A 57,671-nucleotide genomic window follows, 5' to 3' on the forward strand; every position below is an offset into this window, starting at 1 on the left:
TTTAACATTTTTCAATATTAAATTATTCTGTGATAATGTTGATAATGTCCCGTAAAATTGCAATATAGCTTTATCTAAACTATAATCATTTATTAATTTATTTCTTAAATTAAGCATTCCTGCCGGTGATAATAAATCAGTAGTGAGATTACCGTCCTTAATTTCTATGGTCAAAGACGGTAACACACTTGAAGCATCTAAGTTCCAGCTAGTTGATAAATAGCCGCCCGCGGTTTTAAAATCTAAATTACTAATTTTTATATTAGCCGGTATGATTTTAGCAAGCAAATTCATTTTGTCAAATACATGATCGTTATACTTAACGCTATCTATCAAAATATCTAAATTAGCTAAATATCCTATTGTTCTAATAGGAATAAATTTACTTGGATAATCTAAAGTTTTCATATCTTTAGTTAAATTTTTTGTAAATTCGATAAGAGGCGAAATTATCGGATACGTCCTACCGCTTAAGTCAAGTGAAGATATATTAAGCGTAGCATCTAAACGAGGTGTTTGAGCAATAAATTTACTAGAAAAATTTCCCGATAAATTTAAATTGTCTGCTTTAAGTAATAAATTTTTAAAAAATAAATCTATTAAAGTGAGTTTTAAATCCGACGACAAGCTAAAAGGAATAGCTTCTTTAATAGTAACATCGTTAAATCCTAAAATATTCAGTAACGAATTTATATCATTATGCTTTAAATATAGCTGTCCATCGAACATACTTCTAACAGCATTCTGTGTTACGTTACCTGTAAGCTTAAATGCTCCACCTGACTTAATATTACCTGAAAGTTCATTTATCTTTAAAGTACCCTTTGATAAGTTAGAAGAAAAGATTATTTTTTCTAGTGCTTCATTACTACTTAATATTATTTCGTTGATTGCTATGTTTGCTTTAAGCAATTTGTCAGCAAAAATAAATCTAATATTTGAAGAAGAAGTATTAAATGTTACCTCTGCATTTGGAGAAATTAACGAACTTAGATCTATTTTAGGAAAATCTAATTTCACATTAGTAGTAATATTATCATTTTTAGCAATGTTAACAAATCCATTACCTGTAATAAAAGAGGATGCTATTACTATGTCTTTTAGCTCTATTTCATCTTCATTATTTGAAATATTAAATTTAACGTTTACTGCCTCATTTTGATTAAATTTATTAAAAAGATGGTTTAAATCCGGTAATATATTGTACATTACCGATGCTAAATTTTTAATCTGATATTCACCGCTACCGCTAGTAAGTTTAAAATCTTTGTAAATTTGCGATAGCTTAAAACCATAATCATTATTATCAATATCAAGACTAAAATCTACTATATCGTCACGTTTATTCATTGAACCTGAAATTTTACCTATATAGTTACTTGTAGTTTTAAATATGTAATTAGATGATAAAGCATTTTCTTTTTTTAATATACAATTATTAAAATTTAAAATAGAATAGTCTTGTTTATTAATAATACTTAGATTAGTAACATTTAGATTTATATTTTGTAATTTATATTTAAAGAAACTCTTTATTAACTCTTCATGATTATAAATACTTAATACATTAGAATTAGAATAAAATTTAGCATCTAATATGTCTATTTTATTAATTTTAGGATTAAATTTTATAAGCGACCACAACGAAAAATGAATTTTAATCTGCTCTAAATCTAACTCTCCTCCTTCCTTTATCGTCTCAATAATTAAATAAGGCAAAGGAAATTTATTCATCTTTATTTTGCCAATATTTTCTTTTGCAATTCCTAAATGTCTGGTAAGATTATTGGTAACTGAATTGTAGTTAACAAAAGATAATGCACCAAAGATTATAAATAACAATAATGAGAAACAAATTATAGTGCCGGAAGCTATTTTTTTTATCATGTCTGTAAAAAAGTTTTTAAATATATTATTATATATAACTATCAAAATTTAAAGGTAAATTAATGAATTCTTTAGAAAATTTAATTTTAGTCGGTGTAATAAAATCATGTCATGGAATTAAAGGTGATGTAATTTTAAAATCTTTTACCGAACCTGCTACAAAAATACTTGAAAGAAATTTAGTAAGTGAGTCAGGAGAAGATATACATATTAAGCTAATTAGCCAAAATGCCAAAGGAGAATTAATTTGTAGATTTAATGATATAACTACTAGAAATGAAGCAGAAAACTTAAAAGGCTATAAAATATTTTGCTTGAGAGCAAGTTTACCGAAACTAGAAGAAGATGAATTTTATATAGCGGATTTAAATCATTTACCTGTATTAAACCAAGATCATAAAGAAATAGGCAAAATTAAAAATATTCTTGATTTTGGTGCCGGTGACATAATTGAAATAGAATTTTTAGATCAAACAACCGAATTATTACCTTTCAATAAAGGGTTTTTCCCTCTTATAACTAAAGATTATGTCGTTTTAAATTATCAAAGAGAAATTTGAACAGGATACCCAGGTCGTCATTGCGAGCGAACGAAGAGAGCGTGGCAATTTCATAAAGTAATACTAACTCCTGAGATTGCCCCGTCAATTACTTCGTAATTTTCCGCGCAATGACGAAAAAACCGATCCACACAAGAATGACCTAGAAAATATTTATTTCAATCTTTAATTGAGTAAATTATATGAATTTGACAATTAAGTCTTAGAGGCTATCAGTAAATTAATTTTAATTAATAATTAAAAGGCTTTTTTAGCGAAAATTAATAAGATTTTTGCAGGAATATTGTTCATATTTCAAAAAAATCTTATAATTTGCAGCAAAAAAGAACTAAGTTATTGGTGAAAATTTGTTTACGGATAGTCTCTTAAATACTATAATCAATATATGTATATAAATAGAAGGTTAAACTCTATGCCTAAAACTTTAAAATACTCACTTATTATATTTATAAGTATAATATTATTATTAATTATTATTCCTTTCTTTATTCCTTTAAATAATTATAAAGGAGTAATAATAGATAAAGTTAAAGAGGCTACAAATAGAGATTTAACTATTAACGGCGATATAAAATTATCTTTATTACCAAATCCAGAAGTATCACTATCAGAAATTAAATTATCATCAATAGACGGCACGAAAGAACCTCATCTAGTTTTCGTTGAAAATGCTAAAGCGTCATTACGGCTTTTTCCTCTTTTTAGAGGAGCAATTGAAGTAGCTTCTATAGAGTTGCAAAAACCGATTATCAATCTAGAAGTTTTGAATAACGGACAAAAAAATTGGCAGTTCGCTACATCTAATAATAAGCCTAAAGAAAATAAAGTTAGTTCTGCAGAATCTACTAATACTAAAACTGAATTAGAACTTCCCATTTTGATTAGTCATGTTAAAATTATAGATGGTAAAGTAATATATATAGAAAAAAATAGTGAGAAAATATTTAACGATATTAACTTAGATACTAAAATTAAAAGCCTTAAAGGTCCAATAGACTTTACTTTAGCTTTAAAGGCTTTGGAGCAACAGATTAATATAGAGGGAAATATTGAAGAAATAGGAAAAATAATTCCGTTAAGTGCTAATATTAATCTTGCCAGTGACAAAATTAAAAGTGAAAAAATTAAAATCGAAGGAAGGCTCGATAGCGAAAATAATTCTTTCATAGGTAACGCAAATATTAAAGGCAATACTAAAACTTTAGGTATGCCTGCTGATTTACAAAATGACTACGAGTTAACTACGGCAATTACTGCCGATAGTAAAAATATAGCTATTAAAGATGCAAGGCTTAATTATCCAAATATAGAATTATTAGCAAATGCAAATTATGATATAGAGCGTAATAACCTAAAATCAAATATTATTATCAATCCTAGTAATATTATAACCGATATTAGCTCTAATTTAGATAAGACAAATATTATGCTACAAGCGGATAGTTTAAAACCTGTACTTGATGCTCTAAAGCTAAAGACCGATAAATTACCTCCTATTATTAACCAAAAACTTACACTTAATTCTAATATAATCTATAACCCTCAAGCAATAAAATTACAAAATATTAATTTATCGGCGGCCAATAGTAATCTAACCGGAGATATTGAGCTTAAAAACTTAGCACAGGATATCGCTATTTCTCATAATCTAAAAATTAATAATTTTGAGTCGTTTATGTCTCTTATGGGAGTAAGTAATTTAAGTAAGATTGGGGTATTACAGTTAAATGGGGAAGTACAAAAAATTAAAGATACTTACCATATTAATAATAAAATATCTGCTTTTAATACTAACATATCTATTAAAGGCGATATTAATTTAGCAGCTCAGAAACCAAATTTTAAACTTAACGTATACAGTCCTTTAGTTAATTTGGATAAAATTCTTGTAAGTAATACCCCTACTACTGTTCCAAGTAAAACTAGTAGTCCTGCTACTCAAAACATCTCTACAGCTAAAAATAATTCTCCTTGGTCAAACAATCCTATTAACTTAGGGATTTTAAATGAAATTGAAGGACAATTATCCACAAATATTGATAAACTAACTAACGACTCATTAATCATAAATAATTTAAAAGTAAAATTAAATATCACCGGTGGCACACTGAATATTACTTCAGTTAATGCGAGTATTTACGGTGGCGAACTAAGTAGCACCGGTTATGTGAGTTCAGGAAAAGATCAAAATGCTGCAATTAAAATTGATTTAAAAAATGCCTACTTAAAAAGTTTAACTCCGCAATCGGGTAAAATAAAAATAACCGATGGACGACTAAGTTTTAAAGCCGCTCTTACTTCTCGCGGTAATAGCGTTTATACATATGTTAATAATCTAAATGGGCAATTAAACGTAAATAGCGATAACGGAAAAATAAGCGGGTTTGACTTAAACCGAATTGCAGATGCAGTACATAATGCTAAAAATACCGAAGGAGTATTACGGCTTATTAACAGCTCTTTTAGCGGCGGATCAACATCTTTCAAAAATTTAATTGCAAGCGGGAATATAGCTAGTGGCAAGCTTGATTTAAGCGAATGTAGTTTAGATGCTACGCCAGCCAAGGCAAATGCAAGCGGTCGAATTAACTTACCACAATATATGATGGATATTAGTGCAAGCGTTACTATTGAGGAGTTACCGCCTATAGCCGTTAAATTATACGGATTCATAAATAACCCGCAGCATAAATTAGATATTCAAGCTTTTCAGACATATTTAGTTAAAAACGTATTTAATAGTATTATTAAAGACCTAAAAAGCGGAGAAAAGAAACCTGAAAATATTATTAAAGATGCTTTAGGTCTTAGAAAGAAACAAGATACAAATACAGAGGAACAAAGCAGCCCTCCACCGGAAAACCAACAAGCGGATCCTGTGAATAAACTGCTACAAAAAGGATTAAAGAAACTGTTTTGATGTGACCGTCACGGTCGTTGTATGACTTATTATTTCTCTCTGTGTCATCCCGTGATTTATTCGGCTTTGTTGCGTGGCTCAATGTCATGCCCACTTAGGAAGGAATCCAGTAATCCTTAATGTCACCCCGTGGCTTGACCACGGGGTCCAGGTTTTTAAATAAATCATGGGATGACAGAAAACTGGATTTCTGCCGTTACTAAAAATGACATTGTACGCTTTTTCTGTGTCATACAACAACGCCTTCTTACAATAACGACATATATATTTAATTAGGAATACCAACTATTCGCATTTAAGTGCATCCCCCAATTGATAAACTTCTATTATTTCCTCAGTATCTAATACCAAATTAGGTATGTTTTTAGGGAAATGTTGAATTGCTTCAGTAATTTTTGCTGCTTCTTCATCATAATTTGCCTTTTTCAACAAAATAATAAAATCTTCATATAATGATTTTTTATTTGGATTTAACCCTATAGCTCTTTTGATAGAAGCGAGTGCTTCCTCCGGATTTATTTTATGTAACTTATTAAAAAACTCTTCGTGATAGTATGCTTTACTTGGATCTAATTCAATAGCTTTCTTTAATGATTTAATTGCATTATCTTGTTGTTTTTCCATTAAAATAGAACTTAAACTATGAAAAACTTCAGCTTCCCTATTGTTATATTTTTCAGTTTTATTATAAGTTTCAATAAAATTTGAAAGTTCTTCAGGATCAGTTTCAACGAATTTTCGTAGATTGGCTTTTTCTTCTTGATATTGATATCTGTTATGAAGAGCGAGACATTTTTTAAACAGCTCTGCAATTTCATCTTTAGTCATAATCTATACTCCATTAATCTACTATAATATAAAAAACTAAACCGGTAAAGCTAATATTTACCCATATTGTTTTTTCGGTCGTGCCTCCGTATTGCAGTTTAGAGTAAATAGTCTATAATCCTCAAACAGTAATAAGAGAGAATTATAGTTAAGGAGTTATGGCAAAAATAGATGTTAAGTGTAGATATTGTAACAACACAGAAGAAGTAATAAAGTCAGGATATTCAATTTCAAAACAACAGAGATATCAATGCAAGCGGTGTAATCGATATTTTTAATTGGAGTATATTAATAATGCATCTAAGCCTGGAGTTAAGGAGCAAATAGTAGAAATGTCAATCAACGGCTCTGGAGTTAGAGATACAGTAAGAGTATTAAAAGTGGGTATCAATACAGTTATCCGTGTTTTAAAAAAATCTAGTATTAAAAAACAATAAATCATTCTATCAGTACAACAGAAGTAATTATTGCTCCTGAGATAGATGAACAATGGTCTTATGTACAGAATAAATCCAGACAACGATGGCTTTGGTATGCCTTGGATAAGATTTCGTTAAAAGTAGTTGCTTATGTAGAAGTCAAGATTTAATCTTACAGACATTATAAAAATTATATCTGAATGTCTGATAAGTTATGACTGTCAGATGAGTATTCAAGATATAAGATTTCGTTATTCTTTTCAACAGCTAACTTTTTACTATCCATAAAAGTCTGCATAGGTGTTTTTCCATAGCAATATTTACCGGAATGCGGTCTTTCATTATTATAATATTCTAGCCAAATATCAAGATCTAGTTGTAGATCATCAAGATCAGTATAGATCTTTTTACGCATAGCAGTATCAAAGAATTCTTGTTTCATAGTTTTATTAAAACGTTCACACATACCATTTGTTTGAGGAGAATATGCTTTAGTAGTAGTATGCTCAATACCCTCAATGCTTAAGAACAATTCAAAAGCATGATGTTCTATATTACCTTTATACTCACCACCTCTATCAGTTAAAATACGAAGTACTGGTATTTGCTGACTCTCATACCATGGTAACACTCTATCATTAAGCATGTCAGCAGCGGTAAGTGCTGTTTTATCAGTATATAGTTTAGCCTCTGCAACCCGAGTGTAACTATCAATAAACACTTGAGAATATACCTTGCCTATGCCTTTAAAATTACCTACATAATATGTGTCTTGGCATCCTAGATAACCTGGATGCTGTGTATCAATCTCACCATGAGCTTCTTTCTCGCTACGCCGTTTCTCTAATACTTGTAACTGAGCTTCGGTAAGAACAATACCATCCTGAGCCATTTTGGCTTCTAATGCTTTAAGTCTTTTATTGATATTATTTAAATCATTACGTAGCCAAATAGATCTAACTCCTCCAGGTGATACAAGAATACCAGTCTTTTTAAGCTCATTTGATACTCGCAGCTGACCATAAGCGGGGTATTCTACTGCCATATCTAATACTGCTCTCTCTACGGCAGGATCAACTCTATTCGCTATAATTAGCTTCTTCCGACTAATCTCATATAATGCTTCTTCTCCTCCTGTTTCATATAACTCTTTAAACCTATAATAACTGTCTCTACTGTAACCCATAGCTTTATATGCTGACGATATACTACCAAGACTCCTAGCTAATTCTAGTAATCCTATTTTTGGCTTTATTATTTTTTGATTTAGATTCATCTCTAATCCTCCATTTAATATTATCTTAATTTTACTAAATGTAAGATTAAATCTCAACTATTACAATATAGAACATCATGCTTTTGAATTGTTCTTAAGCATTGAGGGTATTGAGCATACTACTACTAAAGCATATTCTCCTCAAACAAATGGTATGTGTGAACGTTTTAATAAAACTATGAAACAAGAATTCTTTGATACTGCTATGCGTAAAAAGATCTATACTGATCTTGATGATCTACAACTAGATCTTGATATTTGGCTAGAATATTATAATAATGAAAGACCGCATTCCGGTAAATATTGCTATGGAAAAACACCTATGCAGACTTTTATGGATAGTAAAAAGTTAGCTGTTGAAAAGAATAACGAAATCTTATATCTTGAATACTCATCTGACAGTCATAACTTATCAGACATTCAGATATAATTTTTATAATGTCTGTAAGATTAAATCTTGACTTCTACAAATAAGCGACTACAAGCTTATAAAGCAAGCGAGCAAATGCAGCTATTTACTAAGCAGGAAATCATTGAGGAGATAAAAGAGCTTTATACCGTAAGGTATAACAGGATTAAAATGTCCTATTTTTCCTTAAATATTCAATATTGGATAGTTGTATGTATAATGACCGCTATTAATTTAATTTTTGTCTGTATGCTTGGAACCAAGCTTTATTTACATAAGATTTCGGTTGGTTTAGTTTGTATCACCTCATCATCAATACTTTTTTATTATTTATCCTTGATAAACCTTTCCGTGGTCCTTTTGCCGTTAATCAATATGACCTTATTAAGGCTGTACATTATATTGAGAGATTAAATTAAGACTTCCTGCATAAATCACTTCTAAAGGTAATTTGTACGTCGATCCGGTACTCGAATCATCACGTATGTCTATATACGCTGCGGTTCGAGTTGAAGTGTCTCCTTCAAATTCCTCTTTATAAGATGACTTATGCAGGAAGTCTAATGATATCAGTAACAACATAACGCCATAATTTATCCGTGCCTTTGGTAATGCCGATGCGGGTAGTAGTAGAGTAGGGAAGCTTTAAGCCGATATCGCCGACAAAAAATTCGTTATTATTGATAAGATCGCATTTATTATGAGAGATATTAATTCCTAAATATTTACATAATTTACCCGGACCATTTAAATATAGATTTTCAGGTGAAATAACATGTACGCCTCTTATTAAAGTAGCAGCAGGAAATCCTTCAGTCTCGGTTACGAAGTTTAAACAATAATACATTCCGTAAATTAAATAGACATAGCTAAATCCGGCAGGACCAAACATTATAGCTGCTCTTTTGGTACGCCCTCTTGCTGCATGGCAAGCAGGATCATCCATCCCTATATAGCTTTCAGTTTCAGTAATGATAGCTGTTTTACCTTGGAAATATAAGACTTTACCGATTAACTCAGTGCTTACTAAGTTAGTATCTCTTGCAAAAAATTCACGAGGTAAAGGGATTAATTTATTCATATTTTTTTAAAAAGATATTTAAATTTTTGTGCCATTTTGTAGGAGTGAATTCAGTAATTTCATATTCCGCTATATCATTAATGTAAAAGGCGTCTTCTTTAATATATCTTTAAGTTGACTTAGTTTTTCTATATTAGCTAAAATAATACCACCAATTCTCGGATGTATAGGACCTGATAAAATAAAATATCCCTTATCATAATATTTATCTAAAAATTTTCTATGTTCTGTAATAAATTTTTCAATGGAAGAAAGGTCTAAGCCTAAGGTATATTTAAGATTTACAATAAATATAATTTATATTTTCTTATTAAATGATTTGGAATTTTTTATAGAGAGTGGAACAGCATCATAACCACCATTACAAAACGGTTGGCATTTGATGATTCTTTTAAAGGTAAGCCATAAGCCTTTAAGTGTGCCATGTATTGTTATAGCTTCTTTGGCGTATTCAGAACAAGGGGGATGAAAGCGGCAATTATTGCCAAGTAGCGGAGAAATGAAATATTGATAAAATCTAAGTAATAATAATAAGATTCTAGTCATTTTGAAGCTTGTCTATTAGTTTTTCCATTTTTTCTTCAGTTAGATCTTCATAATAATCATCATTGATTTGTACGACCGGAGCGTTAACGCATGCTCCTAAACATTCTATCTCACTTAAAGTAAATTTTTGATCTTCAGTGGTTTCTTTGAGTTTTATACCTAATTTCTTTTCACAAATTTTCATGATATCATCACTACCACGCAGCCAGCAAGGGGTAGTAGTACATACTTGAATATGATATTTACCAACTCGCTTTAAGTTAAACATGGTATAAAATGTTGCCACCTCATAAGCTCGCATATAAGGCATTTCTAACATATTTGCTACATATTCGATAGCAGGCACGGGTAGCCAACCGCCATTTTGACGTTGTGCTAAATCAAGCAGAGGTAATATAGCACTTCTTTTACCCTCCAGTGGATATTTTTTTATAATATCTTCTGCTAGATTTAAATTTTTCTTATCAAATGTAAAATTTGTACCCATATATTTTTTGTGTTGTTTCTGTGTGGATCGTCCTTGGTGTCATCCCGTGGCTTGACCACGGGATCCAGTTAAAAATACAAATATAAAAGCTCGATTTCTCTTGCTTTATGCTGGATTCCGCGGTCAAGCCACAGAATGACAAGGTGGATTCCTGCTTTTAGCTAAGAATGACATAACAAGCCCGCAGCATGATAAATATATCACCTATCAATCTCACCGAATACTATATCAAGCGTGGCTATAATAGTAATAACATCTGCCATTAAATGACCTTTAGACATAAAATCTAGTCCTTGTAAATGAGCAAAGCCTGGTGCTTTAATACGGCATCTGTAAGGTCTATTACCTCCTTGCGAGTATAAATATACACCAAACTCGCCTTTAGGAGCTTCTACTGCTTTGTAGGTCTCGCCGGCTGGTACATCATATCCTTCTGTATAGAGCTTAAAATGATGAATCATTGCTTCCATAGATTCTTTCATTTTAGCTCTTGTCGGCGGCGTAAGTTTAGGATCGTCGGTTTTAACCGCACCTTTCGGCATTTTCTCTATACATTGCTTGATTATCTTAACAGATTCATACATTTCAAGCATACGAACAAAATATCTGTCGTAACAATCACCGTTTTTGCCGATTGGTACTTTAAAGTCCATTTCATCGTAAACGTCATAAGGGCTTGACTTGCGTAAATCCCAAGCTATGCCTGAACCTCTAAGCATCGGTCCTGAAAACCCCCAATCCATTGCCTCTTTTTGAGACACAACGCCGATATCTACTAGCCGCTGTTTCCATAATCTATTTTCATTTAATAGACTTTCAATATCATGAAGTTTAGGAGGAAACTGCTCTATAAACTTATCTATATCTTCAAGTAAACCGTCAGGTAAATCTTCCGCAACGCCCCCAGATCTGAAGTAGTTTGAATGCATACGAGAGCCGGAAACACGCTCGTAAAATTCCATGATTTTTTCTCGTTCTTCAAAAAGCCATAATAAAGGAGTAGTAGCACCGATATCTAAAGCTTGGCTGCCAATATTCAAAGTATGGTTCAAAATTCTTGTTAGTTCTGAGAATAATACTCTGATAAACTGAGCTCTTCGTGGGACTTCGCATTCTAATAACGACTCGACTGCCAAAGCAAACGCATGTTCTTGGCACATTGGCGAAACATAATCAAGGCGATCAAAATATGGTATAGCCTGCAAATATGTTTTATGCTCAATAAGCTTTTCCGTACCACGATGCAGTAGCCCAATATGAGGATCGGCGTTATTTACTACTTCTCCGTCCATTTCAAGAATTAACCTTAAAACTCCGTGAGTTGCCGGATGTTGCGGACCAAGATTCAGAGTTATAGTTTTGGTGTTGTTAGTCATGGTTAGTAATTATATATTGATCAAACGTCATTGCGAGAAGAATTACGTAGTAATTCGACGCAGCAATCTCAGGAGTATTATTTCATGAGATTGCCACGCAGCCTAAGGATGCTCGCAATGACGGTTTTGATGTAATTCTATTTCTGGATACCCGCTTTCACGGGAATGACATCAGTTGCCTTTTCATCCCCAGGTAATACATAACTCGGGCTATGCCAGTGAGAGCTAAAATCAAACTCACGATATTCTATATCTAAATCGACCTGCTCATAAGCTACTTTCTTTAGTTTCTCATCATATTTAACCTGCGTATAACCAGTTAACGGGAAATCTTTACGCAAGGGATGCCCCTCAAATTCATAATCGGTAAGTATCCGTCTTTTATCGTCATTGCCGTCAAAATTTACACCGTACATATCGTAAACTTCACGCTCATACCAACAAGCTGCACTAAATATATTCATTGCCGAAGGTATAGTTTCTTTTTCTGATGTTTGTACTTTTATTATAAGACGCTTATTTAATTTTAGGCTTAGTAAGTTGTAAATTACTTCAAATCTTTTATCTCTTTCAGGAAAATCAGTTCCAAATAAATCAGTAAGTACAGTAAAGCGTAATTCCCCCGATTCTTTTAAAGCTTTTAAAAACGGTAATAAAAAATTCGGCTCGATTTTATAAGCTAAGTAATCCTTAACTATAATAGGTGTTATTAAAATACTAGATTTAGCTGCAAGTTTTTCAATGAGTTTGTCTAGCGTCATACTTAAAACCTGTAGTGCGTTTAATTTTTTTCTGTAACTGCATAAGCCCGTAAATTAATGCTTCGGCGGTAGGAGGGCAACCAGGGACATATACGTCAACCGGTATGATTCTATCACAGCCGCGCACTACCGAATAAGAGAAATGGTAATAGCCGCCGCCATTAGCACAGCTACCCATTGAAAGCACCCATTTAGGCTCAGCCATCTGATCATATACTTTACGTAGAGCCGGTGCCATTTTGTTAGTAAGCGTTCCTGCAACTATCATAAGGTCGGACTGTCTTGGACTTGGTCTAAATAACATACCGAAGCGATCCATATCATATCTACTTGCTGCTGCCTGCATCATCTCAACAGCACAACAAGCAAGCCCAAAAGTCATAGGCCATAAGGAATTAGCTCTCGCCCAGCCTATAACGTCGTCAACTTTAGTGAGTAAGAATCCTCTATTAGAAAGCTCATTATTTAATAATTCGTCTTCTTGATAAAAACTGTGTTTCATATAATTACCAGTCTAAAGCTCCTTTCTTCCATTCATATATGAACCCGATAGTAAGTACGAATAAGAAAAATATCATTGAGAAAAAGCCTATTTTACCTATCATATTAAGGCTAATAGCCCAAGGCGCTAAAAATGCGATTTCAAGGTCAAAGATAATAAATAAAATAGCAACTAAGTAAAAACGTATGTCAAATTTTGACCTTGCATCGCCAAAAGGCTCAAAACCACACTCATAAGGCTCTAGCTTATCTTTATTATATTTCTTTGTCGATAATAGGTTAGGTAGAATCATTATTAAGCCGGAAACCAATACCGCAATACCGAAAAATATAGCAATCGGTAGATATTTTTGTAAAAGCTCTGAGTTTTGTAGCATATGTTTTTATTGTTTTTCGTCATTGCGAGGAGAATTACACAGTAATTCGACGAAGCAATCTCAGGATATTTGACGAGATTGCCACGCAGCTTACGGCTGCTCGCAATGACGTATGTTTAATGACAATATTCTATATCTATACCAAATAGCATCAATTATCAACGACAATATCAGGTTTAACTAGCAACTTCATTAAAACTAGTACCCAAATACCGCTTGATATCCACCATATTTGCCAAATATTATATGAAATCATGCTGATAATATAGTAATTTATGAAGCATGAATAAGAAGCTGCTCTAAAATTAGAACTCTTTATATTATCGATTTGTTTTAAATATTTATAGATTAAACTTAAAAATAATATTAACCCTATTATACCAAGTTCAAGAGTAATTTGTAATATATTATTATGAGGGTGTAATGGAAGCGGATGCCATTTTTTACCTTTATAATCAATCATTTCATCATTACTAACCTCGATATGTTTAGAAGCAGCAAAGCCATAGCCTAAAATCGGCTTTAAGGTGATTTTGTTTGCAACGAAATGCCAAATAAATAAACGATGAGTAGCTGATGGTTGTGTAGATAAATATTTTTCAGATAAATCAAGTGGTTCTATTTGTTTAGCTATAAAGGGGAATAATAATGATCCGGTAATTAAACTTATTGCAATTAATTTGAAAAATATCGACTTTATAAGCCTTGCTAAAATAAATATTACTCCTCCTATACCAAACCCTAAATAACTTGCTAAACTATCGGAAATAGTTAGTAAATAAAGCGCTAATATATATAGCATTAAGGCGTGTCTTCTTCTACCGCTAGAAAGTAGAATTATAATTGCTACCCAGGCGGTAATTGAAAGTAGAGCACAACCCCGATCTAGCATATATAAGCCAAAATTGGTTTTGAATATTCTTGTTAAAAATCCATGAGAAGAATATTCAATGAAGAATAATAATATTGCCGTGAGGATTCCTAGTATTAAGGCTTTTTTGAGCTGTAAGCGATTCCCGAAGGGGGCAGAATTACTAACTATGAATCCAAGAAGTAAGAGTATGAAAACTTGAATAAAAGTAGCTAAACTATTAATAGGACGAATTGCGAATAAACAAGATATAAAGCACCAAGCGGTGAATAATAGTTCGGTTTTTATCGTCATTGCGAGAAAAAACTGTAAGTTTTGACGAAGCAATCTCAGGAGACCTACTTTATGAGATTGCCACGCTCCTTTTGGTCGCTCGCAATGACGATTAATACCTCGCAGAAATAACATTAGCAAAAAAATTGTAACAGTAGCTGCAACCGATAAGCCCGCTACCATCCCAAGGCTTGGAATTAAAAATATTAAACTTGAAATTAAATATTGCATCTAAAAACAATCTTTAGCAAAAATTTCGTAGATTGGGTGTTCAAACGTTGAAAGTGAAATGCTTGAAGAAATCATCCATCCTTGAAGGAGTAAATTAGGATCTTCGTCTATTTTATATTCCGTTATGGTCATCAACAAATAATTATCTTCATTATACGGATCAAGGTTTTTTATACATTTATGTAATTTGATTTTTATATTACCGAAATATTTTTCCCCTCCAACTTTCAAATTAATTTCTTCAGAAGTGGCAGTAATTTTATTTAGAACAATAATTTTACCGTTTGTATAGCTCTTAAACTCGGAACTATCATTAATATTATCGTTTGAGTTTAAAACAGGATTATTTTCATCAAGAGGGATAAATACATCGTTTTCAATATCTTCGGTTGTAGTAACCGACTCTAAATTTTCTGCAAATATAGAAGAGTAAGCGCATATGATCGTGATAAAAACAATTCGTAGTAACTTCATAAATAAACATATTATTTTTCAAAATTATATACTATAGGGGATTAATGGCAATGATAATTTGTGATAAGGTTTTAACATCATTGCGAGAAGAATTACAGAGTAATTCGACGAAGCAATCTTAGGATATTTGACGAGATTGCCACGCTCCTTTCAGTCGCTCGCAATGACGGGGCGAGGCAATGCCCGCTCGCAATGACGATGTAGGTACAATACTCCATTCTAAAGAACTCTTAAATTCTATTTTACGGCAGGATTTCCATAGCTTTATAATTAAGGTCTTTAATACTATTAATCCGGGAGTAGAGTATTACCCAAGTAAACATATAAGAATAATTACCGATTATTTAAATGCGGTACAAAGCGGTGATATTAAACGTTTAATAATCAATATACCGCCAAGGAGTTTAAAATCTATTTGTGTTAGTGTTGCTTGGCCTGCTTATTTACTTGGGACAAGTCCCGCCAAAAGAATTATGGCTGCCAGCTATTCTCAAATACTTAGCATTAAACACTCACTAGATTGTCGGTTTATTTTAAATTCCGATTGGTATAAGGAACTTTTTCCGAGTACTATCCTTAGTAAAACTCATAATCAAAAAAGTAAGTTTTAACGACTGCTAACAGCTTTAGATTTGCAACATCGGCTGGAGGAACGGCAACATGTGAGGGTGGTGATATCTTAATTATCGATGATCCTCATAATCCTACGCAAATCCATTCTTATAAAATACGTAAGAAAGTTATAGATTGGTTTGAGCAAACTTTTGTGAGCAGACTGAATAATCGTAATAAGGGAGCGATAGTTCTAGTTATGCAGCGTCTTCATAGTGATGATTTATCCGGTTATCTACTTAGTAATAGCAGTTCATGGCATCATTTGAAAATTCCGGCGATTAGCATTCAAGATTACTCTTTTAAATTAATGAATAAAGAATATCAATATTTTAGCGGTGAAGTATTAGACAACTATAAAGAGTCTCCTGATTGCTTAGCAAAGCTAGAGCAGGAAATAGGTAGCTATAATTATAATGCTCAATATTTGCAAGAACCGATATCTACAGGGTCATCGCTACTTAATATGGAGGATATGAGCTTTTATGAAAATCTGTCTGAGAAGTTTGATTATTTTATTCACAGCTGGGATACGGCAATTAAGATTTCCGAAGATTCCGATTATAGTGTTTGTACTATATGGGGAATTTTAGATCAGAGATATTATCTAGTATCATTAGGACGGAAAAAGATTAATTATCCCGAGCTTAAAAATATAACGGAAAAATTAGCTAGAGAATATCAGCCGAGGTTTATATTAATTGAAGATAAAGCAAGCGGTCAACAATTGATTCAAGATATAGGGTTTTTAGGCGATAATATTAGAGTGATCGAGATTAAGCCGAGGTTCGATAAAATTACAAGATTCGCCTCGGTAGTTCCTTTATTTCAATCAGCAAGTGTTTTAATACCCAAACAACCAAGCATAATTTTAAAGGAATTACTGAATTTTCCTCATATTAAAAATGACGATATAGTGAATTCCGTTAGCCAGTTTTTGAATTTTATGAAAGATAAATCGTTTAAATATCCTGCAAGGATTAGGAGTTTAATATAAAAATAGTTGCTTTTTTGGATGGATGTTGGTAGTATTACAGCGGTTTAGTAGTGGCTTTAAAAACGTCATTGCGAGGAAAGGCGAGGCCTTGACGCGGCAATCTCAGGAATTTTGTGCTGCTTCATGGGATTGCCACGCTCCTTTTAGTCGCTCGCAATGACGATAGACATAATAAAAACAACCAAGGCTGGGTAGCAAAGTGGTAATGCCGTGGACTGCAAATCCTCTATTCGTCGGTTCGATTCCGACCCTGGCCTCCATATAAAAATTAACACATCTTATGGAATTTATTTCGCAATTCCTAGAAATGCTCTTAGCGGAGCGAGCATTATCAAAAAACTCCATACTTAGCTATAAGCGTGACCTATTCGATTTTCAAAATTATCTTGCTAAACAAAGATTATCCGAATTAAATATTACCACAGAGAATGTTAGAGATTGGATTGAATATCTAGCAAGTAATGATTTACAAGCACGTTCAATTAACCGAAAAATATCAACTATAAAAAGCTATTATGAATTTTTAATTAGCGAAAATCATACTGCCTTTAATCCAGTTCTTAACGTAGATTTACCGAAATATCAAAATAAACTTCCCGAAATATTGTCTATAGATCAAATTAAATCGTTACTTAAATATTGCTCGCAAGATAATTCTCCTGAAGGTATACGGCTTAATGCTATGATTCATTTGCTTTATGCTAGCGGCCTTAGAGTCTCGGAGCTTGTGAGTCTTAAACTTACTGATATTCTAACTAATAAAACATCTAAAGGAGAAGTAAGAAAAATATTTTCGGTGCTTGGTAAAGGTAGTAAGGAAAGAGTCATAGTAATAAATGAGCAGGCAGTTATCTCTATTGCTAAATATCTTGCAATTAGAGATGTTTTTGTGAATAAAGCTAAACCAAAAAATCACATTTATTTATTTCCCTCATCAGCTTTAGCAGGTTATATGACTAGGCAAAATTTTGCAATTCTGTTAAAATCTGCCGCTCTTTATGCCAATCTTAACTCTGAACATATTTCTCCTCATATATTACGCCACAGCTTTGCAAGTCATTTACTTGAGGGCGGAGCAGACTTAAGAGTAATTCAAGAGTTACTCGGTCATGCTGATATATCAACTACCCAAATATATACTCATCTTCAAACTAATCACCTCAAAAAAGTATTATTGCATCACCCCCTTAACAAAGATTAATTTATCTTAATCTTTTATAAAGTGCTTGTTAATATTTTTTAACTAAATATAATACTCCTTTTTAATTTAAGGAATAAATTATATGAAGCTAAAAGAAATTATGCTCTCTTGTATTAGTAAACCTAGAGCAATTGAAAAAGAATATCCTCGATTAGCTCAAAAGAAAGAATCAGGATTCAATGTTTATTCCGGGTTAGGTCAAAGAAACTTAGAAAGAGAAGATTATTTAAAGTTAGTTCAAAAGGTCAATGATAAAGATAAAATCTTTATAAATGAAATAATTAACAATATTTTGCGAAAGAAAATTACATTAGATGATTTAAACAATTTAAAAGAATTAAAAAAAAAAGAAAATAAAGAACTTTTTCTTGAAGATTTAAAATTGCTAGCATGTGATGAGGCATTACATGAACTTAATCAAGAAATAATGAAACATGCTTTAGATTTAGCTGAGTCCAATGATCCGGCTTTTTTGCTTCGTGGTTCAAATAATGGAATATTTCGTGACTTATTCTATCTAGAAGCAAAAAATAACAAGTGGGATATAACTATAGATGATAATCAAGTATTAACATTTAGTTTGCCTCAGTGGTTGCTTGAACTTTATCAATCTTTAACTATCAATTTTTATGAAAAAAAATTTGAAGAAAAGGAATTGCAGAAAAAATTATATCAAAAATTGTTACCTGCTTGTCAAATTCCTTTTGAAAAACTAATTGAAGAAAAGGAATTGCAGAAAAAATTATATCAAAAATTGTTACCTGCTTGTCAAATTCCTTTTGAAAAACTAATTGAAGAAAAGGAATTGCAGAAAAAATTATATCAAAAATTGTTACCTGCTTGTCAAATTCCTTTTGAAAAACTAATTGAAGAAGTAAGTTTTTTTGAAAATTTTATTGAATGCTTAAAAGAATTTTATATTAAAAATAGTTTAGCACAAAGTATAATGTTTTTATTTATCAGTAATTTTTTTAAACAAGATATAGTAAATAATGCAGATGCAAGTATGTTGTATTCGTTACAAACCTTAGAAAAAGAATTCAATAACCCAGAAAGTGTTTATATTAAAGGTCTAAGGGATTTAGATATTTTAAGTAACCTTGGTTATCCCACGTATAATGAAATAATACCATTAGAATCAATAGAAATTCTAGGAAATAGCGAAAGTCCAGTATGACTTTCTAGATACTGTCTTAAAGTTTTGATTATAAATATAGTAAAAACCCCTAGAAATTAATTTAATCTATCATTTATATTTAAATAACTACAAGTTAGATTAATATATGGCTACAAAAAATAAAAAAGAAACAGTGAATACTGAAACAAAAAATTTAGCAAATTTAGTTATCAAAGAAATAGGTAACGAAAATTTTGATTTTGATGTTTTGCAAAAGATGCAGCAGGCTTTTAGTAATGCAAGTAAGCAAAAACAAAGGGAAGCTTTTATAAGTTTTTTAGATAAAAAGCTTAATAAGGAGCAGTTACATAAGCTCAATCAAGCAATAATGGAAAATGCAAATGAATTAATGCCAGATAATGATCCTAATTTTGTTTGTCGCACTCCTAATAATAAAATTTTTCAAGGAATATTATTGTTGGAAGCAAAACGCTCAGGTATGAAAGCAAAATTTAATGATAAAGGAGAATTACAATCTCTTGATGTAAAAGATATAACCCAGGAAATATTAGAACACTATCGTATTTTACAAGAAAAATTTTATCCTAAAAGAAATTCTAAAGATTTAGTAGATAGTAGAATAGCTCAAAGTATTAATTTTTTATTATATGCTCCGCTTTTTCGAGAATCAGAAATATATGAGAAAATATATAAAAAATCACCGGAAGAAGCATTGAAAATAGAAGGAGGAATAGCTGCTCCTAACGGTAAGTATGTTAAACAATTAGTAGATGCTAAAATAGGAACCAATATACATTTTAATACCAAAGCAAATTTAGAAAATAAAGCAAGTGAAGAAAAAGAGACTAAGATATCTTCAATAATTGAAAAAGCAATAACAACACTCGAGAAAGGCAAAAAGGTAAGTATTGAAGATAAGAGACGAGAAGAAATAAAAAGGCATTTATCTAAATCCTTAGAAGGAGCTTCTGATTATATATTAACATTCAAAAAAAATGATTTAGTAGATATAATACATCAAGAATTAGATAAAAGACAAACTTGGTGGTCAAAGATTGTTAATTATATAAGTATAAAATCATATTCTATTTCTAAAGAAAATCTTGAGAAAATAGGAAAAATAGTAAATAGTGAAATTAAAAATTCTCATACTCCTTTAAAGGTAGAAGTACAAGAACAGTTAAAACAAATCTCAAAAGAGTTAAATAGATTAAATAATCCGGCATTGCCGTCAGAAGCTAAAAAGGTTCAGGCAAAATCCAAAAAACCGCCTGTTCCTCCAAAACCTGAACACCTCAAAAAAAGAAATCATAGTAAGGGGTAATTTTGTTGTATTTGATTTTTCGTCATTGCGAGGAAAAATTGTAAATTTCGACGAAGCAATCTCGTGCCAAAGTCCTGAGATTGCCGCACTCCTTTCCAGTCGCTCGCAATGACGATTCGGTGTCCACACAAACAAACCTTTCGCAAGAATGATATCAACTCCTACAATAATTTATTACTTCCCATAATATTGTAGCCGCAATCTACATAATGAATTTCACCGGTAACACCTTTAGATAAATTACTAAATAAATATACTGCTGCTCCTCCTACATCTTCTTGGGTAGTATTACGTTTTAGCGGTGCGGTTGCAGCGTGAGATTTAAGCATAGTACTGAAATCACCTATTACACTAGATGCTAGAGTTTTGATAGGTCCCGCCGAAATAGCATTTACTCTAATATTATTTTCTCCCAAATCGTTTGCTAGATATTTTACACTAACCTCAAGCGCAGCTTTAGAAATCCCCATTACATTATAATTAGGTACAACTTTTTCAGCACCGTAGTAAGTTAACGTCACAATGCTTCCGCCGTCATGCATTAAGGCTTCTGCGGACCTTGAGAGTTCTAAAAGAGAATAACATGATATATGTAAAGAATTATGAAAATTTTCTAAGCTAGTATCAACATAACGTCCTTTTAATTCATTTTTATCAGCAAAAGCCATACCGTGAAGTAAGAAATCGAAGCTACACCATTTCTCTTTTATATCATCAAATAAATTACTAATTGATTTTGGATTCGTAACATCAAGTTCGCTAACAAAATTACAACCTATTTCCTCAGCGAGTGGTTTAACTCGTTTTGCTAGTACTTCCGATTGATAAGTAAACCATAGCTCTGCTCCGTGTTTTTTAGCAAGCTGTGCAATCGCCCATGATATTGACATATTATTTGCAATACCTGTAATTAAGCCTTTTTTTCCTTGTAGTAATCCCGTAGTCATTTATTTACTCATTATATTAAAACTTGCTGAAATGATAGCATGATGTATTATTTTGTAAACAAATAATCGATAAAAATGTATAAACCTAAAATCATATGTTTACTGCTAGGGATGTTAAGCGGTTTAGTTTTTGCTCCGACTTTCTTTATACCGGCATTATTAACGTTATCTTACTTATGTTATATAGTTCAAAAATCCGAAAATTGGCACGAAGCCGCAAAATTTGGTTATTTATTCGGTTTTGGGCATTTTTTAAGTGGAATATATTGGATAAGTATCGGTGTTAGCGTTTATATTGCGGATTTTTGGTGGGCAATTCCTTTTGCGTTATTTGGGCTACCTATAGTTTTAGCCTTCTTTATATCGGCAAGCTGTATGCTTAGCTTTTTTGCTAAGAATAATAAATATTATCAATTTATATTTTGCATATATTGGGTATTATTCGAGTGGGTACGTTCGTGGATTTTTACCGGTCTTCCTTGGAATTTGATCGGCTATGCTTTCTCGTTTTCAGATATTTTAATACAGCCTTTAAGTATATTAGGGATATATGGACTTAGTTTTATAGTTATATATATTTCTACATCAGCTTATCCTTTATTTAGCAAGCAATTTACTCAGTTAAAAATATTACTAGCTAGTTCAGTCTTAATATTAACCGCAATTGTTATTTATGGCAGCATAAGGCTAAGTAATAACCCTACAAATTTCACTGATATAAAAGTACGATTAGCGCAGCCTTCAATTCCTCAAACCGAAAAATGGAATGAAGAAGAATTTTGGCATAATTTAATGCTACATATTAATTTATCGGAAAATTCCGAACCCACCGATTTAATTATTTGGTCTGAAGCAGCATTAGTAGTACCTGATGATATACCGCAAGTTAAATCAGAATTATTACAAATGCTAAATTCTACAAATGCTATTTTGATAACAGGAGGGATCTCGGATAATAAAAAACAAGGTGATGAATTTGAACTTTACTCAGCTATGTATGCTCTTGATAAAAATGATCATAAATTATTTGAATATCATAAATCACATTTAGTACCTTTCGGTGAGTATATGCCTCTTAAAAAGATACTACCGTTTAAAAAATTAACTCACGGTTTAATTGATTATAAAGAAGGAGACGGAGGGCATGTTTATCTTGAAAAATATAATCTTAAAATTAAACCTTTAATTTGTTATGAATCTATTTTTCCTGATTTTGTACGGACGAATAATGAAATAGCCGATGTAATAATTAATATTACAAATGATTCATGGTATGGTAAATCAAGCGGTCCATATCAGCATTTTCATATTAGTAGAAGTAGAGCTGTAGAGAACGGTTTACCTATGATTAGAGTGGCAAATAACGGTATTTCAGCTATAGTAGATCCTTTTGGTAGAACAATAAAAAAACTAAATCTAAATGAAATAAATTATACTCAAGGTTTAATTCCTAAAAAACTAACCCATCCTACTATATTCTCGCAATTTGGTAATTTTACTATTCTATTACTCATCGTTTTTATACTATTAATTAATTATTTATTAGCCTTAATTCTTGATAACTAAAGGGTTTTAGCATTATTATATTAAATTTTTAATAAAGTTGCTTGATTAAATATAAAGTAATATATACTACATTTAAAGTTGAATAGACTTTATTAATAATTAATTTTTAATAATTAAAGCTTATTGTTAAAATGAATGATTCAATAAAACATCCGGACAAACTCGCAAGTGAACGTTTAAAAGAACGACGTCTTGCTGTAGGTATTAGTCAAAAAGAATTAGGGCAAGCTTTAGATATTAGCGCTCTCCAAGTTAAAAAATATGAAAAAGGTTTATGTGATATACCTATAAGTAGGTTATATGTTTTGCAAAAGTTTTAAATACGCCTTTAAAGTATTTCTTTAATAATTCTGAAGAAGAAAAGTTAAAAACTGACGATGAAAATACTTCTAATAATAAAATTGAATATCTATTCAAAGCAATAGAAAGTGATTTCTTAAATAATATTGCTGAAGAAGAAGGGCAATATGAAAATGACATCTCTTTTGATTATAAAGAATTATCAAGGACTATGGAAAGAGAACTTTTATCTTTAACTAGAGCATTTACTAGAGTACAAAATCCAAATATGGTCATGCCTCCATATTGCAGTTACGCCTATTAAAAAGCTATACGTTCAATAAGAGTACCAATAACCTTATCATGAATATCCAATGACTTGGAAAAGCAGATTGTCTTACGTGCAAGCCTCTTGCATCTCGTTCTAAGGTTCAAGTTACTTCGTTCTATCCGTTGAGTGATTTTTTACTGATAATATGCTTTTTAGGGTCTAATAACCTAGCATAACTCCCCCATCCATCTGTATAGTAAAAAGTCACCTTGAAATTCTCTAGTTTTTTCAGTAATGATTCTAATGTGCTATCACATCTTGTACCAAACGTATAAGCAACTACTTTTAACGAAATCTTATCCAAGGCATACCAAAGCCATCGTTGTCTGGATTTATTCTGTACATAAGACCATTGTTCATCTATCTCAGGAGCAATAATTACTTCTGTTGTACTGATAGAATGATTTATTGTTTTTTAATACTAGATTTTTTTAAAACACGGATAACTGTATTGATACCCACTTTTAATACTCTTACTGTATCTCTAACTCCAGAGCCGTTGATTGACATTTCTACTATTTGCTCCTTAACTCCAGGCTTAGATGCATTATTAATATACTCCAATTAAAAATATCGATTACACCGCTTGCATTGATATCTCTGTTGTTTTGAAATTGAATATCCTGACTTTATTACTTCTTCTGTGTTGTTACAATATCTACACTTAACATCTATTTTTGCCATAACTCCTTAACTATAATTCTCTCTTATTACTGTTTGAGGATTATAGACTATTTACTCTAAACTGCAATACGGAGGCACGACCCACGGCTCGTTTATGTCATTCCCGCGTAGGCGGGAATTCAGTAAAAAAACATAAATACGGCAAGTTTTAAAATTAAAAGCTCGAGTTATCTTGCTTTATGCTGGATTCCCGCTACGCGGGAAGGTGTTGTTGTGTGGACCAAAAAATCCGTTCGGTGTCATACCGTGGCTTGACCACGATATCCAGAAAAATACTAAAATATTAGTATTTGTTTATTATTTTTATGGCCTCCGTGGTCAAGCGAACTAGGTGACACAGTGGGTTTTACCGGTCCACGCAACAATGCCGCGCGGGAATGACATAGAACAAAAACGTCTCGGTACTATAAGGTCAAGCCACGGGATGACAGAGGTACAATCGATCCACGTAGCAACTTTATGCAATAATAACTTTTCACAAAATCGGGAATGACATTGAAGTATGGTTATCTCAGGTAATACTATTTATTGGTTATTGACATAATCTTAAAATAGTGCTAAATATTAAAAATTAAGAGACTATCTATAAATAAGTTTAATTAGTAGTTAAAAGAGCTTTTCTAGCAAAAATTGATAAGATTTTTGGAAGAATATTATTCGTATTTCAAAAAAAATCTTACTATTTGCAGCAAAAAATAATTTAATTAGCCTTAAAATTTATTTACAGATAGCCTCTAAGGTAGAGCTTTCTTGGCTATTTAGCTTCTAGTCAAAGAAAGATAAGTTTTTTATCTTTACTTTATATTTCTACAGTTAAAAATATTTATGATATCTTTAAAGGTGAATAGTTTAATACAAAATTGGTGTTGGCGTAGATAATTTTTTGCGTTTATATGTTTGCTATATGCAAATTGAGATTTTGATTATTAAATTATAACTTATGACAGGATATTAAAATGTTTATCTCTAATATTTTTCAAAAATTTTTTTCTTTTCTTTTTGTTTTATTTATCACAACCGAAGTTTATGCGGATCAAAAAAAGTAGCAATCATTGTTCCACTTGAACATGCCGCAATGACTGAGATTATATCAGGAATTAAAGAGTCGCTAAAAGATATAGATGCAGAAATTATAGTTAAAAATGCTCATGCTGATTCTAATATTTTGCTTGCCATTGTAAAGCAAATAAAAGATCAGGATATTGATGTAATAATTCCCATAGGCACGACAACCAGCCAAACTGTTATTTCTCATATAACAAATAAACCGATTGTTTGTGCTGCTGCTATGATTAACAGTAAAAACCTACCTTTAGTTACCGGTGTTAACGATGAGATAAAAATCACCGACACCATTAGTAAATTACCTTTTTTTACAGAATATTACTTTAATTTATAGCAGTAGCGAGAAAGTTATACCTGAAGTAGAAATGTTAAAATTATATACTGGAAAAAACAATATTTCTCTGCACACGGTAATGAGACAAAATTTAAATGATATGCCGACCGCTGTAAAAAATGCTCCTGAAAATACGCAGAGTTTTGTAATTCTGAAAGATCATTTGGTAGTTAGCGGAATTAATATTTTAAAGCAAGAAGCATTTAAACGCCGTATTCCGATAATTGCTTCCTATGAAGGTTCGGTAATTAGCGGAGCAACTATTGCCGTAGGAGTGCAAGAAAAGCAAATAGGCGTGGAAGCGGGGTTAATGGCAAAAAAACTTACAAGGAACAGAGCCGAAAGATATTCCGTTTGGGGATATGCAAGACTTAACTTTATTTATTAACCTTAAATCATTTGTTAAACAAGATATTCTTACTAAGGAAAATTTATCCGTACTTCCTTTTATTAAAAAAACTTACAGAGTAGTAACATGAACATTTTAGTTACTGCTCTTGAGCAATCCTTAATAATGCTGCCGCTTATTTTAGGGATGTATATAAGTTATTGAATCTTGAAAATTACCGATCTTACCGTAGACGGTACTTATGTACTTGGTGCGGCGGTATTTGCCCGCACTATTTCATTGAGGTTATTGCCTGCATTAATATTTGCCGTAATATCAGGCGGAATTATCGGCAGCATGGTTAGTTTTATGCAGAAAAATAACCGCATTAACGGGCTGATAGCCGGAATACTTGCAAGTTTTATGCTTTATTCCGTTAACTTGCAAATTATGCAGCGTCCTAATATATCGGTTCTTGGTATGCCGACTTTGCTATCTATATTAGATCTCGAAAATTAGTTAGTGCCTTTAATAATCATTAATTGTCTTATTATATTTGCTGTTATAATTTTATTGAAAGGTAAGCTCGGTTTGTTCCTTCGAGCTTTTGGTTTTAATAAAGATTTATTGATTAATTTAGGAAAACCTGCTGAGCTTTATCGTACGCTTAGGCTTAGCATAAGCAACTACCTAGCTGCCTTAACTGGCACTTTATCGGCACAAATAAACGGTTTTGCCGATATTAATATGGGTTTTGGAGTGGCATTAGTCGGTATCGGTGCGATTGTCATAGGGCGACATATTTTAGTTCATGCTAATAATTTTAATGCGTTTAAAGAGATATTTTCTTGTTTTATAGACATATTATTTTACTTTATTGCTCTGAGCGTTTTACTCCGAATCGGCATCGATCCCATAAACCTTAAGCTTATACTCGGGATAGTATTGTTTATTTCACTCAGTACGGTGGGTAAGAAGTAATATGGCTCGAAAATCGTCATTGCGAGGAGATGCCATAGGCACCGACGAAGCAATCTCATGAAATAATATAAACTCCTGGGATTGCTTCGTCAAAATTTTCAATTTTTCCTCGCAATGACGGAAAAAATGAGTACATTGTCGATTAAAAAGACAAAATTATGAAACCTTATTTATATGCAGAAAAAATACAGTTCAAAGTTAAGGAAAGAAGTGAGTCTATAATTGCTGAAACTACTTTAAATATTGTTAAAGAAGAGTTTGTTGTGATACTGGGACACAACGGTAGCGGGAAATCTACTTTAGCAAAAATACTTGCCGGTTATTTGAAGTCTACTAGTGGGAAAGTATTTTTAGATCAAATCAGAATCGAAAAAATACCTAAAGCTCAGAAAGCCCGTACGCTGGTTACACTAACACAAAAAGCTGAAGGGAGGCTATTTACCGAGCTAACCCTTGAAGAAAATATTACTTTATGGGAAAGTAGATTCCCTAATAATGAACGGTTAACTTCTAGCGGTGCGCTAGAGCTTACAGGCTCGCCTAAGCGTTTCTTATCGCTGCTTTCACAGCCTCTAGGTAAATTTTCCGGCGGTGAAAAGCAAATTATACTGCTGGCACTTAGCAAAGCTCATCCACCTAAAATATTATTTCTGGTCGTGCCTCCGTATTGCAGTTTAGAGTAAATAGTCTATAATCCTCAAACAGTAATAAGAGAGAATTATAGTTAAGGAGTTATGGCAAAAATAGATGTTAAGTGTAGATATTGTAACAACACAGAAGAAGTAATAAAGTCAGGATATTCAATTTCAAAACAACAGAGATATCAATGCAAGCGGTGTAATCGATATTTTTAATTGGAGTATATTAATAATGCATCTAAGCCTGGAGTTAAGGAGCAAATAGTAGAAATGTCAATCAACGGCTCTGGAGTTAGAGATACAGTAAGAGTATTAAAAGTGGGTATCAATACAGTTATCCGTGTTTTAAAAAAATCTAGTATTAAAAAACAATAAATCATTCTATCAGTACAACAGAAGTAATTATTGCTCCTGAGATAGATGAACAATGGTCTTATGTACAGAATAAATCCAGACAACGATGGCTTTGGTATGCCTTGGATAAGATTTCGTTAAAAGTAGTTGCTTATACGTTTGGTACAAGATGTGATAGCACATTAGAATCATTACTGAAAAAACTAGAGAATTTCAAGGTGACTTTTTACTATACAGATGGATGGGGGAGTTATGCTAGGTTATTAGACCCTAAAAAGCATATTATCAGTAAAAAATACACTCAACGGATAGAACGAAGTAACTTGAACCTTAGAACGAGATGCAAGAGGCTTGCACGTAAGACAATCTGCTTTTCCAAGTCATTGGATATTCATGATAAGGTTATTGGTACTCTTATTGAACGTATAGCTTTTTAATAGGCGTAACTGCAATATGGAGGCATGACCCTCTCTACGAAAGTGAGAATGAAATTGATTGCTGTTGCTTTAAAACTAAGATTTTTTTGGATAAAACCAAACGAGGAATAAACAGATTAGAAGCGTGATATTTAAGAGCAGATTATACTCCGTCATAGAAATACCGAAGATTTTAATAGCGGGTTTAGTGCAGGAAGTGATTGGCTGAGAGTAGAACATTTGCTTGATATGTTGTATAGACAAGTCTTTCGGGATACGGATCATCGATGAGCAAAGGGCACTTGGTTGTACAATGCCTCTTTCTACGAAGCTATGATAGGTTGATAATATGCAAGAGCTAAGGATAGTTAGGAGAATGAATATTAAAGTATATTTGCTTAATTGTCTGATGATTAAAGCAGTTAAGCAAATTTTGATTAGCGTTAAATAGGGAAACCTTTCGTAAACGCATAAAGGGCAGGGTGTATAATGGAATATATATTCAGCAATATAAGCGGTAGCAAGTGCTATTATAGAAATTGCAATTAGTCCTAAATGTAGAACTTTATAGCTATCTTTTCTGATGTAATTTATAATAGTAGTAAATGGCATGGGTTTTATTTTTTTAAGGAACGTCATTGCGAGCGACCAAAGGGAGCGTGGCAATCTCAGGATGTTTTACAAGATTACCACGCCGCTTCGCTTCTCGCAATGACGTTAGTTTATTCTTTAAAATCGTAAAAAATTCAAGTGATATTTTACAAATAAATAAATTTAGTATATTGTCACTGATTATTAATTAAAGTGCAAGAAAAATAAATGTCAGAAATTTGGGAAGATGCTATTAAGTCAAACGCTTGGCCTTTTGTTGAGGCTAAGAAAATATTAGACAGCTTAAACGGTAAAGCTCCTGAAAAAAATTATGTATTATTTGAAACGGGTTATGGTCCTTCAGGTTTACCTCATATCGGTACTTTTGGTGAGAATGCTCGTATGGTGATGGTGCAGAAAGCGTTTGAGCAATTATCCGATATTCCGACTAAGCTAATTTGCTTTTCCGATGATATGGACGGGCTTCGTAAAGTACCAAGTAACATCCCGAATTCTGAAATGGTAGCTGGGTATATGGATATGCCGCTTGCCTCTATCCCTGATCCGTTTGGTGAATGTGAAAGTTACGGGGCTTATATGAATGCAAAGCTTCGTTCATTCCTTGATAAATTCGGCTTTGAGTATGAATTTTATAGCAGTACTAACTGTTATAAAGTCGGTATGTTTGATAAAATGCTGATAAGAGTGCTTGAGAAATATGATGAGATAATGGAGTTGATGCTACCGACTTTTAGAGAAGAGCGCAAGGCTACCTATTCACCTTTCATGCCAATATGTCCGAAAACAGGTAAGGTACTGCAAGTGCCTATAGAGAAATGGGATGCTAAAGCAGGCACTGTTACATATAAAGATGAGGACAGTAATTATATAGAAGTGCCGGTAACGGGAGGGCATTGCAAATTACAGTGGAAACCGGATTTTGGTATGCGTTGGGCAGCGTTAGAAGTCGATTATGAAATGTACGGCAAAGACCATCTAGCAAATGCTCGGCTTTATTCGGAAATTTGCCGAATCCTAGGAGGTAAGCCGCCGGTGCAGCTATGTTATGAGCTATTTTTAGATGAAAACGGTGAGAAAATATCAAAATCAAAAGGTAATAGTATTAGTGTTGATGATTGGCTTAAATATGCTCCCGTTGAAAGTATGGCATTATTTATGTACCAAAATCCGACTAGAGCTAAGCGTTTGTTTTTTGATGTAATTCCTAAAAATGTTGATGAATATATTACTTTTAATCAGAAATACCATTTAGAAGAAGATAGGGCAAAGCGTTTTGCGAATCCAGTTTATCACATACATCACGGGAATGTACCGAAAATTGAGACTTTTGGTATTACCTATGGGTTGCTTTTAAATCTTACTTCTGCGTGTAATCCTTCCGATAAATCGGTACTTTGGGGATTTATTAGCAAATATGAGCCAAAAGCAACTTCAAAGACTAGTCCTTATCTTGACCACTTAGCAGAATTTGCTATAAGATATTATAATGACTTTATTAAAGCACATAAATCATATTTAGTCGTTTCCGAAAAGCATAAGGTCATTTTACAAGATATATTAGATATGTTATCTAGCATATCTGATCAAACCGAAGCTGAAGCGATTCAGAAAGCAATATATGATATAGGAATGAAAGCAGGATATGAAAATCTGCGTGATTATTTCAAGGATCTATATCAGATATTGCTAGGACAAAGCGAAGGTCCAAGACTTGGGACTTTCATAAAGCTTTACGGTATAAAAGAAACTATGAAGCTGGTTGAAGGAAAGTTGTATACGTAGATAGAACTTCAAAAATTGGCTACGTCGTCCTACAAGTACTGCAGTGCTCACGTATTAAGTAACTGCTGCCGCTCCTCGTCTTGTGGACTTCTTGCTCTTTTTGAAGTTGATCTTCGTATACTTTCACGTTGTATTAATGTTATTCCTGCGTGGGCATCTAAGCGTCATTGCGAACGAACGAAGCGAGTGCAGCAATCTCAAGAATTTTGTATTGTTTCATGAGATTGCCACGTCAAGGCTTCACCTTTCCTCGCAATGACGTTAAAATAAAAACTATTAACAAATGAATGAAATTTTTTGTAGTACGTTACCTATTTTTTTAATTACGCTTCTTGGTAGTATTATCAAAAATAAATGGTTAACTTCAGAAGAATTTTGGCGTGGTATTGAGAAATTATCGTATTTTGTACTATTTCCTGCCATGCTGTTTAATTACGTATCTACTGCCGACTTAAGCGTTGCATCGATAATTAAGTTAGTAGTGGCTCTTATTATTTCTACTATCCTTGTATCAATTGGTCTTATAATTTACCAAAAAAAATATAATATAGATAAAATCCAATTTACTTCCATTTTTCAAGGATCAATTCGTTATAATAGCTACATTTTTTTTGGAGTAAGTAGCCCGCTGCTTGGTCCTAGTGGGCTTTCTATTGTTGCTGTTATTTCTTCTTATATGATTATTTTTACCAATATTTTATCGGTAATGATTTTCGCTTATTATATCCCTAATAAATCCGTTACTAATACTATTAGAACTAGTTTTGTTTTAATGATGAAATTAATTGTGCGTAACCCTTTAATTATCGCAAGTTTAGTAGGGTTCGTTTTTAATTACTCAAATCTTGAATTACATTTAGGGCTTAAGAAAACACTAGATAGTCTTTCTAATGCTGCTTTAGCTATTGGTATGTTAAATGTTGGAGCAGGGCTTAATTTTACTATTAGGAGAGAGCTTTTACACAATGTAATGTTTACAAGCTTTATTAAATTAGTTGCATTTCCTCTAGTTAGCGTAATAGTATTATGGTTAATGTCAATTGAGGGGATAGATAGATCGGTAGGAATATTATATAGCTGTCTTCCATGTGCAAGTACGGCTTATGTTCTATCTCGTCAGCTTGACGGTGATCCTGATTCTATGGCGTCGATTATAACATTTACTACTTTTTTCTCAGTGGTTACTATATCCATTACTATGTATGTGATGGGGTGAATTTACCACGTCATTGCGAGGAAAAATTGAAAATTTTGACGAAGCAATCTCAGGAGTTTGTTATTATCTCATGAGATTGCCACGTCGCTTCGCTCCTCGCAATGACGATTTGGCGTCCACGCGAGGAGACCTTGTTGCGTAGATATAAAAAAAGTAGCTGCGAACTAAGAAAAGTAGTAAATCGACAAAAAACTTAACCACAAGTGTGTATGTCAAAGCTACAAAAAGTTTGCAACTGGAAAGAATATAACAGAAGTTTAAAGAAAAGAGGAACAATAATTTTCACATTTTGTGAAGAATATTTAAAAGAGTTATATTATGGAGGGGAACAGAGGCAAGGAGGAGCGAGAAGATATAATAGCAAGATGTATGAATATTTGCTAACAATTAAGCTGTTATTAAGATTGCCATGGCGAGCAACAAGCGGATTTGCAGAAGGAATGTTTAGCAAAATATTTGCGGGTAAGGATTTAAGAATACCGGATTATGCCCATGCATCAAGAATCGCTAGTAAGCTAAAGTTACGAGTAAAAAATATTGGAGTACAAGAGAAAGGTTCAGGGAAAGAGATAGTATTTGATAGTACCGGAGTAAATGTATATAGCACCAGTGGGTGGCATCAAAGGAAATACGGTAAGGATGGATTATAACGGTAAGGATGGATTATATCGTAAGAGAGAACAGTGGAAGAAGATACATGTAGCAGTCGATTTAGATAGTATGGAAGTACTATCTGTAGCCTATACGGATAGTAACACAAACGACTGTGAAGTTGTTGGTGATATGAGCAAAGAGATAACAGGCAAAGCTAAAACCGTTATAGCAGATGGAGCTTATGATACGCAGGAGTTTAGAAAGATAATATATGATTGGGGAGTACAAGATTTAATGCCCCCAGCACGAACATCTAAGTCACAAGATGAATTAAAGAATAAAAGCAAGGTAGAGAAAGAACATTTAGCTTACAGAGATAAAGTAATAAAAGGAATTAGAGAATATAAAAATTTTGATGAAGGTTTAAAAGCATGGAAAATTAATAGCGGCTATCATCAAAGGTCAAGGGTTGAATCGTTTATGTTTAGGTTGAAGCGAACGTTTGGCTTTAACTTACAACAAAAAACAGAGAAAGGAAGAAAAAACGAAGTAATTACTAAGATAAATATATTAAATGAAATGATTGCCCTTGGGAAAGCTCAATATAGCTTTTAGAATTATATAAAATTTAATTATTTTTATACTCTAAGCGCTATATTGACTTTTTTTAATCTCCACGCAACAACGCCTTGCGAGGAAATGACGATTCGGGGGTATCCACGCAACAACAACTGTTCGCAATGACGGAAAATCAAAACAATAAAACAGGAATTTCTAAAATGGATGAAATGAATAAAATAAATTATGCTGAAGCCCTTGAATATCATGAAAAAGATAAACCGGGTAAAATCGCTATTTCTGCAACAAAGTCTTTAGTTACTCAGCAAGATTTATCGCTTGCATATTCACCGGGTGTAGCTGCTCCTTGCCTTGAAATTGCTAAAAATTTAGAGGATGTATATAAATATACCGCTCGCGGTAATTTAGTTGCCGTAATCTCTAACGGTACTGCCGTACTTGGGCTTGGTAATTTAGGAGCGGCTGCTTCAAAACCGGTAATGGAAGGAAAAGCCGCACTATTCAAAAAATTTGCCGATATTGATGCAATTGACTTGGAAGTGAATACGGAAGACCCTGAAGAATTTATTAATGCCGTGAAATATCTCAGTTATAGTTTTGGGGGCATTAATCTTGAAGATATTAAAGCTCCTGAATGTTTTATTATAGAAGAAAAATTAAAATCTTTAATGGATATACCGGTCTTTCATGACGATCAGCATGGAACGGCGATTATTACCGCCGCAGGGCTAATAAATGCAGCATATCTTACTAATCGCAAGCTTGAAGATTTAAAAATCGTGGTTAATGGAGCAGGGGCTGCCGCTATTGCTTGCATTGATTTATTAATTGCTCTTGGAGTCGATAAATCAAAGATTATTTTATGTGATACACAAGGTGTGGTGTACAAAGGACGCCTAGAAGGTATGAATAAATGGAAAGAGCTATATGCAAGCGATACTAAGGTTAGAACCTTAGTGGAAAGCTTAAATAATGCAGATGTATTTATAGGGTTATCAGTAAAAGGGGCGGTAACTAAAGAGATGGTGAAAGGGATGGCAAATAATCCGATTATTTTTGCTATGGCTAACCCTGATCCGGAAATTACTCCTGAAGATATAAAGCTTGTGCGGGATGATGCAATTATAGCAACAGGGCGTTCTGATTATAATAATCAGATTAATAATGTTATGGGATTTCCTTATATTTTTAGAGGAGCATTAGATGTAAGAGCGAGAACCATTAATACAGAAATGAAAATAGCAGCAGCAAAAGCTATTGCAGATTTAGCCCGTAGACCTGTACCGGAAGAGGTTTATAAAGCTTACTCAGGGCGTAAGATGGTTTTCGGTAAGGAATACATCATTCCCGTACCGTTTGATCCTCGTTTAATTACCGTAGTAGCAGCAGCGGTTGCCGTTGCCGCAATAGAAAGCGGCGTTGCTAGAGTTAAAGATTTTAGTATAGGTAAATATAGGAAAGAATTGGGTAGTAGATTAAACCCTACTGCTAACTATATGAATTTCTTAGCTGAAAAAATTCATAATGCACCGCTTAAGCGGATTGTTTTTGCTGAAGGTGAGGAAGAAGAAGTAATTTCTGCCGCCCTTATGATGCGAGACGAGAAATACGGTCATCCGATTATAATTGGTCGTGTTGAGCGAATTGAGGCTACATTAAAAAAGATAGGTCAAGATATTAGTTTAGACGGAATTCAAATAATGAATGCAGCTTTAACTGATAGTTTAGAGAAATATATTGATTATTTATATAAAAGACTTCAGAGAAAAGGCTATTTATATCGTGATTGTGCTAAACTTGTTAAAACAGATAAGAATATTTTTGCCGCTTGTATGGTAGCTTGCGGTGACGGTGATGCTCTTTTAACCGGTGTTACTAAAAGCTATATCGATAGTTTAGAAGATATCATGAAAGTAATTTCACCAAAACCTAATCGTAGAATCCTTGGCTATTCAATTATGATTGCTAAAGACAATAATATTATTATTTCTGATAATTGTATTACTGAATATCCAAACAGCTTAGAGCTTGCTCAAATAGCAACACAAACGGCAGAAATTGCTAAAAATATGGGGATTACCCCAAGAGTTGCTCTTCTTTCTTTTTCCAGCTTCGGTAATGCTTCTAAGGAAAAAACAGCTCGTATTCGTGAAGCAGTAAATATACTAGAGAATTTTAGTAAAGACAAAGAAGAGCTGAGCGGCATGAAAGTAGATTTTGAATATGATGGAGAGATGTCGGTTAAGGTAGCTTTAGACGGTGATTTACGTAAATTATATAAATTTTGTAGATTATCAGGATCTGCAAATGTATTAATTATGCCTGGTTTAAATTCAGCGGCTATTTCTACTGAATTATTACAAGAATTTTCATCCAATAGCTTCATAGGTCCTATAACAAACGGTTTTGAAAAACCCATTCAAATACTTCAAGCTACAGCAACAGCTAATGAAATACTAAAAATAGCAACTTTTGCTTGCGTTGAGGCTATAAAAGAAGTTTAAGAGGCTATCTATAAATAAATTTTAACCGATAATTTATTTTTTTTGCTGCGAATTATAAGATTTTTTTGAAATATGAATAACTATTCTTGCAAGAATCTTATCAATATTTCTGAATAAAATCTTACAAGCCACAGTAACATAGTAAAATATTAAAAATTGCGGCTTTTACTTGTGTTGAATCTATAAAAGGTCTTTAATTACTAGATATTTAATTAACTTGCGAGAGATAAAATGGACTCATTAGTAAAAAACGAAGTAATTAAACTTTTTAATGATAAACCAAAAAGCGGAATTGTAAGAATTAAAAAATGGTGTGCTGATAATAATAAAGATTTTGCAGAAGAAACTGCTAAATTTTTTTATGAGGAAAAAACTAATCTAAATTTAGAGTTTGTAGGAGATTATCTTGGAACAGATGGAGGCGATAATAAAAAAGTATTAGAGAGTTTTACTAAGCAATTTGATTTTAAAGAAAAAGATTATTTAGAAAGTTTACGTGGGTTTTTACAATCATTTAAATTACCGGGCGAAGCTCAAAAAATAGATAGGTTAGTCGAAAGTTTTGGGACAAACTATTATGAACAAAATTTAAACGGTGAAATAAAAAGTAAAGATGCCGCATACATACTAGCTTACCAAACAATTATGCTTAATACCGACTTGCATAATCCTAGTATTGCCGAACCGAAAAAAATGACTTTTGACCAGTTAAAGAATAATTTAAAAGGTACTAATGAAAGTCAAAATTTTAATGATAATTTTTTGAAAAAGATATATGACGGAATAAAAGCCAAGCCTTTCGTACTAAATTTTGTAGATAGTAGTCCTGGTTATGAGATAGATAATATAAGTTCACAAAATGATCAAACTTTTAAAAAATTAAGTAAATTCTTAGAAGAAAAAAGAAATATTAGGGACATCTTTCCTAAATTACAAAATAATAATTTAACGGCAGAATTTAAAAATCCTAAAACATTGCTTAATAAGTTTACCGGTTATGAAGGGAGTGTAATAGTTAAAGATGAGAAAGGCGGTAAAGCAGAAATTCAAGTCTATAAACCAAGTGTATTTTCAAGATGGTTTTCAAGAGAAAAGTCTAAAATCATAATTCAGTCTTTAAGTGAAGAAGGAAAGCAGCCTTCAGAACAATCCTTAAAGTTAGCAGCACAAATTACCGCAAGCTTTGAAACTAAAGTAACATCTATTAAAGCAACTTATGATTATTTAAAAGAAGATTTAAAGAGTTGGTATGAGAATATTAGAAATCCTAAAAAAGAATTAGAAAGAGCTAGTTCTATTGCAGAACTACATAAAAATATTAAAGAAATTACAGAAATTGTACAGCAAACAAATCAACAAATACTTGAAAAACCTTTGGCTTCTAAAGAGAGTTTTGAAGATCTCACACAAGCAGAGATAGGAATAAAGCCAGTAGAAATACTAATAAAGAGTTCATCTCAACCAGTAGAAAAGCCAAAATTCAATTCTTTTATAGAAGAGTTAGCATGGAAGAATGCGCAAAGAAAGCAAAGTGTTGATACTCCCATAAGTCAAAATAAAGCACCTAAAATCCAAACAGATAATCATGCAAAAATTTTAGAAGAATTAAAGCAAAAACAGAAAGAATTAGAAGATAAGAAAAAAAGGACTTGAAGAAAAAAGCTAATTCTAATATTACTAGAGAAGAAAGATGGAAAATTGTTGCAGAATTGGAATCTATTAATAATCAATTCAAAGTTATAGAAAAAGAACGTAGTAATATTAATAGTGCTTCAGATAGAGAAAAAAAGTTTGATAATAAAAATAACCCCTCATCGCCTACGAAAGGAGAACCGACAGCTGCAGATTTACAGCAACAAGGAGCATTAGCAGCTATAAAACGTATGAAAGAAGAGAAGATAAAGCAGCAGCAAGCAGAAGCTACTAATCAACCTTCAAAAAATACTTCAACTATGCCTAGCGGTACTATACCGGTGCCACCTCCAATGCCTGGGAGTGGTCACCCTGTCCCACCTCCGCCACCACCCCCACCACCCCCTCCGTCAATTCCAAATATTGTAAAAGAAGAGGCGAAAGATATTGGTAAACAAATACCTCAGGAAGGAGATAAGAATAAAGAAGGACTGGCAAAAGCTATGGAGGCACAAAGAAAAAAAATAGATACAGGTAGAGGAATATAGCTTGTTGTATGGCTTGTTTTATGTCGTTCCCGCGAAGACGGGAAGCCAGAAAAAGTATAAATATAACAAATTGTTGAAATTAAAAGCTCGATCTATCTCGCTTTACGCTGGATTCCTGCTTTCGCAGGAATGACATTGGATACTTTTCTTGAACCATGCAATGCTTGTAATGACGAGCTGGTATCCAAAAGAAGTCTATTGAAACTAAATAGTTTGTATCATATGATGTTGTCACCAAAAGAAAATATTATATGTCTAATTCAGCTTTTCTAGTTGCATTTTTTACAGCAATTATCCGTTATTATGATTATGCTTTATTCGGTTTATCGGCTAGTATTCTTGCACAAAATTTCTTACCTGATATAGAGCAGGATAAACAACTACTCGGTTTTTTTGCCATTCTTAGTGCGGCCGTTATAGTACGACCTTTAGGGTCTTTAATTTTTGGATTTATCGGAGATAAATACGGGCGTACTAAATCCATTAAGATATCAATGTTCATGAGTAGTATTTCTACCGGATTAATTGCTATTACTCCTTCCTTTGAAATGATAGGTATTTTTGCTACGGTAATACTAACATTATGTCGAATGTTTTTTTTAGCAAGCCTTGCCGGAGAAGTTGACGGAATAAAGGTTTATGTGGCTGAAAAAACAGGAGATAATAGGAAAAATTTAAATATAGGAATAATTTCGTGTTGTAGCCAAATAGGTGCATTACTTGCGGCTATAGCTTATTATTATGCTAGCAATTCTGATATCCAGTATTTATGGCGTTTTAATTTCTTTATCGGTGCAATATTTGGTTTATTTGCTATTTTGATGAGAAATTTTTTTAAAGAAAGTAGCGAGTTTTTAAGAAAATCATCGAAAAGTACGATAAAACAGATAATAAAGGATAATAAAACATCTTTTATAATAGCGTTACTAATAAACGGTGCTATTGGAGGAGTGTATCACTTTTTGGTAATTTTCTTAGGAGTTTTTTTAACAAAAATAGCTTTTGTAAATCATCCTGAAATAAGATTTATGAATATAGCTCTTACTACTACCTATGGAATATCAGCCGTTTTTGCAGGGCTGCTTGCCGATAAAATAAACCCTTTAAGACAGATTACATGGACTGTATTTGCTAGCATTATTGTTGCTTTAGGAATGCAAATAATGTTATACAAACAAACATTTAATATTCTCTGTCCCATTATATTAATAGGACTTGCAGCATTTTATGCAGTACCGCTACAAATTATTGTTCAATCTTTGTTTAAGACTAATGTTAAAATGAGGCTTTATAGTCTATCTCATTCTTGTGGAGGTATTATTCTATCCTCAACTACTCCTTTCTTTAGTATGTCGTTGTGGCAAAATTTTAAGTCACTATCTCTAACTTTAAGCTTTTTTATATTTTTGCTTATAATATTAATGTGTACAGTGTTAGTTTTACGCAAGATGTTATCCTTACATGGATACGGCAACCCCCCCAAAAACAATCGACAAAAGGAGTAGAATTTTCTAGAAACAAAGGAGGAGATTCTATAAATGACAATATCAAAGCACAGTGATAGCCAAATCATGTCTATCTTAAAGCAAGCGAGCGGTGGGATGCCTGTAGCGTCTATACTGAGAGAGCACAAAATACCATCAGCGACATTTTATAAATGGAGATCAAAGTATGGTGGTATGGCTTTACCGATGATTACTAAATTAAAGGAGTTAGAATCGGAAAATGCACGGCTTAAAAAGATGTATGCTGAGGAAAGGCTAAGAGCTGATATATTAAAGGAAGTACTTGAAAAAAAGTTAGGAAGCCATCTCAAAGGCGGGAGATGGCTAAAATAATATCTGGAGAAAAAGATATTTCTATAAGGAGTGCATGCAAGATCTTTGGTGTCAGCGAAACATGCTATAGATATAAAAGGAAGCTATCATCTGAGGATGATATTATAGCAGGCCAGCTAATGCGTTTAGGGTCGTGCCTCCGTATTGCAGTTTAGAGTAAATAGTCTATAATCCTCAAACAGTAATAAGAGAGAATTATAGTTAAGGAGTTATGGCAAAAATAGATGTTAAGTGTAGATATTGTAACAACACAGAAGAAGTAATAAAGTCAGGATATTCAATTTCAAAACAACAGAGATATCAATGCAAGCGGTGTAATCGATATTTTTAATTGGAGTATATTAATAATGCATCTAAGCCTGGAGTTAAGGAGCAAATAGTAGAAATGTCAATCAACGGCTCTGGAGTTAGAGATACAGTAAGAGTATTAAAAGTGGGTATCAATACAGTTATCCGTGTTTTAAAAAAATCTAGTATTAAAAAACAATAAATCATTCTATCAGTACAACAGAAGTAATTATTGCTCCTGAGATAGATGAACAATGGTCTTATGTACAGAATAAATCCAGACAACGATGGCTTTGGTATGCTTTGGATAAGATTTCGTTAAAAGTAGTTGCTTATACGTTTGGTACAAGATGTGATAGCACATTAGAATCATTACTGAAAAAACTAGAGAATTTCAAGGTGACTTTTTACTATACAGATGGATGGGGGAGTTATGCTAGGTTATTAGACCCTAAAAAGTATATTATCAGTAAAAAATACACTCAACGGATAGAACGAAGTAACTTGAACCTTAGAACGAGATGCAAGAGGCTTGCACGTAAGACAATCTGCTTTTCCAAGTCATTGGATATTCATGATAAGGTTATTGGTACTCTTATTGAACGTATAGCTTTTTAATAGGCATAACTGCAATATGGAGGCATGACCGAATTATTTATCGTGCTCATATGAGCAAAAGCTTTAAAGACCGCGATTATATAGTTTCTGCTGAAGAAAAAGGTAGAGAAGAAGGTGTGGCAAAGAGTATAGAAGAAGGGGAAGTTACAAAAAGTATAAAAATAGCAAAAAAGATGTTAATGAAAAAAACTCGATAGAAGAAATATATGAGATTATTGAATTATCTATAGAAAAAATAAGGCAATTGAAAGCAGAAATTGAGAACCTTAAAAAATAATTAGCTTCAATGACAAAAATTTACTTTATAGCCGGTGAGATGTCAGGAGACTTTATCGGTGGACGCATAATTCAGCATTTAAAAGATAATATAGAAATAAAATGTATGGGGGTTGGCGGTAGATATATGGAAGAAGCCGGTAGCTTTAAAAGCTTATTTTCTATTACTACCATAAATTTGATGGGCTTTGTAGAAATTTTACCTCATATTTTTAAGCTTAAAAAATTAATTGATAAAACTGTGAAGGATATAACAAATAGTAAAGCCGATTTATTAATCACCATAGATTCACCGGGGTTTACTTATCGTGTGGCAAAGCGAGTAAGAAAACTTTTACCAAAGCTGAAAATGATTCATATCGTTGCACCGTCAGTTTGGGCATATAAAGAGGATAGGGCAGTAAAATACGCTCAAATTTATGATTGTTTATTTGCTTTATTACCTTTTGAACCGCCATATTTTACTAGGCTCGGACTTGATTGTAGATATATAGGTCACCCGATCATGGAGCAAGAGTTTTATAGCGATAAAGTAGCTTTACGTAAAGAGTTTAAAATAGACGAGAATGAGAGAGTTTTATGTGTTACTCTTGGAAGCAGAAAAGGAGAGATTCTAAGGCATTTACCGGTTTTTGTTTCTTCTATTGAAGAAATATTTAAGAGTTGTAATAATCTTAAAGTTATATTTACTCTTGCAAATCCTGCTCATGAGGCAATAATAAAGCCATTTTTAGAAGATGTTAAGTTTAATTATTTATTTTCAAGTGAGAGACTTAAAACTTATGCCGTTGCTGATTTAGCTTTAGCAAAATCCGGTACTAATACTTTAGAGATAGCAGCTTCCGGTACTCCTATGATTGTGGCTTATAAAGTTAATCTTGTAAGCTTTTTTATTATCAGGCTATTGATAAAAATAAAATATGTTACACTGATAAATATTATAGCAGGTAGCGAAATAATTCCGGAATTTATCCAATTTAATTGCCGAGCTAGTCTTATTAGTAATAAGCTTCAAGAGTTATTATTTAATTCTAAAAAAGCGTATGAGCAGGTAATAGAAAGCCAAAAAATTTTGCAGAAATTAGGGTTTGAATCAAATCGATCACCTTCTTATATAACTGCAGAAATTATTAAACAGGAGTTCTTAGAACCTAAAATAAAGTTGTTAAAAGAGAAAGATTAGTACTTGAACCGGTGGTCCACAACATTTTCTGAATTATAATAAACATTAATATTAATATAATAACAAAATATATTTCCATATTTTTTCTTATAGTATTAATTTGTTTCATTAAAATTTCTAAATCATTGGAAATTTTTTTGTATTCCTCATTGTGATCAGAACGCATTGTTGTCAAGAAACCGGATAAGTTTCCTAACTTATTTTGTAAAGCTTTTAACCTTTCCGTATGTTCTTCGTGTTTTAGATCGGTATTGTGATCTTGTATCATAATATATAATGCCCATTATAAGATCAGTATTAACGCCGGTATAGTAATATGAACTATGAATAAAGATTTATATTTTTCGTTTGTAATAAAAATTCTAACTTTTCATTTTACAGGAGTATACTATTGTTATAGTAAATTGGTTTACGTTATTAATTTGTTGCTTGTTAGTCATCTAATTTTAATATTTTAATTACCAAATATTAAAACTATTGATTTATTTAGCAAAAGCTATATAATTTAAATTCAACAAATATTTAACTTCAACCAAACTTTAAGTTAGTTTTACTATATGTTATTTCAAATGTCAAGAAAAAACCATATTTCGTGGTAATTTTTTTAACAATATTTCTAAGTCTTATAAAAATAATAGTTATTATGTTAAAAAACCTATTAAAAACTAAACTTTTTTTAGTTATAGTATCTCTAACTATATTCATTACTTTGCTAAATTCTAGTATATTTTATATTTTTGTGCCGGGCAATCTTACTCAAAATAAAACGATAATTATTGAACCTAAATTATCCGTAAATCAAATAGTCACAAAACTTTATTCTAATGAAGTAATCAAATATCCGAGAATTTTTAAGGTAATTGCTAAAATTTATTCTATAAAAAGACCTCTTAAAAGCGGTGAATATGTGTTTACTCGTAATATATCGCCCCTGCAAACTTTAAGAGTATTAGCAAGTGGTAAATCTATAATACATAAGATAATTGTCCCAGAAGGTACGGTGGTTGGTGAGGTTATAAAGAAAATTAATGAAGAAAGTCGATTACTTGGAGAAATAAAAGGGATAATACCGGAAGGTTTTTTAATGCCATCAACGTATTTTTTCTCTTATGGAGATCAAAAAGAGCAGATAATCGATCAAATGAGAAATTTAATGTCTGCTAATTTAGATAAGGTGATGCAAAATCTTGCGCCGGATTCTCCGTTAAAAACTAGACTCGAAGTATTAACGCTAGCTTCTATAATTGAAAAAGAAGCCGGTTCAAATGCAGAAAAACCTATTATAGCCGCAGTATTCATTAATCGTTTAAAGAAAAATATGAAGTTACAATCCGATCCGACTACTATCTACGCTTTGACTGAGGGTAAATTTAAATTAGCAAGAGCTTTAACAAGAAAAGATCTATTGCAAGAACTACCATATAATACTTATTACATAAAAGGTTTACCGCCAGGTCCGATTTCCTGTCCATCGCTAAAATCTTTAGAAGCAGTGGTAAAACCTGCTAAAACGGATGCCTTATTTTTTGTGGTTGACGGTAAAGGCGGACATAATTTTTCTAACAATCTTAATGATCATAATAGATTTGTTGAAACTTATAGAAAAAGTCTGATTAGAGTACCTGAGTCGGAAATTGATCCTGACAAGCCATCTACTTGATCAACTTCAAAAAGAGCACAAAGTCTTATAAGATCTGCGGTACTCACGTATTAAGTATACGCTGCGTTCCTCGCCTTATAGACTCCGTGCTCTTTTTGAAGTTGATCTTCGTATATTTTTATCCATTTAACAGATGTTATCGTGAATAATACAGAATTTAGTAAAATAGCCGAAACAACAATTGCATATATAGCCGACAAGATAGAAGAGCAAGATAAAGAAGCAAGTATAGATGTAGATTTACAAGGTGATATATTAAACCTTGATACTGATAAAGGTATATATGTAATAAACAAACAAAGTGCAGCTAAAGAAATTTGGTTGTCATCGCCGGTTAGCGGTCCTTATCATTTTTTTTATGAACAAGGAAAATGGAAAAATAAAATAGAACTTGAGCTGATGGCTATTTTGACGGAAGAACTTAATATTAAATTTGATAATATATGAAAGATTTTAAAACTGCCGATAGTGCTGAAAAAGTTTATAATTTAATAATAGAAAATGCACCTACTGATACATCTATATTCTTCGATGTTGATGATACGTTTTTAACTCCTAAATCAAAAACTTTTAGAAAAGCTCCTTATAATAAAATGATTGATAGAATTAAGGAAAATAAAAGTAATTATGATAATTATGAAGAAATTATCAATAATTGGCGGCTTCAGCGAAAAGTAATATTAATTGATGAAGAGTGGGCAGAAGTTATAAACAAGCTCAAGGCAAAGTGGTCGTGCCTCCGTATTGCAGTTTAGAGTAAATAGTCTATAATCCTCAAACAGTAATAAGAGAGAATTATAGTTAAGGAGTTATGGCAAAAATAGATGTTAAGTGTAGATATTGTAACAACACAGAAGAAGTAATAAAGTCAGGATATTCAATTTCAAAACAACAGAGATATCAATGCAAGCGGTGTAATCGATATTTTCAATTGGAGTATATTAATAATGCATCTAAGCCTGGAGTTAAGGAGCAAATAGTAGAAATGTCAATCAACGGCTCTGGAGTTAGAGATACAGTAAGAGTATTAAAAGTGGGTATCAATACAGTTATCCGTGTTTTAAAAAAATCTAGTATTAAAAAACAATAAATCATTCTATCAGTACAACAGAAGTAATTATTGCTCCTGAGATAGATGAACAATGGTCTTATGTACAGAATAAATCCAGACAACGATGGCTTTGGTATGCTTTGGATAAGATTTCGTTAAAAGTAGTTGCTTATACGTTTGGTACAAGATGTGATAGCACATTAGAATCATTACTGAAAAAACTAGAGAATTTCAAGGTGACTTTTTACTATACAGATGGATGGGGGAGTTATGCTAGGTTATTAGACCCTAAAAAGTATATTATCAGTAAAAAATACACTCAACGGATAGAACGAAGTAACTTGAACCTTAGAACGAGATGCAAGAGGCTTGCACGTAAGACAATCTGCTTTTCCAAGTCATTGGATATTCATGATAAGGTTATTGGTACTCTTATTGAACGTATAGCTTTTTAATAGGCATAACTGCAATATGGAGGCATGACCTGAATATAGTTAGAGATACTATAACTAAAAAAAGTTTAGTTTTTAATAGGTTTTTTAACATAATAACTATTATTTTTATAAGACTTAGAAATATTGTTAAAAAAATTACCACGAAATATGGTTTTTTCTTGACATTTGAAATAACATATAGTAAAACTAACTTAAAGTTTGGTTGAAGTTAAATATTTGTTGAATTTAAATTATATAGCTTTTGCTAAATAAATCAATAGTTTTAATATTTGGTAATTAAAATATTAAAATTAGATGACTAACAAGCAACAAATTAATAACGTAAACCAATTTACTATAACAATAGTATACTCCTGTAAAATGAAAAGTTAGAATTTTTATTACAAACGAAAAATATAAATCTTTATTCATAGTTCATATTACTATACCGGCGTTAATACTGATCTTATAATGGGCATTATATATTATGATACAAGATCACAATACCGATCTAAAACACGAAGAACATACGGAAAGGTTAAAAGCTTTACAAAATAAGTTAGGAAACTTATCCGGTTTCTTGACAACAATGCGTTCTGATCACAATGAGGAATACAAAAAAATTTCCAATGATTTAGAAATTTTAATGAAACAAATTAATACTATAAGAAAAAATATGGAAATATATTTTGTTATTATATTAATATTAATGTTTATTATAATTCAGAAAATGTTGTGGACCACCGGTTCAAGTACTAATCTTTCTCTTTTAACAACTTTATTTTAGGTTCTAAGAACTCCTGTTTAATAATTTCTGCAGTTATATAAGAAGGTGATCGATTTGATTCAAACCCTAATTTCTGCAAAATTTTTTGGCTTTCTATTACCTGCTCATACGCTTTTTTAGAATTAAATAATAACTCTTGAAGCTTATTACTAATAAGACTAGCTCGGCAATTAAATTGGATAAATTCCGGAATTATTTCGCTACCTGCTATAATATTTATCAGTGTAACATATTTTATTTTTATCAATAGCCTGATAATAAAAAAGCTTACAAGATTAACTTTATAAGCCACAATCATAGGAGTACCGGAAGCTGCTATCTCTAAAGTATTAGTACCGGATTTTGCTAAAGCTAAATCAGCAACGGCATAAGTTTTAAGTCTCTCACTTGAAAATAAATAATTAAACTTAACATCTTCTAAAAATGGCTTTATTATTGCCTCATGAGCAGGATTTGCAAGAGTAAATATAACTTTAAGATTATTACAACTCTTAAATATTTCTTCAATAGAAGAAACAAAAACCGGTAAATGCCTTAGAATCTCTCCTTTTCTGCTTCCAAGAGTAACACATAAAACTCTCTCATTCTCGTCTATTTTAAACTCTTTACGTAAAGCTACTTTATCGCTATAAAACTCTTGCTCCATGATCGGGTGACCTATATATCTACAATCAAGTCCGAGCCTAGTAAAATATGGCGGTTCAAAAGGTAATAAAGCAAATAAACAATCATAAATTTGAGCGTATTTTACTGCCCTATCCTCTTTATATGCCCAAACTGACGGTGCAACGATATGAATCATTTTCAGCTTTGGTAAAAGTTTTCTTACTCGCTTTGCCACACGATAAGTAAACCCCGGTGAATCTATGGTGATTAATAAATCGGCTTTACTATTTGTTATATCCTTCACAGTTTTATCAATTAATTTTTTAAGCTTAAAAATATGAGGTAAAATTTCTACAAAGCCCATCAAATTTATGGTAGTAATAGAAAATAAGCTTTTAAAGCTACCGGCTTCTTCCATATATCTACCGCCAACCCCCATACATTTTATTTCTATATTATCTTTTAAATGCTGAATTATGCGTCCACCGATAAAGTCTCCTGACATCTCACCGGCTATAAAGTAAATTTTTGTCATTGAAGCTAATTATTTTTTAAGGTTCTCAATTTCTGCTTTCAATTGCCTTATTTTTTCTATAGATAATTCAATAATCTCATATATTTCTTCTATCGAGTTTTTTTCATTAACATCTTTTTTGCTATTTTTATACTTTTTGTAACTTCCCCTTCTTCTATACTCTTTGCCACACCTTCTTCTCTACCTTTTTCTTCAGCAGAAACTATATAATCGCGGTCTTTAAAGCTTTTGCTCATATGAGCACGATAAATAATTCGGTCATGCCTCCATATTGCAGTTATGCCTATTAAAAAGCTATACGTTCAATAAGAGTACCAATAACCTTATCATGAATATCCAATGACTTGGAAAAGCAGATTGTCTTACGTGCAAGCCTCTTGCATCTCGTTCTAAGGTTCAAGTTACTTCGTTCTATCCGTTGAGTGTATTTTTTACTGATAATATACTTTTTAGGGTCTAATAACCTAGCATAACTCCCCCATCCATCTGTATAGTAAAAAGTCACCTTGAAATTCTCTAGTTTTTTCAGTAATGATTCTAATGTGCTATCACATCTTGTACCAAACGTATAAGCAACTACTTTTAACGAAATCTTATCCAAAGCATACCAAAGCCATCGTTGTCTGGATTTATTCTGTACATAAGACCATTGTTCATCTATCTCAGGAGCAATAATTACTTCTGTTGTACTGATAGAATGATTTATTGTTTTTTAATACTAGATTTTTTTAAAACACGGATAACTGTATTGATACCCACTTTTAATACTCTTACTGTATCTCTAACTCCAGAGCCGTTGATTGACATTTCTACTATTTGCTCCTTAACTCCAGGCTTAGATGCATTATTAATATACTCCAATTAAAAATATCGATTACACCGCTTGCATTGATATCTCTGTTGTTTTGAAATTGAATATCCTGACTTTATTACTTCTTCTGTGTTGTTACAATATCTACACTTAACATCTATTTTTGCCATAACTCCTTAACTATAATTCTCTCTTATTACTGTTTGAGGATTATAGACTATTTACTCTAAACTGCAATACGGAGGCACGACCAAAGCATATTATCAGTAAAAAATACACTCAACGGATAGAACGAAGTAACTTGAACCTTAGAACGAGATGCAAGAGGCTTGCACGTAAGACAATCTGCTTTTCCAAGTCATTGGATATTCATGATAAGGTTATTGGTACTCTTATTGAACGTATAGCTTTTTAATAGGCGTAACTGCAATATGGAGGCATGACCCTTCTTCTGTGTTGTTACAATATCTACACTTAACATCTATTTTTGCCATAACTCCTTAACTATAATTCTCTCTTATTACTGTTTGAGGATTATAGACTATTTACTCTAAACTGCAATACGGAGGCACGACCAAATTTTGTCTTATCTTCCATTGACATAAATCCCCTATATTTAATAGTTGTTATTTTATTAAACCATTATTCATCAAGTCAGACAAGTTAATTAAAATTAAATTAAGTTAAAATATTAGTTAGAAATATTAAACTGTTACTTTAGAGATACTCTATATTGTTAATAATTTATGTACCATATAAGAAACTACTTTTATTCATTTTAAACTTATTTCAAAAAGAGGATGTAATACCGCTTTTAAAAGAAAAGAAATATATATGATATTTTTTTAGAGATAGAAGTTTTCTATATTACCCAATCGTAAGCCTTAAGCAATTGTAGAAGTCAAGATTTAATCTTACAGACATTATAAAAATTATATCTGAATGTCTGATAAGTTATGACTGTCAGATGAGTATTCAAGATATAAGATTTCGTTATTCTTTTCAACAGCTAACTTTTTACTATCCATAAAAGTCTGCATAGGTGTTTTTCCATAGCAATATTTACCGGAATGCGGTCTTTCATTATTATAATATTCTAGCCAAATATCAAGATCTAGTTGTAGATCATCAAGATCAGTATAGATCTTTTTACGCATAGCAGTATCAAAGAATTCTTGTTTCATAGTTTTATTAAAACGTTCACACATACCATTTGTTTGAGGAGAATATGCTTTAGTAGTAGTATGCTCAATACCCTCAATGCTTAAGAACAATTCAAAAGCATGATGTTCTATATTACCTTTATACTCACCACCTCTATCAGTTAAAATACGAAGTACTGGTATTTGCTGACTCTCATACCATGGTAACACTCTATCATTAAGCATGTCAGCAGCGGTAAGTGCTGTTTTATCAGTATATAGTTTAGCCTCTGCAACCCGAGTGTAACTATCAATAAACACTTGAGAATATACCTTGCCTATGCCTTTAAAATTACCTACATAATATGTGTCTTGGCATCCTAGATAACCTGGATGCTGTGTATCAATCTCACCATGAGCTTCTTTCTCGCTACGCCGTTTCTCTAATACTTGTAACTGAGCTTCGGTAAGAACAATACCATCCTGAGCCATTTTGGCTTCTAATGCTTTAAGTCTTTTATTGATATTATTTAAATCATTACGTAGCCAAATAGATCTAACTCCTCCAGGTGATACAAGAATACCAGTCTTTTTAAGCTCATTTGATACTCGCAGCTGACCATAAGCGGGGTATTCTATTGCCATATCTAATACTGCTCTCTCTACGGCAGGATCAACTCTATTCGCTATAATTGGCTTCTTCCGACTAATCTCATATAATGCTTCTTCTCCTCCTGTTTCATATAACTCTTTAAACCTATAATAACTGTCTCTACTGTAACCCATAGCTTTATATGCTGACGATATACTACCAAGACTCCTAGCTAATTCTAGTAATCCTATTTTTGGCTTTATTATTTTTTGATTTAGATTCATCTCTAATCCTCCATTTAATATTATCTTAATTTTACTAAATGTAAGATTAAATCTCAACTATTACACGTTATTTACACTAGAGCCTGAATGGATATTGAATTTTAGAAGTGAAATATTAACTACTTGGTTTAAAATATTTCCTTTTTTTGCTAGTGATTATTTTTACCTTACAATTATTGCGATTGTTTACTGGTTAAATCCAAGAAATAGATTATTTTTGGATTTAGGCTGGCTTGTATCATTTGCAACATTATTGAATGTTATTATTAAAAAAGCTTTTTCTATTCCTCGTCCCCCTAGTACATTACATATGTTATCTATTAATGACGGATCATTTGGCTTCCCTAGTGGAGATGTACAGGTGGCTACTGTTTTCTTTATGATAATATTTTTATCATTTAATCCAAAAACGTTAAAAATAATATCTATCGCAATGATTATTAATATTATGCTTTCACGCCTATATCTTGGAGTACATAGTATATATGATGTTATAGGTGGTATGATTTTTGAAGTGTTAATTGTTTTATTTTATAGAAGTAATTTTATGCAGACACAAATAAGTAGATGGGAAAATAGTGCTAAATCTTATTATTGTATATTGGTTTTTGTGATAGGTATATGTTTCTTTTTATAGAAAGACAATCCTTTTCCCTTACTGCTTTTATTATCAATAGGAACTTTATTGGGTTATGGTATCGTATATATTTGCTTTAAGTATAATTCTGATTGGATCTTAAATAATGTTCAAAAAACTATAGGTATAATTATTAGTTTTGCTCTGTTATTCTTTTTTATAAAACTTTTCCTATAATAAAAAATTCAACAATATTATTTAATTTTACACTTTTGCTTAAATTTGCCTTATTGCCTGTTTTGATTTATATTTTACTTCCTATAATACAAAGAAAACTAAAAAATAGATCAAATTAAATTTCTTTCACAAAATCCGATATACAGATTTAAAAATATTCGCATGATAATCTAATATATCAAGTATTGACAAAGTACTTACATTATTTAAAATAAATTAAACATTAAAAATGGTTGTGTTATGGGTATCAAACTAGATCCTTACGAACAAGATATTGAAGATAATTTTGAAAAGCAGCAAAAAATTGATGATAAAGTGAAATAGCTTTGCTTCAAAAATTTGCAAAAGCACATCTTAATAAAAAGAGATCCGTTACTATCAGGATTGCAGAACATGACATAGAAGCAATAAAAATTAAAGCTTCTAAGCATGGTTTGCCTGATCAAACCTATCTTAATATGCTAATCCATTCAGATGCTACTAAACTCTAAATAATATGACCAAGTATAGATATAATCATGAAAAAAACGCTAAGTTATTGCATGAGCGTAATATAGGGTTTGAAGAGATAGTTCGGTCAATTGAAGACGGTAATTTATTAGATATTAAATTACATCATAATCAAGAGAAATATAAAGGTCAAAAAATTTTATATGTTAGAATGATTGAGTAAGTATATGCAGTACCTTATATAAAAGGTGATAAAGATGCTATTTTCCTTAACATTTTATTTCCTAGCAGAAAAGCAAAAAAGGAATTTTTAAAAAATAAGAAATAATATATGAGTTTTATAGAAGAATTTATAAATAAAGGATATCTCCATCAATGTACCGATTTGGATCGGTTAACTGCTATAACGAAAGAAACAAAAATAGCGGCTTATATAGGCTTTGACTGTACTGCTACCTCGCTACATATTGGTAGTTTAATGCAGATAATGATACTACGGTTACTTCAGCAACACGGGCATAAGCCTATTGTAATTATCGGCAGCGGTACGAGTAAAATCGGTGATCCTACTTGGAAAGACGAAGCTCGCAAAATCCTAAGTAAAGAAGATATAGCTAAAAATGCTGAAGGGATTAAAAAATCTTTATCGAAATTTATCAAATTCGGCGAAGGTGAAAGTGATGCTATAATGCTGGATAACGCAGAGTGGTTAGATTCGCTCAATTATCTAGAGTTCTTAAGAGATTTTGGGATTCATTTTTCAATCAACCGTATGCTTACTATGGATTCGGTAAAGCTAAGGCTTGAGCGTGAGCAGCATTTAAGCTTTTTAGAGTTTAACTATATGTTGTTGCAAGCATATGATTTTTACTATTTAAGCAAGCATTATAATTGCAGCCTGCAGCTTGGCGGTAGCGATCAGTGGGGCAATATCGTCATGGGAGCGGATTTAATCCGTAAAATAAGCGGCAAAGATGTGTTCGGTATGACGACGCCGCTACTTACGACTAGCTCGGGTGCTAAGATGGGCAAGACTGCTGCGGGAGCAGTATGGCTTAATGAAGATTTGTTAAGCCCGTATGATTATTACCAATATTGGCGTAACTGTGAAGATGCCGACATAGTTAGATTTGCCAAATTATATAGCGAGTTAACGGAGGAAGAGCTTAATAAGTTTGAAAGTTTAGCGGCTGAAGATATTAACTCTGCTAAAAAACAGCTTGCTTATGAGCTAACTAAGCTTTGTCATTCGGAGCAGACAGCAAAATCAGCTTTAGAAACTGCGGTAAAGATATTTGAAGAAGGGCAAATCGATGAGAATTCACCTACCGTTGTTTTAGGGCAGGAGGTATTACAAGCGGGTATTAGTGCGTATGAGTTATTTCATGAAGCAGGTCTTGCTAGCTCTAAGTCAGAAGCACGCAAACTTATAAGAGGGAAAGGTGCTAAAATAAATGATAGATTAATCGAAGATGAGAATATGATAATTAATACTACTTTCCTACTCGATAAAAATGTTATAAAGCTCTCTGCCGGTAAGAAAAGACATATATTGGTTAGGGTTTGAATATTTTTTTAGATTGCCATGCTCCATTCAGTTGCAACATTATTGTATGGCTCAAATACATTACGTTAGACAAATTGTATATTTTCTATCTAATGAACCCCTATAACATAAGTTAAATTCAAATTTAAAAAGTAATGACTAAAATAAGGCTTGATGAATATTTGCTGCACAAAGGTTTTGTAACAGATATTACTGTAGCACGAAGCTTGATTATCCAAGGTAAAGTACATAATAAGAATGAGCAGTTAATTAAGCCTGGGATGCAGGTTAATATAAATGATATCGACATTAAGGTAAAGCTTCCGCAGCATAATTATGTTTCAAGAGGTGCATTAAAGTTAATTGCTGCTTTGGATTATTTTAAAATTGATCCTGAAAATTTAGTTTGTATTGATATCGGTAGTAGCACCGGCGGTTTTACCGAAGTATTACTTGAGCGTAAAGCAAAATTAATTTTTGCCGTAGATGTCGGTTATGGCGAACTTCATCCTAAATTACGTGACAGTCCACAAATTAAAGTGCTTGAGAAGACCAATGCACGATATTTAACCGATAAGCAAATAACAACGAAGTCTGATTTAATTGTTTGTGATGCCAGCTTTATTAGTTTAACTACTATATTACCGACTCCACTAAATTTAGCTAAAGAAGATTGCATGCTTATTGCTTTAATAAAACCGCAGTTTGAGGTCGAAAAGCATGAAGTAGAGCAGGGAGGAATTATTAAAAATCCTCTCTTACATCAAAAAGTATGCGATAAAATCAATGATTGGCTTGAGAAAGAGTATAACTTTAAAACATTTGGTATAATAGAAAGCCCAATACTTGGAGCTAAAGGGAATAAGGAGTTTTTAATAGCGGGACATTTTAGGCCTTGATAATTAGATAACTAATCACTGTTTGTCTAGAAAATAAATCCAACAAAAATTATGCAGCATTAAAAAGAGACTAAAATAACAAATAAGATAAAATGCCATAAAAAGTGCTTTCTTAAAAAGTTTATCTTTTATTACAAAATAAGTAGGGGCTACTAGAAATAAAAGCAAGATACCTAAATTAATAGCCGCTCGGTCAAACAGGAAAGTTTTTTTGATTTCGCCACAAAATATACTTATCATATAACCCTAATGATAATAATACGAGGCAAAAAATTCCTATGATAAATAAAATTATATTACAATAAGAAAAAGCTTCCTTAAATTTTAAAAACATATATCTTGTTATAGTTATAAGGAGTTCGCTATAAGTAATTTTTTTAAACTGTAAAGATAGAAGTACGTTTCCTTAAAATTTTTGAGATTAGTATATATTTAAAAATATAAAGTTAAATATTGCTTATATATTCTAATTAGTGTATTTTCGTTACGGATAAGCATTATAAAAGTTATAAAGAGGTGGGTTTGTCCCACCTTTTTTGTTATAAATATTAAATATGCAAACTATTGAACAACAAATAACAAACGTAATAGAAGAGTCTTTGACGGAGATGGGGTTTGAGTTAGTTCTTGTTAAGTTTAAAGGTGCTAACCCTAAAGTAGTCGAGATATTAATTGATAGTTTAAACGGTGAAAAAATATCTGTGGAAGATTGCACTAAAGCAAGTAGGACTATCTCCGCTATTCTAGATGTCGAGGATTTAATAGAAGAGGCGTACTCGTTAGAAGTAGCCTCAAGCGGTCTTGAGCGTCCGTTAGTAAATTTTGAAAATTATAGTAGATTTTTAGGAAGAGAAGCTAGAATTAAACTTAAAGAATTATTGAACGGCAAAACTCGTTATCAGGGTAAAATAATTAAAGCCGAAAATAATAAAATATATTTAAAATGTGAAGAACAAGAAGTACCAATTGATTATGATTTAATTAAAAATGCCAATCTAGTTTTAACTGAAGAAGTATTTAAAAAATTGCTAAAGCAATAAGAGATAATGTATGTCTAATATAGGTAATGTAGAAATTTTACAAATTATAGATTCTGTAGCCCGTGAGAAAGGAATATCAAAAGAAATTTTGATTTCAACGGTTGAACAAGCGGTACAAGTAGCAGGACGAAAAAAATACGGTAATGAATATAATATTAAAGCTCAGATAAATAGGAAAACCGGTGAGATAAATCTTTTAAGAATCTTAAAAATAGTAGAAGATGTAGAAGATTACTTAACACAAATCTCACTTGAAGAGGCTTTAATAAAGAATCCGGTAGCTAAAATTGGTGATGAGATATATGAATATTTACCACCGATTGATCATGCTAGAGTATCGGCTCAAGCTGCAAAACAAGTTATAACTCAACGTGTTATAGAAGCTGAACGTGAAAAGCAATATCATGACTTTAAAGATAGAAAAGGCGAAATTATAAACGGGATAGTTAAGAGAATAGAATACGGTGATATAATAGTTGACTTGAGCCGTGCTGAAGCAATAATAAAAAAAGATCAATTAATTAAGGGTGAGAATTTTAAACCTAATGATCGTATAAAAGTATATGTACAGGATGTAAGGCAAGAAACAAAAGGACCACAGATTTTCTTGTCTAGAGTAGATAACCAAATGCTGGTTAAGCTATTTAAGCTAGAAGTACCTGAAATTCTTGAAGATATTATTCAAATAAAATCAGTAGCACGTGATCCCGGTTCAAAAGCAAAAATAGCGGTATTTGCTTCGGATAGTAGTATAGATCCCGTAGGCTCATGCGTAGGTATTAGAGGTAATAGAGTAAAAGCCATAACAAATGAGTTAAACGGAGAGAAAATTGATATAGTATTATGGAGTAATGATCTTGCACAGTTTATAGTTAATGCTCTTGCACCGCTTGCACCCGGGGAAATTACAAAAATTTTGATTGATGAGGATAGGCATAAGGTAGAAGTAGTAGTTTCGCAAGAAAATCAAAGTATTGCAATAGGTAGAAGAGGGCAGAATGTTCGTTTAGCTTCTAAGCTTACAGGTTGGAATATCGATATAATGACCGAAGAGCAAGAATCAAAAAGAAGAAACGAAGAGTTCTTAACCTCTACGGAATTATTTATGGAAGCTTTAGATGTTGAAGAAGTTATAGGTCAGCTTTTATCGGTAACGGGATTTAATTCGGTAGAGCAAATTGCAGAAAGCGAGATTAGTACTTTAACAAGAATCGAAGGCTTTGAGGAAGAACTTGCCGTAGAGATCAAAAATCGAGCTATTAATTACATCGACCTTAAAAATGAAAAGATTATCAAAAAGCTAGAGGATCTGGGAGTTGAGCAAGAATTAATAGATATATTAGAATTACCGCTTGAATTAATATTAAAATTTGCCGAATATGGTATAAAGACTATAGAAGATTTAGGAGAGATGAGCGTAAATGAATTTAAAAATTTAGCTCCAAATTCTAATATAACGGATGAAAATATTAAATTACTGATTAAAACTGCTAGACAGCATGGTGAGTTGAAAGATAGTTAGTAAAGGGTGTATATATCATTCCTAGCTAAAAGCAGGAATCCAGTAAAACCGACAAAAAACTTGTTTTTAGGTTTATTTTATCAATATTAAGACTATTTTTTCTGGATTCCTGCTTTTAGCTAGGAATGATATAAAGAGCATTTACCAGTCTATGCAACAAAGCCTCCTCGCAATGACGGAAAATTGATCCACGCAGGCAAGGTCCTACGGGAATTACGTTGGTATACGGGATTATACAATTAGTTTTTCTTCGTAATAGACGAAAAATAGAAACACAAAGGTTTTAAATATGACGGATAACCAGGAAATCAGACCCAAAAAGTTGACACTTGGCAATTCAAAATTATCGCTTAATAAGTCTTTTGACTCTCTTACAGGAGCTCAAAGCTTTGTTAATGCTAAATCTAAAACGCTAGTAGAAGTTAGAAAAAGCTCTACCGGTAGTACTACTACCCTTTCATTAAATAAAGAAAGAAATAGCTTAGATCAAACTGCTATTGATGCTAATAAGGAAGAATTTAACAGACGTTTATCTATTCTTAAAAAAGCTGCTGAGCAATCTAAATTAAATGATCCTTCACAAATAAGCACTTTAAGTAAACTTGCAAGTATTAACCAGCCTGCCAACTCAAAAATAGAAACGCTAGAAACTGAAATTGAACAAAAACAGCAAAATACCGAAGAAAATAAAGTAGAAGTTAGTGCTAAAATCGTTCAAGATAATGAAGATATACCGTCACAAATATCTAAAAAGAAAGAAGAATCTTTTGTAAAGTACCCTTTAGTAGGAATGCGAACACGTTACGGGATAGAATCAGAGAAAGAATTAGATAAAACAGCAGATAATAAAGTAGTCGCACCAAAAATTAAGCTAGAAGAACCAAAAAAATTCAAAAAAGCTGATCTTTTCAATATGCTTAGTGACGACGAAAGCGGTAGCGGTAGAACTAGAAGTCTTGCTGCTATAAAAAGAGCTAGAGAAAAAGAAAAGCGTAAATTAGTATCACAAGCACCTGAGAAAGTATATAGAGAAGTGACGATACCGGAAGTTATCGGAGTCGGCGATCTTGCAAATGCTATGTCTGAAAGAGTAGCAGATGTAATTAAAGAATTAATGAAGCTCGGTATTCTTGCAAATGCCAGCCAAACAATAGATGCCGATACGGCGGAACTAGTTGCAACAAATTTAGGGCATACGGTAAAAAGAGTTCAAGAATCGGATGTTGAAAATGTTTTAATTAGTGATGATAAGGTTGAAGATTTGAGAACGCGTGCTCCGGTTGTTACAGTAATGGGGCATGTCGATCATGGTAAAACATCATTACTTGACGCTCTTAAATCTACGGATATTGCTGC

At 32.2% G+C, this 57,671-nt stretch carries 50 protein-coding genes, 1 tRNA gene and 17 pseudogenes (2 of these 68 running past the window's edge); 45 read left to right on the forward strand and 23 right to left on the reverse strand.

The genetic code is table 11. The features are described 5' to 3' along the window. Positions 1-1,887, reverse strand: partial view of an exodeoxyribonuclease 7 small subunit gene (locus AC0ODJ_RS04320; protein ID WP_474465087.1) — the 5' portion only. 744 nt of this gene lie to the left of the window's left edge; 1,887 of the gene's 2,631 nt are visible here — the first part of the coding sequence; the start codon lies at positions 1,885-1,887; its stop codon lies off the left edge, out of view. Between the two features lie 62 nt (positions 1,888-1,949). Between AC0ODJ_RS04320 and rimM the strand changes: the two genes are divergently transcribed. Further along, positions 1,950-2,447, forward strand: a complete 498-nt coding sequence (rimM, locus tag AC0ODJ_RS04325; protein ID WP_218459784.1) for a ribosome maturation factor RimM — start codon at positions 1,950-1,952, stop codon at positions 2,445-2,447. A 412-nt stretch (positions 2,448-2,859) separates the two neighbouring features. Next, positions 2,860-5,367 carry an AsmA family protein gene (locus AC0ODJ_RS04330; RefSeq protein WP_218459778.1) on the forward strand — a complete coding sequence of 836 codons (2,508 nt, stop codon included), beginning with the start codon at positions 2,860-2,862 and terminating at the stop codon, positions 5,365-5,367. A gap of 285 nt (positions 5,368-5,652) precedes the next feature. Here the strand turns inward: AC0ODJ_RS04330 and AC0ODJ_RS04335 are convergent, their stop codons facing one another. After that, on the reverse strand, positions 5,653-5,991 hold the full coding sequence (locus AC0ODJ_RS04335; RefSeq protein WP_218459779.1) for a hypothetical protein: 339 nt from the start codon (positions 5,989-5,991) through the stop codon (positions 5,653-5,655). Between the two features lie 362 nt (positions 5,992-6,353). Between AC0ODJ_RS04335 and AC0ODJ_RS04340 the strand changes: the two genes are divergently transcribed. From AC0ODJ_RS04340 to AC0ODJ_RS04350, 3 genes are read left to right on the forward strand one after another with little or no spacing between them, the layout of a single operon-like run. Then, on the forward strand, positions 6,354-6,473 hold the full coding sequence (locus tag AC0ODJ_RS04340) for an IS1 family transposase (protein WP_121834047.1): 120 nt from the start codon (positions 6,354-6,356) through the stop codon (positions 6,471-6,473). Continuing rightward, entirely contained in the window at positions 6,474-6,632 is a 159-nt protein-coding gene (locus tag AC0ODJ_RS04345; RefSeq protein ID WP_474464717.1) for an IS1-like element transposase, read from the forward strand. 29 nt (positions 6,633-6,661) lie between these two features. Continuing rightward, the gene (locus AC0ODJ_RS04350; protein ID WP_474465731.1) at positions 6,662-6,784 is read left to right on the forward strand and encodes an IS1 family transposase; all 123 of its coding nucleotides are present in this window, start codon (positions 6,662-6,664) and stop codon (positions 6,782-6,784) included. 20 nt (positions 6,785-6,804) lie between these two features. On the opposite strand, the gene AC0ODJ_RS04355 is transcribed toward AC0ODJ_RS04350, so the two are convergent. After that, positions 6,805-7,890, reverse strand: coding sequence for an IS481 family transposase (locus AC0ODJ_RS04355; RefSeq protein ID WP_474465734.1), 1,086 nt, complete (start codon positions 7,888-7,890; stop codon positions 6,805-6,807). A gap of 64 nt (positions 7,891-7,954) precedes the next feature. Here AC0ODJ_RS04355 and AC0ODJ_RS04360 point away from each other — a divergent pair. After that, positions 7,955-8,320 (forward strand): annotated as a pseudogene (locus AC0ODJ_RS04360) (integrase core domain-containing protein); the annotation flags it as partial. Between the two features lie 27 nt (positions 8,321-8,347). Then, positions 8,348-8,718 (forward strand): annotated as a pseudogene (locus tag AC0ODJ_RS04365) (bestrophin-like domain); the annotation flags it as partial. Between the two features lie 10 nt (positions 8,719-8,728). Here AC0ODJ_RS04365 and AC0ODJ_RS04370 read toward each other — a convergent pair. From AC0ODJ_RS04370 to AC0ODJ_RS04420, 11 genes and pseudogenes are all read right to left on the reverse strand, one after another. Then, a pseudogene (locus AC0ODJ_RS04370) lies at positions 8,729-8,863 on the reverse strand (palindromic element RPE1 domain-containing protein); the annotation flags it as partial. Further along, a complete protein-coding gene (locus AC0ODJ_RS04375; protein ID WP_218460459.1) occupies positions 8,847-9,380 on the reverse strand; it encodes a DNA-3-methyladenine glycosylase in 534 nt (177 codons plus the stop codon). The pseudogene AC0ODJ_RS04370 and the gene AC0ODJ_RS04375, both read right to left, overlap by 17 nt. A 69-nt stretch (positions 9,381-9,449) precedes the next feature. Then, positions 9,450-9,677 (reverse strand): YciI family protein, encoded by a 228-nt coding sequence (locus AC0ODJ_RS04380; RefSeq protein ID WP_371920405.1) that lies wholly within the window; start codon positions 9,675-9,677, stop codon positions 9,450-9,452. Then, on the reverse strand, positions 9,678-9,926 hold the full coding sequence (gene yidD, locus AC0ODJ_RS04385; protein WP_218460460.1) for a membrane protein insertion efficiency factor YidD: 249 nt from the start codon (positions 9,924-9,926) through the stop codon (positions 9,678-9,680). Further along, on the reverse strand, positions 9,919-10,413 hold the full coding sequence (gene nuoE / locus AC0ODJ_RS04390; RefSeq protein ID WP_218460461.1) for an NADH-quinone oxidoreductase subunit NuoE: 495 nt from the start codon (positions 10,411-10,413) through the stop codon (positions 9,919-9,921). The genes yidD and nuoE overlap by 8 nt, the downstream gene beginning before the upstream one ends. A 200-nt stretch (positions 10,414-10,613) precedes the next feature. Further along, positions 10,614-11,789, reverse strand: a complete 1,176-nt coding sequence (nuoD, locus tag AC0ODJ_RS04395; RefSeq protein ID WP_218460462.1) for an NADH dehydrogenase (quinone) subunit D — start codon at positions 11,787-11,789, stop codon at positions 10,614-10,616. A gap of 137 nt (positions 11,790-11,926) precedes the next feature. After that, on the reverse strand, positions 11,927-12,550 hold the full coding sequence (locus tag AC0ODJ_RS04400; protein WP_218460463.1) for an NADH-quinone oxidoreductase subunit C: 624 nt from the start codon (positions 12,548-12,550) through the stop codon (positions 11,927-11,929). Next, positions 12,528-13,052, reverse strand: a complete 525-nt coding sequence (locus AC0ODJ_RS04405) for a NuoB/complex I 20 kDa subunit family protein (RefSeq protein ID WP_218460464.1) — start codon at positions 13,050-13,052, stop codon at positions 12,528-12,530. The genes AC0ODJ_RS04400 and AC0ODJ_RS04405 overlap by 23 nt, the downstream gene beginning before the upstream one ends. 4 nt (positions 13,053-13,056) lie before the next feature. Next, positions 13,057-13,428 carry an NADH-quinone oxidoreductase subunit A gene (locus AC0ODJ_RS04410; protein WP_218460465.1) on the reverse strand — a complete coding sequence of 124 codons (372 nt, stop codon included), beginning with the start codon at positions 13,426-13,428 and terminating at the stop codon, positions 13,057-13,059. Between the two features lie 151 nt (positions 13,429-13,579). Further along, entirely contained in the window at positions 13,580-14,803 is a 1,224-nt protein-coding gene (locus tag AC0ODJ_RS04415; protein ID WP_218460466.1) for an O-antigen ligase family protein, read from the reverse strand. Next, positions 14,804-15,277, reverse strand: coding sequence for a DUF2155 domain-containing protein (locus AC0ODJ_RS04420; protein WP_474465092.1), 474 nt, complete (start codon positions 15,275-15,277; stop codon positions 14,804-14,806). A gap of 179 nt (positions 15,278-15,456) precedes the next feature. Here AC0ODJ_RS04420 and AC0ODJ_RS04425 point away from each other — a divergent pair, with 179 nt between their 5' ends. The 6 genes from AC0ODJ_RS04425 to AC0ODJ_RS04450 all read left to right on the forward strand — a co-directional run bounded on the left by AC0ODJ_RS04425 (position 15,457) and on the right by AC0ODJ_RS04450 (position 20,549). Further along, positions 15,457-15,888 (forward strand): hypothetical protein, encoded by a 432-nt coding sequence (locus tag AC0ODJ_RS04425; protein ID WP_256621245.1) that lies wholly within the window; start codon positions 15,457-15,459, stop codon positions 15,886-15,888. Positions 15,889-16,088: 200 nt separating this feature from the next. After that, positions 16,089-16,886: a phage terminase large subunit gene (gene terL / locus AC0ODJ_RS04430; protein WP_474465094.1), complete on the forward strand. Its 798-nt coding sequence runs from the start codon at positions 16,089-16,091 to the stop codon at positions 16,884-16,886. 185 nt (positions 16,887-17,071) lie between these two features. Further along, positions 17,072-17,146 (forward strand) — tRNA-Cys (locus tag AC0ODJ_RS04435). A gap of 20 nt (positions 17,147-17,166) precedes the next feature. Then, complete coding sequence (gene xerD / locus AC0ODJ_RS04440; protein WP_218460468.1) at positions 17,167-18,087, forward strand: site-specific tyrosine recombinase XerD; 921 nt, start codon at positions 17,167-17,169, stop codon at positions 18,085-18,087. Positions 18,088-18,169: 82 nt separating this feature from the next. Further along, the gene (locus AC0ODJ_RS04445) at positions 18,170-19,264 is read left to right on the forward strand and encodes a DUF5410 family protein (protein ID WP_474465095.1); all 1,095 of its coding nucleotides are present in this window, start codon (positions 18,170-18,172) and stop codon (positions 19,262-19,264) included. A gap of 106 nt (positions 19,265-19,370) precedes the next feature. Beyond that, the gene (locus tag AC0ODJ_RS04450) at positions 19,371-20,549 is read left to right on the forward strand and encodes a DUF5410 domain-containing protein (protein WP_218460279.1); all 1,179 of its coding nucleotides are present in this window, start codon (positions 19,371-19,373) and stop codon (positions 20,547-20,549) included. Positions 20,550-20,710: 161 nt separating this feature from the next. Here the strand turns inward: AC0ODJ_RS04450 and fabI are convergent, their stop codons facing one another. Beyond that, complete coding sequence (fabI, locus tag AC0ODJ_RS04455; protein ID WP_218460280.1) at positions 20,711-21,496, reverse strand: enoyl-ACP reductase FabI; 786 nt, start codon at positions 21,494-21,496, stop codon at positions 20,711-20,713. 75 nt (positions 21,497-21,571) lie between these two features. Here fabI and lnt point away from each other — a divergent pair, with 75 nt between their 5' ends. Continuing rightward, positions 21,572-23,062 (forward strand): apolipoprotein N-acyltransferase, encoded by a 1,491-nt coding sequence (lnt, locus tag AC0ODJ_RS04460; protein WP_474465096.1) that lies wholly within the window; start codon positions 21,572-21,574, stop codon positions 23,060-23,062. A gap of 131 nt (positions 23,063-23,193) precedes the next feature. Further along, the gene (locus AC0ODJ_RS04465; protein ID WP_256621211.1) at positions 23,194-23,382 is read left to right on the forward strand and encodes a helix-turn-helix domain-containing protein; all 189 of its coding nucleotides are present in this window, start codon (positions 23,194-23,196) and stop codon (positions 23,380-23,382) included. A 280-nt stretch (positions 23,383-23,662) separates the two neighbouring features. Here AC0ODJ_RS04465 and AC0ODJ_RS04470 read toward each other — a convergent pair. Next, positions 23,663-24,356 (reverse strand): annotated as a pseudogene (locus tag AC0ODJ_RS04470) (IS1 family transposase). 956 nt (positions 24,357-25,312) lie between these two features. Here AC0ODJ_RS04470 and AC0ODJ_RS04475 point away from each other — a divergent pair. The 4 pseudogenes from AC0ODJ_RS04475 to AC0ODJ_RS04490 all read left to right on the forward strand — a co-directional run bounded on the left by AC0ODJ_RS04475 (position 25,313) and on the right by AC0ODJ_RS04490 (position 28,493). Continuing rightward, positions 25,313-26,234: pseudogene (locus AC0ODJ_RS04475) on the forward strand (ABC transporter substrate binding protein). Then, positions 26,231-27,064: pseudogene (locus AC0ODJ_RS04480) on the forward strand (ABC transporter permease). The pseudogenes AC0ODJ_RS04475 and AC0ODJ_RS04480 overlap by 4 nt, the downstream one beginning before the upstream one ends. Positions 27,065-27,222: 158 nt before the next feature. Further along, positions 27,223-27,717, forward strand: a pseudogene (locus tag AC0ODJ_RS04485) (ATP-binding cassette domain-containing protein); the annotation flags it as partial. Positions 27,718-27,798: 81 nt separating this feature from the next. Next, positions 27,799-28,493, forward strand: a pseudogene (locus tag AC0ODJ_RS04490) (IS1 family transposase). A 75-nt stretch (positions 28,494-28,568) separates the two neighbouring features. Here AC0ODJ_RS04490 and AC0ODJ_RS04495 read toward each other — a convergent pair. Further along, a complete protein-coding gene (locus tag AC0ODJ_RS04495; RefSeq protein WP_218460862.1) occupies positions 28,569-29,084 on the reverse strand; it encodes a disulfide bond formation protein B in 516 nt (171 codons plus the stop codon). Between the two features lie 207 nt (positions 29,085-29,291). On the opposite strand from AC0ODJ_RS04495, the gene AC0ODJ_RS04500 reads away from it, so the two are divergent. Both AC0ODJ_RS04500 and AC0ODJ_RS04505 read left to right on the forward strand, forming a co-directional pair. Beyond that, complete coding sequence (locus tag AC0ODJ_RS04500; protein WP_218460861.1) at positions 29,292-30,866, forward strand: lysine--tRNA ligase; 1,575 nt, start codon at positions 29,292-29,294, stop codon at positions 30,864-30,866. Positions 30,867-31,149: 283 nt separating this feature from the next. Further along, positions 31,150-32,082, forward strand: a complete 933-nt coding sequence (locus AC0ODJ_RS04505; RefSeq protein WP_218460860.1) for an AEC family transporter — start codon at positions 31,150-31,152, stop codon at positions 32,080-32,082. 8 nt (positions 32,083-32,090) lie between these two features. Here AC0ODJ_RS04505 and AC0ODJ_RS04510 read toward each other — a convergent pair. After that, positions 32,091-32,228 (reverse strand): annotated as a pseudogene (locus AC0ODJ_RS04510) (polysaccharide polymerase); the annotation flags it as partial. 63 nt (positions 32,229-32,291) lie between these two features. Here AC0ODJ_RS04510 and AC0ODJ_RS04515 point away from each other — a divergent pair. From AC0ODJ_RS04515 to lpxB (AC0ODJ_RS04560), 10 genes and pseudogenes are all read left to right on the forward strand, one after another. After that, positions 32,292-32,732 carry a transposase gene (locus AC0ODJ_RS04515; protein WP_121843865.1) on the forward strand — a complete coding sequence of 147 codons (441 nt, stop codon included), beginning with the start codon at positions 32,292-32,294 and terminating at the stop codon, positions 32,730-32,732. After that, positions 32,722-33,291 (forward strand): transposase, encoded by a 570-nt coding sequence (locus AC0ODJ_RS04520; protein WP_474464397.1) that lies wholly within the window; start codon positions 32,722-32,724, stop codon positions 33,289-33,291. Before AC0ODJ_RS04515 ends, AC0ODJ_RS04520 begins: the two co-directional genes overlap by 11 nt. Positions 33,292-33,455: 164 nt before the next feature. After that, entirely contained in the window at positions 33,456-35,759 is a 2,304-nt protein-coding gene (locus AC0ODJ_RS04525) for an NADP-dependent malic enzyme (RefSeq protein WP_218460009.1), read from the forward strand. Between the two features lie 231 nt (positions 35,760-35,990). Further along, positions 35,991-37,412, forward strand: coding sequence for a T4SS guanine nucleotide exchange effector RalF (gene ralF, locus AC0ODJ_RS04530; protein ID WP_474465099.1), 1,422 nt, complete (start codon positions 35,991-35,993; stop codon positions 37,410-37,412). Continuing rightward, positions 37,409-37,939 (forward strand): hypothetical protein, encoded by a 531-nt coding sequence (locus AC0ODJ_RS04535; protein WP_474465102.1) that lies wholly within the window; start codon positions 37,409-37,411, stop codon positions 37,937-37,939. The genes ralF and AC0ODJ_RS04535 overlap by 4 nt, the downstream gene beginning before the upstream one ends. 251 nt (positions 37,940-38,190) lie before the next feature. Continuing rightward, positions 38,191-39,444, forward strand: coding sequence for an MFS transporter (locus tag AC0ODJ_RS04540; protein ID WP_218460005.1), 1,254 nt, complete (start codon positions 38,191-38,193; stop codon positions 39,442-39,444). 33 nt (positions 39,445-39,477) lie between these two features. Then, positions 39,478-39,920, forward strand: a pseudogene (locus AC0ODJ_RS04545) (transposase); the annotation flags it as partial. A 68-nt stretch (positions 39,921-39,988) separates the two neighbouring features. Further along, positions 39,989-40,683: pseudogene (locus AC0ODJ_RS04550) on the forward strand (IS1 family transposase). A gap of 26 nt (positions 40,684-40,709) precedes the next feature. Next, positions 40,710-40,960: pseudogene (locus AC0ODJ_RS04555) on the forward strand (RpnC/YadD family protein); the annotation flags it as partial. Positions 40,961-40,969: 9 nt separating this feature from the next. After that, entirely contained in the window at positions 40,970-42,142 is a 1,173-nt protein-coding gene (lpxB, locus tag AC0ODJ_RS04560; RefSeq protein ID WP_474465105.1) for a lipid-A-disaccharide synthase, read from the forward strand. Here lpxB (AC0ODJ_RS04560) and AC0ODJ_RS04565 read toward each other — a convergent pair. Further along, positions 42,111-42,410, reverse strand: a complete 300-nt coding sequence (locus AC0ODJ_RS04565) for a hypothetical protein (RefSeq protein WP_218460735.1) — start codon at positions 42,408-42,410, stop codon at positions 42,111-42,113. The two genes, lpxB (AC0ODJ_RS04560) and AC0ODJ_RS04565, sit on opposite strands and share 32 nt — an antisense overlap. Positions 42,411-42,785: 375 nt before the next feature. Between AC0ODJ_RS04565 and mltG the strand changes: the two genes are divergently transcribed. From mltG to AC0ODJ_RS04590, 5 genes and pseudogenes are all read left to right on the forward strand, one after another. After that, positions 42,786-43,802 (forward strand): endolytic transglycosylase MltG, encoded by a 1,017-nt coding sequence (gene mltG, locus AC0ODJ_RS04570; RefSeq protein WP_474465109.1) that lies wholly within the window; start codon positions 42,786-42,788, stop codon positions 43,800-43,802. A gap of 141 nt (positions 43,803-43,943) precedes the next feature. Then, complete coding sequence (gene cyaY, locus AC0ODJ_RS04575) at positions 43,944-44,249, forward strand: iron donor protein CyaY (RefSeq protein ID WP_218460733.1); 306 nt, start codon at positions 43,944-43,946, stop codon at positions 44,247-44,249. Beyond that, positions 44,246-44,533, forward strand: a pseudogene (locus AC0ODJ_RS04580) (DUF2608 domain-containing protein); the annotation flags it as partial. The gene cyaY and the pseudogene AC0ODJ_RS04580, both read left to right, overlap by 4 nt. A gap of 80 nt (positions 44,534-44,613) precedes the next feature. Beyond that, positions 44,614-45,308, forward strand: a protein-coding gene (locus AC0ODJ_RS04585; RefSeq protein WP_474465112.1) for an IS1 family transposase whose coding sequence is annotated in 2 segments (ribosomal slippage) — positions 44,614-44,887 and positions 44,887-45,308 — 696 coding nt in all. Because the reading frame shifts where the segments join, the coding sequence is not laid out codon by codon here. A gap of 466 nt (positions 45,309-45,774) precedes the next feature. Next, positions 45,775-46,074: a hypothetical protein gene (locus AC0ODJ_RS04590; RefSeq protein WP_218460735.1), complete on the forward strand. Its 300-nt coding sequence runs from the start codon at positions 45,775-45,777 to the stop codon at positions 46,072-46,074. Here the strand turns inward: AC0ODJ_RS04590 and lpxB (AC0ODJ_RS04595) are convergent. The 3 genes and pseudogenes from lpxB (AC0ODJ_RS04595) to AC0ODJ_RS04605 form a co-directional block, all read right to left on the reverse strand. After that, a complete protein-coding gene (gene lpxB, locus AC0ODJ_RS04595) occupies positions 46,043-47,215 on the reverse strand; it encodes a lipid-A-disaccharide synthase (protein ID WP_474465105.1) in 1,173 nt (390 codons plus the stop codon). The genes AC0ODJ_RS04590 and lpxB (AC0ODJ_RS04595) overlap by 32 nt on opposite strands. Positions 47,216-47,224: 9 nt before the next feature. Then, a pseudogene (locus tag AC0ODJ_RS04600) lies at positions 47,225-47,475 on the reverse strand (RpnC/YadD family protein); the annotation flags it as partial. A gap of 26 nt (positions 47,476-47,501) precedes the next feature. Next, positions 47,502-48,196 (reverse strand): annotated as a pseudogene (locus AC0ODJ_RS04605) (IS1 family transposase). Positions 48,197-48,225: 29 nt separating this feature from the next. On the opposite strand from AC0ODJ_RS04605, the gene AC0ODJ_RS04610 reads away from it, so the two are divergent. Next, positions 48,226-48,441: an IS1 family transposase gene (locus AC0ODJ_RS04610; protein ID WP_474465744.1), complete on the forward strand. Its 216-nt coding sequence runs from the start codon at positions 48,226-48,228 to the stop codon at positions 48,439-48,441. 517 nt (positions 48,442-48,958) lie between these two features. Here AC0ODJ_RS04610 and AC0ODJ_RS04615 read toward each other — a convergent pair. Beyond that, entirely contained in the window at positions 48,959-50,044 is a 1,086-nt protein-coding gene (locus tag AC0ODJ_RS04615) for an IS481 family transposase (protein ID WP_121834048.1), read from the reverse strand. Positions 50,045-50,138: 94 nt separating this feature from the next. On the opposite strand from AC0ODJ_RS04615, the gene AC0ODJ_RS04620 reads away from it, so the two are divergent. The 8 genes and pseudogenes from AC0ODJ_RS04620 to infB form a co-directional block, all read left to right on the forward strand. Then, complete coding sequence (locus tag AC0ODJ_RS04620) at positions 50,139-50,681, forward strand: phosphatase PAP2 family protein (RefSeq protein ID WP_256621186.1); 543 nt, start codon at positions 50,139-50,141, stop codon at positions 50,679-50,681. Positions 50,682-51,098: 417 nt separating this feature from the next. Next, positions 51,099-51,349, forward strand: a pseudogene (locus AC0ODJ_RS04625) (CopG family antitoxin). A gap of 5 nt (positions 51,350-51,354) precedes the next feature. Then, positions 51,355-51,636 (forward strand): annotated as a pseudogene (locus tag AC0ODJ_RS04630) (hypothetical protein). A 3-nt stretch (positions 51,637-51,639) separates the two neighbouring features. Next, positions 51,640-52,875, forward strand: coding sequence for a tyrosine--tRNA ligase (gene tyrS, locus AC0ODJ_RS04635; protein ID WP_218460118.1), 1,236 nt, complete (start codon positions 51,640-51,642; stop codon positions 52,873-52,875). Positions 52,876-53,009: 134 nt separating this feature from the next. Beyond that, on the forward strand, positions 53,010-53,753 hold the full coding sequence (locus tag AC0ODJ_RS04640) for a TlyA family RNA methyltransferase (RefSeq protein WP_474465115.1): 744 nt from the start codon (positions 53,010-53,012) through the stop codon (positions 53,751-53,753). Positions 53,754-54,307: 554 nt separating this feature from the next. Beyond that, the gene (gene rimP / locus AC0ODJ_RS04645; RefSeq protein WP_218460116.1) at positions 54,308-54,793 is read left to right on the forward strand and encodes a ribosome maturation factor RimP; all 486 of its coding nucleotides are present in this window, start codon (positions 54,308-54,310) and stop codon (positions 54,791-54,793) included. Between the two features lie 10 nt (positions 54,794-54,803). Continuing rightward, positions 54,804-56,315: a transcription termination factor NusA gene (gene nusA / locus AC0ODJ_RS04650; protein WP_218460114.1), complete on the forward strand. Its 1,512-nt coding sequence runs from the start codon at positions 54,804-54,806 to the stop codon at positions 56,313-56,315. 289 nt (positions 56,316-56,604) lie between these two features. Continuing rightward, positions 56,605-57,671, forward strand: partial view of a translation initiation factor IF-2 gene (infB, locus tag AC0ODJ_RS04655; protein WP_218460112.1) — the start only. 1,423 nt of this gene lie beyond the right edge of the window; only the first 1,067 of its 2,490 coding nucleotides appear in the window; it begins with the start codon at positions 56,605-56,607; its stop codon lies beyond the right edge, outside the window.

This window comes from Rickettsia senegalensis (assembly GCF_056135685.1).

What these genes read in the sequence shown, in the direction of transcription:
- AC0ODJ_RS04520 (WP_474464397.1), top strand. Translation starts at nt 32,722, where the DNA reads ATGGATTATAACGGTAAGGATGGATTATATCGTAAGAGAGAACAGTGG.
- ralF (WP_474465099.1), top strand. Translation starts at nt 35,991, where the DNA reads ATGGACTCATTAGTAAAAAACGAAGTAATTAAACTTTTTAATGATAAA.
- AC0ODJ_RS04640 (WP_474465115.1), top strand. Translation starts at nt 53,010, where the DNA reads ATGACTAAAATAAGGCTTGATGAATATTTGCTGCACAAAGGTTTTGTA.
- terL (WP_474465094.1), top strand. Translation starts at nt 16,089, where the DNA reads ATGCAGCGTCTTCATAGTGATGATTTATCCGGTTATCTACTTAGTAAT.
- AC0ODJ_RS04565 (WP_218460735.1), bottom strand. Translation starts at nt 42,410, where the DNA reads ATGATACAAGATCACAATACCGATCTAAAACACGAAGAACATACGGAA.
- AC0ODJ_RS04335 (WP_218459779.1), bottom strand. Translation starts at nt 5,991, where the DNA reads ATGGAAAAACAACAAGATAATGCAATTAAATCATTAAAGAAAGCTATT.
- yidD (WP_218460460.1), bottom strand. Translation starts at nt 9,926, where the DNA reads ATGACTAGAATCTTATTATTATTACTTAGATTTTATCAATATTTCATT.
- mltG (WP_474465109.1), top strand. Translation starts at nt 42,786, where the DNA reads ATGTTAAAAAACCTATTAAAAACTAAACTTTTTTTAGTTATAGTATCT.
- AC0ODJ_RS04375 (WP_218460459.1), bottom strand. Translation starts at nt 9,380, where the DNA reads ATGAATAAATTAATCCCTTTACCTCGTGAATTTTTTGCAAGAGATACT.
- AC0ODJ_RS04615 (WP_121834048.1), bottom strand. Translation starts at nt 50,044, where the DNA reads ATGAATCTAAATCAAAAAATAATAAAGCCAAAAATAGGATTACTAGAA.
- AC0ODJ_RS04340 (WP_121834047.1), top strand. Translation starts at nt 6,354, where the DNA reads ATGGCAAAAATAGATGTTAAGTGTAGATATTGTAACAACACAGAAGAA.
- nuoE (WP_218460461.1), bottom strand. Translation starts at nt 10,413, where the DNA reads ATGGGTACAAATTTTACATTTGATAAGAAAAATTTAAATCTAGCAGAA.
- AC0ODJ_RS04500 (WP_218460861.1), top strand. Translation starts at nt 29,292, where the DNA reads ATGTCAGAAATTTGGGAAGATGCTATTAAGTCAAACGCTTGGCCTTTT.
- AC0ODJ_RS04465 (WP_256621211.1), top strand. Translation starts at nt 23,194, where the DNA reads ATGAATGATTCAATAAAACATCCGGACAAACTCGCAAGTGAACGTTTA.
- AC0ODJ_RS04425 (WP_256621245.1), top strand. Translation starts at nt 15,457, where the DNA reads ATGCCCGCTCGCAATGACGATGTAGGTACAATACTCCATTCTAAAGAA.
- AC0ODJ_RS04525 (WP_218460009.1), top strand. Translation starts at nt 33,456, where the DNA reads ATGGATGAAATGAATAAAATAAATTATGCTGAAGCCCTTGAATATCAT.
- rimM (WP_218459784.1), top strand. Translation starts at nt 1,950, where the DNA reads ATGAATTCTTTAGAAAATTTAATTTTAGTCGGTGTAATAAAATCATGT.
- AC0ODJ_RS04330 (WP_218459778.1), top strand. Translation starts at nt 2,860, where the DNA reads ATGCCTAAAACTTTAAAATACTCACTTATTATATTTATAAGTATAATA.
- AC0ODJ_RS04450 (WP_218460279.1), top strand. Translation starts at nt 19,371, where the DNA reads ATGGCTACAAAAAATAAAAAAGAAACAGTGAATACTGAAACAAAAAAT.
- nuoD (WP_218460462.1), bottom strand. Translation starts at nt 11,789, where the DNA reads ATGACTAACAACACCAAAACTATAACTCTGAATCTTGGTCCGCAACAT.
- AC0ODJ_RS04420 (WP_474465092.1), bottom strand. Translation starts at nt 15,277, where the DNA reads ATGAAGTTACTACGAATTGTTTTTATCACGATCATATGCGCTTACTCT.
- xerD (WP_218460468.1), top strand. Translation starts at nt 17,167, where the DNA reads ATGGAATTTATTTCGCAATTCCTAGAAATGCTCTTAGCGGAGCGAGCA.
- AC0ODJ_RS04405 (WP_218460464.1), bottom strand. Translation starts at nt 13,052, where the DNA reads ATGAAACACAGTTTTTATCAAGAAGACGAATTATTAAATAATGAGCTT.
- AC0ODJ_RS04410 (WP_218460465.1), bottom strand. Translation starts at nt 13,428, where the DNA reads ATGCTACAAAACTCAGAGCTTTTACAAAAATATCTACCGATTGCTATA.
- lpxB (WP_474465105.1), bottom strand. Translation starts at nt 47,215, where the DNA reads ATGACAAAAATTTACTTTATAGCCGGTGAGATGTCAGGAGACTTTATC.
- nusA (WP_218460114.1), top strand. Translation starts at nt 54,804, where the DNA reads ATGTCTAATATAGGTAATGTAGAAATTTTACAAATTATAGATTCTGTA.
- AC0ODJ_RS04590 (WP_218460735.1), top strand. Translation starts at nt 45,775, where the DNA reads ATGATACAAGATCACAATACCGATCTAAAACACGAAGAACATACGGAA.
- rimP (WP_218460116.1), top strand. Translation starts at nt 54,308, where the DNA reads ATGCAAACTATTGAACAACAAATAACAAACGTAATAGAAGAGTCTTTG.
- AC0ODJ_RS04355 (WP_474465734.1), bottom strand. Translation starts at nt 7,890, where the DNA reads ATGAATCTAAATCAAAAAATAATAAAGCCAAAAATAGGATTACTAGAA.
- AC0ODJ_RS04400 (WP_218460463.1), bottom strand. Translation starts at nt 12,550, where the DNA reads ATGACGCTAGACAAACTCATTGAAAAACTTGCAGCTAAATCTAGTATT.
- AC0ODJ_RS04495 (WP_218460862.1), bottom strand. Translation starts at nt 29,084, where the DNA reads ATGCCATTTACTACTATTATAAATTACATCAGAAAAGATAGCTATAAA.
- lnt (WP_474465096.1), top strand. Translation starts at nt 21,572, where the DNA reads ATGTATAAACCTAAAATCATATGTTTACTGCTAGGGATGTTAAGCGGT.
- AC0ODJ_RS04415 (WP_218460466.1), bottom strand. Translation starts at nt 14,803, where the DNA reads ATGCAATATTTAATTTCAAGTTTAATATTTTTAATTCCAAGCCTTGGG.
- AC0ODJ_RS04505 (WP_218460860.1), top strand. Translation starts at nt 31,150, where the DNA reads ATGAATGAAATTTTTTGTAGTACGTTACCTATTTTTTTAATTACGCTT.
- tyrS (WP_218460118.1), top strand. Translation starts at nt 51,640, where the DNA reads ATGAGTTTTATAGAAGAATTTATAAATAAAGGATATCTCCATCAATGT.
- AC0ODJ_RS04445 (WP_474465095.1), top strand. Translation starts at nt 18,170, where the DNA reads ATGAAGCTAAAAGAAATTATGCTCTCTTGTATTAGTAAACCTAGAGCA.
- AC0ODJ_RS04540 (WP_218460005.1), top strand. Translation starts at nt 38,191, where the DNA reads ATGTCTAATTCAGCTTTTCTAGTTGCATTTTTTACAGCAATTATCCGT.
- lpxB (WP_474465105.1), top strand. Translation starts at nt 40,970, where the DNA reads ATGACAAAAATTTACTTTATAGCCGGTGAGATGTCAGGAGACTTTATC.
- fabI (WP_218460280.1), bottom strand. Translation starts at nt 21,496, where the DNA reads ATGACTACGGGATTACTACAAGGAAAAAAAGGCTTAATTACAGGTATT.
- AC0ODJ_RS04515 (WP_121843865.1), top strand. Translation starts at nt 32,292, where the DNA reads ATGTCAAAGCTACAAAAAGTTTGCAACTGGAAAGAATATAACAGAAGT.